41 protein-coding genes are annotated in these 48,711 nt (G+C 71.0%); 23 read left to right on the forward strand and 18 right to left on the reverse strand.

The window, feature by feature from the left end:
* Together AC5JOC_RS03515 and AC5JOC_RS03520 are read right to left on the reverse strand one after the other, a co-directional pair.
* Positions 1 to 737, reverse strand: a 737-nt coding sequence (locus AC5JOC_RS03515) for a ThuA domain-containing protein (protein ID WP_494245374.1), incomplete at its 3' end; no start/stop codon positions are given.
* A complete protein-coding gene (locus AC5JOC_RS03520) occupies positions 734 to 1,870 on the reverse strand; it encodes a Gfo/Idh/MocA family protein (protein WP_124768474.1) in 1,137 nt (378 codons plus the stop codon). The genes AC5JOC_RS03515 and AC5JOC_RS03520, both read right to left, overlap by 4 nt.
* Positions 1,871 to 1,987: 117 nt before the next feature.
* On the opposite strand from AC5JOC_RS03520, the gene AC5JOC_RS03525 reads away from it, so the two are divergent.
* On the forward strand, positions 1,988 to 3,184 hold the full coding sequence (locus tag AC5JOC_RS03525) for an ROK family transcriptional regulator (RefSeq protein WP_164486911.1): 1,197 nt from the start codon (positions 1,988 to 1,990) through the stop codon (positions 3,182 to 3,184).
* Between the two features lie 257 nt (positions 3,185 to 3,441).
* On the opposite strand, the gene AC5JOC_RS03530 is transcribed toward AC5JOC_RS03525, so the two are convergent.
* A complete protein-coding gene (locus AC5JOC_RS03530) occupies positions 3,442 to 4,446 on the reverse strand; it encodes an SDR family NAD(P)-dependent oxidoreductase (RefSeq protein WP_411557668.1) in 1,005 nt (334 codons plus the stop codon).
* Positions 4,447 to 4,618: 172 nt separating this feature from the next.
* Here AC5JOC_RS03530 and AC5JOC_RS03535 point away from each other — a divergent pair, with 172 nt between their 5' ends.
* The 3 genes from AC5JOC_RS03535 (at position 4,619) to AC5JOC_RS03545 (ending at position 6,996) form a co-directional block, all read left to right on the forward strand.
* A complete protein-coding gene (locus AC5JOC_RS03535; RefSeq protein ID WP_079704796.1) occupies positions 4,619 to 5,176 on the forward strand; it encodes a TetR family transcriptional regulator in 558 nt (185 codons plus the stop codon).
* Positions 5,177 to 5,301: 125 nt separating this feature from the next.
* Positions 5,302 to 5,928, forward strand: a complete 627-nt coding sequence (locus tag AC5JOC_RS03540) for an MSMEG_1061 family FMN-dependent PPOX-type flavoprotein (protein WP_139382378.1) — start codon at positions 5,302 to 5,304, stop codon at positions 5,926 to 5,928.
* Positions 5,929 to 6,051: 123 nt separating this feature from the next.
* Positions 6,052 to 6,996 carry a PDR/VanB family oxidoreductase gene (locus AC5JOC_RS03545; protein WP_191940316.1) on the forward strand — a complete coding sequence of 315 codons (945 nt, stop codon included), beginning with the start codon at positions 6,052 to 6,054 and terminating at the stop codon, positions 6,994 to 6,996.
* A gap of 37 nt (positions 6,997 to 7,033) precedes the next feature.
* On the opposite strand, the gene AC5JOC_RS03550 is transcribed toward AC5JOC_RS03545, so the two are convergent.
* Positions 7,034 to 7,867 carry an FAS1-like dehydratase domain-containing protein gene (locus tag AC5JOC_RS03550; protein WP_494245378.1) on the reverse strand — a complete coding sequence of 278 codons (834 nt, stop codon included), beginning with the start codon at positions 7,865 to 7,867 and terminating at the stop codon, positions 7,034 to 7,036.
* An 81-nt stretch (positions 7,868 to 7,948) separates the two neighbouring features.
* The gene (locus tag AC5JOC_RS03555; RefSeq protein ID WP_494245380.1) at positions 7,949 to 9,223 is read right to left on the reverse strand and encodes a CaiB/BaiF CoA transferase family protein; all 1,275 of its coding nucleotides are present in this window, start codon (positions 9,221 to 9,223) and stop codon (positions 7,949 to 7,951) included.
* A gap of 169 nt (positions 9,224 to 9,392) precedes the next feature.
* Here AC5JOC_RS03555 and AC5JOC_RS03560 point away from each other — a divergent pair, with 169 nt between their 5' ends.
* From AC5JOC_RS03560 to AC5JOC_RS03575, 4 genes are read left to right on the forward strand one after another with little or no spacing between them, the layout of a single operon-like run.
* On the forward strand, positions 9,393 to 10,403 hold the full coding sequence (locus AC5JOC_RS03560; protein ID WP_494245381.1) for a FecCD family ABC transporter permease: 1,011 nt from the start codon (positions 9,393 to 9,395) through the stop codon (positions 10,401 to 10,403).
* Entirely contained in the window at positions 10,400 to 11,455 is a 1,056-nt protein-coding gene (locus AC5JOC_RS03565) for a FecCD family ABC transporter permease (RefSeq protein ID WP_064297044.1), read from the forward strand. The genes AC5JOC_RS03560 and AC5JOC_RS03565 overlap by 4 nt, the downstream gene beginning before the upstream one ends.
* Positions 11,452 to 12,303 carry an ABC transporter ATP-binding protein gene (locus tag AC5JOC_RS03570; RefSeq protein WP_085512078.1) on the forward strand — a complete coding sequence of 284 codons (852 nt, stop codon included), beginning with the start codon at positions 11,452 to 11,454 and terminating at the stop codon, positions 12,301 to 12,303. Before AC5JOC_RS03565 ends, AC5JOC_RS03570 begins: the two co-directional genes overlap by 4 nt.
* A gap of 60 nt (positions 12,304 to 12,363) precedes the next feature.
* Positions 12,364 to 13,362 (forward strand): ABC transporter substrate-binding protein, encoded by a 999-nt coding sequence (locus AC5JOC_RS03575; protein WP_411557661.1) that lies wholly within the window; start codon positions 12,364 to 12,366, stop codon positions 13,360 to 13,362.
* 205 nt (positions 13,363 to 13,567) lie between these two features.
* Here the strand turns inward: AC5JOC_RS03575 and AC5JOC_RS03580 are convergent, their stop codons facing one another.
* From AC5JOC_RS03580 to AC5JOC_RS03610, 7 genes are all read right to left on the reverse strand, one after another.
* The gene (locus AC5JOC_RS03580) at positions 13,568 to 14,356 is read right to left on the reverse strand and encodes an ABC transporter ATP-binding protein (RefSeq protein WP_085512081.1); all 789 of its coding nucleotides are present in this window, start codon (positions 14,354 to 14,356) and stop codon (positions 13,568 to 13,570) included.
* Complete coding sequence (locus AC5JOC_RS03585; RefSeq protein WP_494245384.1) at positions 14,353 to 16,182, reverse strand: dipeptide/oligopeptide/nickel ABC transporter permease/ATP-binding protein; 1,830 nt, start codon at positions 16,180 to 16,182, stop codon at positions 14,353 to 14,355. Before AC5JOC_RS03585 ends, AC5JOC_RS03580 begins: the two co-directional genes overlap by 4 nt.
* A gap of 4 nt (positions 16,183 to 16,186) precedes the next feature.
* A complete protein-coding gene (locus tag AC5JOC_RS03590; RefSeq protein WP_137242513.1) occupies positions 16,187 to 17,239 on the reverse strand; it encodes an ABC transporter permease in 1,053 nt (350 codons plus the stop codon).
* Between the two features lie 2 nt (positions 17,240 to 17,241).
* The gene (locus AC5JOC_RS03595; RefSeq protein WP_494245408.1) at positions 17,242 to 18,147 is read right to left on the reverse strand and encodes an ABC transporter substrate-binding protein; all 906 of its coding nucleotides are present in this window, start codon (positions 18,145 to 18,147) and stop codon (positions 17,242 to 17,244) included.
* On the reverse strand, positions 18,077 to 18,835 hold the full coding sequence (locus AC5JOC_RS03600) for an ABC transporter substrate-binding protein (protein WP_494245386.1): 759 nt from the start codon (positions 18,833 to 18,835) through the stop codon (positions 18,077 to 18,079). Before AC5JOC_RS03600 ends, AC5JOC_RS03595 begins: the two co-directional genes overlap by 71 nt.
* A 106-nt stretch (positions 18,836 to 18,941) precedes the next feature.
* Positions 18,942 to 20,546 carry a hydantoinase/oxoprolinase N-terminal domain-containing protein gene (locus tag AC5JOC_RS03605; RefSeq protein ID WP_159877291.1) on the reverse strand — a complete coding sequence of 535 codons (1,605 nt, stop codon included), beginning with the start codon at positions 20,544 to 20,546 and terminating at the stop codon, positions 18,942 to 18,944.
* Entirely contained in the window at positions 20,543 to 21,679 is a 1,137-nt protein-coding gene (locus tag AC5JOC_RS03610) for an S-methyl thiohydantoin desulfurase family protein (protein ID WP_085512084.1), read from the reverse strand. The genes AC5JOC_RS03605 and AC5JOC_RS03610 overlap by 4 nt, the downstream gene beginning before the upstream one ends.
* A gap of 73 nt (positions 21,680 to 21,752) precedes the next feature.
* Between AC5JOC_RS03610 and AC5JOC_RS03615 the strand changes: the two genes are divergently transcribed.
* A complete protein-coding gene (locus tag AC5JOC_RS03615; RefSeq protein ID WP_494245388.1) occupies positions 21,753 to 23,252 on the forward strand; it encodes a PucR family transcriptional regulator in 1,500 nt (499 codons plus the stop codon).
* A 152-nt stretch (positions 23,253 to 23,404) separates the two neighbouring features.
* On the opposite strand, the gene AC5JOC_RS03620 is transcribed toward AC5JOC_RS03615, so the two are convergent.
* The gene (locus AC5JOC_RS03620) at positions 23,405 to 24,262 is read right to left on the reverse strand and encodes an alpha/beta fold hydrolase (protein ID WP_494245390.1); all 858 of its coding nucleotides are present in this window, start codon (positions 24,260 to 24,262) and stop codon (positions 23,405 to 23,407) included.
* 203 nt (positions 24,263 to 24,465) lie between these two features.
* On the opposite strand from AC5JOC_RS03620, the gene AC5JOC_RS03625 reads away from it, so the two are divergent.
* Complete coding sequence (locus tag AC5JOC_RS03625; RefSeq protein WP_159877283.1) at positions 24,466 to 25,113, forward strand: pyridoxal 5'-phosphate synthase; 648 nt, start codon at positions 24,466 to 24,468, stop codon at positions 25,111 to 25,113.
* Between the two features lie 197 nt (positions 25,114 to 25,310).
* Here AC5JOC_RS03625 and AC5JOC_RS03630 read toward each other — a convergent pair whose 3' ends face one another.
* A complete protein-coding gene (locus AC5JOC_RS03630) occupies positions 25,311 to 28,202 on the reverse strand; it encodes an MMPL family transporter (protein ID WP_494245392.1) in 2,892 nt (963 codons plus the stop codon).
* A gap of 63 nt (positions 28,203 to 28,265) precedes the next feature.
* Complete coding sequence (locus tag AC5JOC_RS03635; protein WP_064296018.1) at positions 28,266 to 28,913, reverse strand: TetR/AcrR family transcriptional regulator; 648 nt, start codon at positions 28,911 to 28,913, stop codon at positions 28,266 to 28,268.
* 227 nt (positions 28,914 to 29,140) lie between these two features.
* Here AC5JOC_RS03635 and AC5JOC_RS03640 point away from each other — a divergent pair, with 227 nt between their 5' ends.
* Positions 29,141 to 30,367, forward strand: coding sequence for an MFS transporter (locus tag AC5JOC_RS03640; protein WP_426738267.1), 1,227 nt, complete (start codon positions 29,141 to 29,143; stop codon positions 30,365 to 30,367).
* 25 nt (positions 30,368 to 30,392) lie between these two features.
* Here the strand turns inward: AC5JOC_RS03640 and AC5JOC_RS03645 are convergent, their stop codons facing one another.
* A complete protein-coding gene (locus AC5JOC_RS03645; protein WP_206428297.1) occupies positions 30,393 to 31,259 on the reverse strand; it encodes a helix-turn-helix transcriptional regulator in 867 nt (288 codons plus the stop codon).
* Positions 31,260 to 31,372: 113 nt separating this feature from the next.
* The gene (locus AC5JOC_RS03650) at positions 31,373 to 34,348 is read right to left on the reverse strand and encodes a 2-isopropylmalate synthase (RefSeq protein WP_494245395.1); all 2,976 of its coding nucleotides are present in this window, start codon (positions 34,346 to 34,348) and stop codon (positions 31,373 to 31,375) included.
* A gap of 51 nt (positions 34,349 to 34,399) precedes the next feature.
* Between AC5JOC_RS03650 and AC5JOC_RS03655 the strand changes: the two genes are divergently transcribed.
* The 11 genes from AC5JOC_RS03655 (at position 34,400) to AC5JOC_RS03705 (ending at position 45,558) form a co-directional block, all read left to right on the forward strand.
* Positions 34,400 to 35,092 carry a FadR/GntR family transcriptional regulator gene (locus tag AC5JOC_RS03655; RefSeq protein ID WP_494245397.1) on the forward strand — a complete coding sequence of 231 codons (693 nt, stop codon included), beginning with the start codon at positions 34,400 to 34,402 and terminating at the stop codon, positions 35,090 to 35,092.
* A gap of 284 nt (positions 35,093 to 35,376) precedes the next feature.
* Positions 35,377 to 35,466 (forward strand): K(+)-transporting ATPase subunit F, encoded by a 90-nt coding sequence (kdpF, locus tag AC5JOC_RS03660; protein WP_056009336.1) that lies wholly within the window; start codon positions 35,377 to 35,379, stop codon positions 35,464 to 35,466.
* Positions 35,466 to 37,139 carry a potassium-transporting ATPase subunit KdpA gene (kdpA, locus tag AC5JOC_RS03665; protein WP_194643523.1) on the forward strand — a complete coding sequence of 558 codons (1,674 nt, stop codon included), beginning with the start codon at positions 35,466 to 35,468 and terminating at the stop codon, positions 37,137 to 37,139. Before kdpF ends, kdpA begins: the two co-directional genes overlap by 1 nt.
* A gap of 87 nt (positions 37,140 to 37,226) precedes the next feature.
* Positions 37,227 to 37,322 carry a potassium-transporting ATPase subunit KdpA gene (locus AC5JOC_RS03670; RefSeq protein ID WP_494245398.1) on the forward strand — a complete coding sequence of 32 codons (96 nt, stop codon included), beginning with the start codon at positions 37,227 to 37,229 and terminating at the stop codon, positions 37,320 to 37,322.
* A gap of 3 nt (positions 37,323 to 37,325) precedes the next feature.
* The gene (gene kdpB / locus AC5JOC_RS03675; protein WP_494245399.1) at positions 37,326 to 39,491 is read left to right on the forward strand and encodes a potassium-transporting ATPase subunit KdpB; all 2,166 of its coding nucleotides are present in this window, start codon (positions 37,326 to 37,328) and stop codon (positions 39,489 to 39,491) included.
* 92 nt (positions 39,492 to 39,583) lie between these two features.
* On the forward strand, positions 39,584 to 40,192 hold the full coding sequence (gene kdpC / locus AC5JOC_RS03680) for a potassium-transporting ATPase subunit KdpC (protein WP_494245401.1): 609 nt from the start codon (positions 39,584 to 39,586) through the stop codon (positions 40,190 to 40,192).
* A gap of 76 nt (positions 40,193 to 40,268) precedes the next feature.
* Positions 40,269 to 42,764, forward strand: coding sequence for a sensor histidine kinase (locus tag AC5JOC_RS03685; protein ID WP_494245402.1), 2,496 nt, complete (start codon positions 40,269 to 40,271; stop codon positions 42,762 to 42,764).
* Positions 42,761 to 43,447, forward strand: coding sequence for a response regulator (locus tag AC5JOC_RS03690; RefSeq protein WP_079704770.1), 687 nt, complete (start codon positions 42,761 to 42,763; stop codon positions 43,445 to 43,447). Before AC5JOC_RS03685 ends, AC5JOC_RS03690 begins: the two co-directional genes overlap by 4 nt.
* 154 nt (positions 43,448 to 43,601) lie before the next feature.
* On the forward strand, positions 43,602 to 44,054 hold the full coding sequence (locus AC5JOC_RS03695) for an SRPBCC family protein (protein ID WP_124768446.1): 453 nt from the start codon (positions 43,602 to 43,604) through the stop codon (positions 44,052 to 44,054).
* A complete protein-coding gene (locus tag AC5JOC_RS03700; RefSeq protein WP_159877259.1) occupies positions 44,044 to 44,184 on the forward strand; it encodes a hypothetical protein in 141 nt (46 codons plus the stop codon). The genes AC5JOC_RS03695 and AC5JOC_RS03700 overlap by 11 nt, the downstream gene beginning before the upstream one ends.
* A 138-nt stretch (positions 44,185 to 44,322) precedes the next feature.
* Entirely contained in the window at positions 44,323 to 45,558 is a 1,236-nt protein-coding gene (locus AC5JOC_RS03705; RefSeq protein ID WP_494245405.1) for an MFS transporter, read from the forward strand.
* A gap of 109 nt (positions 45,559 to 45,667) precedes the next feature.
* Here AC5JOC_RS03705 and AC5JOC_RS03710 read toward each other — a convergent pair whose 3' ends face one another.
* Positions 45,668 to 47,122 carry a threonine/serine exporter family protein gene (locus tag AC5JOC_RS03710; RefSeq protein ID WP_079704767.1) on the reverse strand — a complete coding sequence of 485 codons (1,455 nt, stop codon included), beginning with the start codon at positions 47,120 to 47,122 and terminating at the stop codon, positions 45,668 to 45,670.
* A gap of 168 nt (positions 47,123 to 47,290) precedes the next feature.
* On the opposite strand from AC5JOC_RS03710, the gene AC5JOC_RS03715 reads away from it, so the two are divergent.
* On the forward strand, positions 47,291 to 48,711 hold a 1,421-nt coding region (locus AC5JOC_RS03715), incomplete at its 3' end, for an HNH endonuclease signature motif containing protein (RefSeq protein WP_494245407.1).

Genomic DNA, 48,711 nt, shown 5'->3' on the forward strand with positions numbered 1-48,711 from the left:
AACCAGTCCCTCGGGTGCTGGTCCGCGGTCGGCGGTGTGCGCTCGATCGTCGGGCGCGCCCACTGGGCCGCGTTCGCCAGCACTCGACGGATGTCGGGGTGGTGGTAGACCGGGTACTCCTGGTCGCCCGGCGAGAAGTAGAACACGCGCCCGCGACCGCGGTGGTAGGCGACACCTGACCGGAACACCTCGCCGCCGGCGAAGGTGGAGAGGAACACCTCCTCGTCGGGACGCGGGATGTCGAACTGCTCGCCGTACATCTCCTGGCGGTCGATGACGATCGGGTGCGGCACACCCTGCGCGATGGGGTGGTCCGGGAGCACCGTCCAGACGAGCTCTCGCTCGCCGTCGTTCCGCCACTTGAGGGCGCAGCTCGTGCCCATCAGTCGCTGGAAGACCCGCGAGTAGTGCCCGGAGTGCAGCACGACGATGCCCATACCGGCGTGGACGTGGCGCACGACCCGCTCGACGACCTCGTCGGAGACCTGGTCGTGGGCGATGTGCCCCCACCAGAAGAGGACGTCGGTGTTCGCGAGGACCTCCTCGGTGAGACCGTGCTCGGGATCCTGGAGGGTCGCGGTCGAGACGGACACGGCGTCGCCGAGCGACTCCTCGAGGCCCGCCGCGATCACGGCGTGGATGCCGTCGGGGTAGTGGCCGAGCACCACGGCGTCACCGCGGGACTCGTGGACGAACTCGTTCCAGACGCGGATGCGGATCGGTGTCGTGGTGCTCATGCGGGGACCTCCAGTTCGTGCCCGGCGGCGGCCGAGGCGTAGGCGGCGTCGATGACGCGGCTGCGGTGCAGGGCGTACTCGCCGTGGTGACCGGCGAACCGGAGCTCACCGCCGGCGGTCTCGCCCGCGCGGATGGTGTCGAGGAACTCCGCGATGACCGACTGGTGGTGGCCGGCCGGGACCTGGACTGCGGGTCGTTCGATCGTCGGCGCACCGGCGACGTCGCGGTAGATCGTGACGGTCCCCTCGGTGTTGTAGTTGTCGACGTGGAGGCGGACGCCGCCCTCCGAGCCGAGGAGCTCGACCGAGATGTCCTCGTGGGCCTTCGAGTAGGACGCCCAGGACGCCTCGAGGTGCAGGCTGCCGCCGTCCTCGAACCGCAGGAGGGCGGACGCGAAGTCCTCGACGTCGAAGGCGTGCGTGGACCGGCTCGAGACCGGACCACCGCCGGAGGAGCCACCGCGACCGGCGCGGCCGAGCTCGTTGTACGCGACGGCCGAGACGTGCGTCACGCGCGGCTCGCCGAGGAGCGACAGCGCGATGTCGAGCACGTGGGAGCCGAGGTCGATGAGCGGCCCGCCACCGGCAGCAGCCTTGTTCGTGAACCAGGAGTCGATACCGGGCACGCCCTGACGACGGAGCCAGGAGGCGCGCGAGTGGTAGACGCGACCGATCGGCTCCTCGGCGAGGTAGCGCGCGAGGTAGGCGACGTCGGCACGACGGCGGTGGTTGTACGCGACCTCGAGGACGCGGTCGGCGGCGGTCGCGGCCTCCACCATCTCGGCGGCGAGGTCGGCGGTCGTGGCGAGCGGCTTCTCGCAGAAGACGTGCTTGCCGCTGCGGAGCGCGGCCACGGCGATCGGGTGGTGCAGGGCGTTCGGGACGCCGATCGAGACGATGTCGAGGTCGTCGCGGGCGACGAGGTCCTCCCAGTCGGCGTAGGTCTCGGGGACCCCACGGCTCTCGGCCAGCTCGGCGAGGCGCGCCGGTTCCTGGCCGGACAGGGCGACGACGGTGGCACCGGGGAGCGCGGTGAAGGCGTCCAGGTGCGTGGTCCCGGCGAAGCCGAGGCCGATGACGCCGACCCGGAGGTCCGGAGCGTCTGATGATGTCGGGGCGGTACTGGTGCTCATGCTCGGACGGTTCCTTTCGGGGTGCGGAGCCGAGCACTGTCGTGACCGGCGGTGGTCGACCTTCGCCACTAAATATAGCGGCCATATCTAGTAATGCAACCCTGCTACAGTCGCCCCATGGCGGAACCGGGGATCGAGACGGGCAGGGCGAGCGTCGAACTCGTCGCCGCCTACGCCTTCGACCACGGTGCGTTCACGGCGAGTGACGTCATGGACGGGACCGGCCTGACCCGCGCCACCGTGCTGAACGCCTGCGACGCCCTCGCCGACCGCGGCTGGATCCGTGAGCTCGACGACGCCCGGGCCGCCGGTGACTACCGGCGGGGACGACCCGCCAGGCGCTACGAACTCGCCGCGGACACCGCGTTCGTGGTCGGACTCGACGTGGGGCAGCACCGGGTCGCAGCACTCGTCGCGACGCTCCGTGGTGAGGTCGTCGGCCGGGCCGAACGCCCCATCGTGGGCGGCGACGAGGACCCAGACCTCCGCCTCGCGACCGCACGGACCGTCGTCGAGGAGGCGACCGCGCAGGCCGGCGCGACCCCGGGACAGGTGCTCGTGACCGCCGTCGGCGTCCCGGCACCGGTGGACGCGCACGGCCGTTCCCCGCGCGGCGATCACGACTACTGGGCGCGGATGAACCCCGACTTCGCGAGCCGCCTCGGCCCCTGGGGCGACGTCGTGCTCGAGAACGACGCCAACCTCGCAGCCACGGCCGAGCGCGCCCTCGGGGAGGTGGCACGCGAGTCCATCGCCGTCCTCCTGGCCGAGGCGAGCTTCGGCGCGGGACTCATCGTCGACGGCGTGCTGCTGCACGGCGGGGCCGGCGGCGCAGGCGAACTCCGCGTGCTCGGCATGGTCGAGGGCGTCGGTTCGCCGGAGGGCCTCGACGGTGCGGCACGGTCGTGGCTGGAGGAGGATCAGCGATCCGGTGCGGTGCCGGCGGCCTCCCCGCTCGCCCGGATGCCGATCGGCACCCTCGACGTCGGCCGCATCATCGACGCCGCAGCCTCGGGCGACGCCTACGCCGGCAGACTCGTCGAACGTCTCGGGGAGCGCCTCGGGCGGGTGTGCGTCCTGCTCGGCAGCCTGCTCGACGTGGACGAGGTCGTCGTCGCCGGAGGCGTGGCCCGCGTCGCCTCCCCCGTCATCGTCGCTGCTCAGACCTGGCTCGACGAGGGGACCTACGCCCCGACGCCGATCGTGCGGGCCTCGCGACTCGGCGCGGACGTCGTCGCCCTCGGTGCGATCACCCGGGCCGTCGCGACGATCCGCTCCCAGCCGTGGCGCTTCGCCGCCGCGATCCCGCGCTGAGACCACACCCGGCGCAGGGCAGCCCGGACACGGCGCAGGGCCCCACCTTCCGCCAAGATCGGTGGGGCCCTGTGAGCGGTGTCACCGCAGTGCGAACGATCGTTCCGGCCGTACTCGTTCAGACCGTTCGCAGGGGACGGGCGACGCAGAGCGGCCCGTGTGCTTCAAGATTCGCAGCAGAAACGCGTTCATCCGGCCCCGAACGGTCGTTAAGAAACGCCGTTCTTACCGATTGCTGAAGTTCTGCACGTCGGCGGCTACTGCACCGACCATCCGCCGTCGGACGGCAGGACGACGCCGTTGACGTTCACGCCGTCGTCGCTCAGCAGGAAGGTGATGGACGCCGCGAGCTGCTCCGCGGTCGCGATCGTCGGGATCGCCGCCTGGAACGGTCCGAGCCGCGCCGAACCCGCCTCGGAGACGTTCGGCGGGAAGGGGATGCCCGTCGCGACGCCGCCAGGAGCGACCGCGTTGACCCGGACGCCGTGCGGTCCGTACATGAAGGCGGCGCTCTTGGTCATGCCGACGACCGCGTGCTTCGAGGTCGTGTAGGCGTTCCCCGAGGCGTTGCCGCGAAGCCCGGCCTCGGACGCGATGTTGACGACCGAACCGGATCCGGCCGCGACCATCGACGGCAGCACGGCGCGGGTCAGCTTGAAGGCGCCGGTGACGTTCACGCCCATCACCCGCTCCCAGGTCGCGTCGGAGGTCTCGTGGAGCGGGGAGAAGTCGTCGTTGATGCCGGCGACGTTGGCGAGCGCGTCGATCCGCTCCCCCGCCGCGGCGACGATCGCGTCGATGTCCTCCTGCTTCGTGATGTCGCCCGCGACCGTGACGAGGTCGGCGTCCGGGAGGCTCGAGGCGAGGTCGGCGAGCTTGTCCTCGAACAGGTCGACGGCGATGACCCGACCCCCTTCGCGGGCGACGCGCGACGCCGTGGCACGGCCGATACCGGATGCGGCGCCGGTGACGATCACGGTCTTGCCGGCGAACCGACCGACGGTGATGCGCTCCTGCCACCCCTGAGGCGCGTCGTCGACGGGTGCGACACCGTCGTTCGCGGCGAGGACGAGCTCGTCGATGAGCGACTGGGGCAGCTTGCCCTGGCTCAGGGCGACGAGCTGCTGGAGCGGGAGGCCCGAGATCGGGGCGAGCTGCGACTCCTCGGTGCCCAGCTGGGTGAGGAGGCCGCGGATGAGCGGTCCACCGGTGGGGTCGGCGAGCCACGCGGCGATCGGGGTGTTGGCGGTGAGGGCGCTCATGGGGTTCCTTCGGTCTCGGGAGGACGATGAGCGGCGGGATCGTATGGGCTTCGATCCATACCGGACATCATTGTCCGGTACACGTTACGCCGTCCATGGCACGGCCGCCAGCCCTCACGGTGGGCTCCCAGCCGGGTCCACCGGACCGGCCGCGCGGCGTTACGCTACCGGGATGTCGTCCACGCCCCCCAAGCCGAACCGCGGCCCGAGCGCAGGCCCTGAGAACCGCCGAGCGCTCGTCGCCGCGGCGCGTCAGGTGTTCGCCGCGGACGGCTTCAGCGCTCCCCTCAGCGCGGTCGCGAAGCGGGCGGGCGTCGGACAGGGCAGCCTGTACCGGCACTTCCCCGACCGGCTCTCCCTCGCGCTCGCGGTGCTCGACGAGAACGTCGGCGAGCTGGAGGAGCACGCCGGGCTGCCCGATGCGACCCTCGACACCCTGCTCGACGTCGTGATCGACCAGGCCCTCGTCACCTCGCCCTTCGTCGAGGCGATCCTCGGCGAGGGCGACGACCCCCGCGTGATCGCGCTCGGCACCCGCCTCGACCGCCTCGCGCACGCCCTGCATGCGAAGGAACTGGCTGCGCACCGCATCGCCGACCACGTCGAGCCCGACGACATCCTCATGGCGATCTCGATGGTGGGAGCGACCCTCACCCGCATCCCCGATTCCCATCGAGCCGACACCGCGGCGCGCGCGAAGGCGATGTTCCGCCGCTCGTTCGGCCGATGAACCGGGGCGGGACGATCGATGCGGCTGGGTCGGTGGCACAGGAAACACGCGAACCGTGTGCCGACAGCCCATTGAGGCGCGCGAGGGACGACCGTAGGGTCGGAGGGACAGAGAAGGGGTCCGCCATGCAGGCCAGCGCGTTCGCGTCGATCGACGTCGACACCATCCGTCGGTCGCTCGGCGAACCGGATCCCGCGGCGACGGCCAAGATCATGGACGAGCTCGACGAGAACTGCCTCGCCTTCCTCGCCCACTCACCGTTCTGCACCATCGCGACGTCCGACGCCGACGGCCGGTGCGACAACTCCCCGCGCGGGGACTACCCGGGGTTCGTCCGGGCGCTCGACACCCGCACACTCGTGATCCCGGAGCGCCTCGGCAACCGCCTGGCCGACTCCCTGCAGAACATCGTCCAGAACGGCCACATCGGCATGCTGTGCTTCGTCCCCGGCATGAGCGAGACCCTCCGGATCAACGGCACGGCCACCGTCACCGACGACCCGGCACTGATGGCGATGCTCGAGCAGGACCACGTGACCCCGCAGCTCGCGATCGTCATACGCACCGAGGAGGTCTACCTGCACTGCGGGCGGGCACTCCTCCGCGGCGGGCTGTGGGACGCCGAGATGCAGGAGCTCGCGGCCGAGGTGCCGAGTGCGGGCCGGATCTGGGCGAGCATGTCGGGCCTGAGCACCGAGGTCGGCGACGCCATCGACGAGGCGGTCGCCGTCGGGAACCAGAGCCTGTACTGATGGCTGGAAGCAACGAGCCTGTACTGATGACTGGAAGCACGAGGGATTCCTGATGCGCAACCGCGCGGGCATGACCGGTCCTGATCTCCAGATCGGCGATGCTATCGATATGAGGGATTCCTGATGCGCAACCGCGCGGGCATGACCCCGCTCATCGTCCAGGAGATCGTGCGCGAGACGCCGACGATCGTCAGCGTCGTGCTCGCCGATCCGGAGGGTCGCCGGCTCCCGCCGTGGGACCCCGGAGCGCACATCGACCTGCAGCTCATCACCCGCCACGAACGGCAGTACTCGCTCTGCGGTGATCCGGCGGACGAGTTCCGGTACCGGATCGCCGTCCTGCGGGAGGAGCACTCGCGGGGTGCGTCGCACTACATCCACAACTTCCTCAAGGTCGGTCGGAAGGTGTTCATCCGGCCACCACGGAACCTGTTCCCGCTCTCGGACGCGAAGCGGCACCTGCTCCTCGCTGCCGGCATCGGGATCACGCCGCTGCTCTCGATGGCGCGGCGGTTGGCCGCGGGCGACGCCGACTGGACCCTCGTCTACGCGGTGCGCACGCGGGAGGACATCGCGTTCGCGCCGGAGCTCGAAGCCCTGGGCGACCACGTGCGGATCCACGTCAGCGCGGAGAGCGGCCGACTCGACCTGGCCGGCCTCCTCGCGGGACTCGAGCCGGGCACCGACGTGTCGGCCTGCGGGCCGCGCGGCTTCACCGACACCCTCACGAACCTGGCCGAGACGCTGCCCGAGGACTGCCGGTTGCACCTCGAGCGGTTCGAACCCAAGCCCCGCTCCTACCTGCCGAACACGGCGTTCACCGTCGAGTGCGCGAGGTCGGAGCGGACCGTCGAGGTTCCCGCCGGGCAGACGATGCTGCAGGCGATGCAGGCCGCGCGGGTCGGTGTCGCCGGGTCGTGCATGCGCGGCGTCTGCGGCTCCTGTGCCGTGCAGGTGGTGGACGGGACGCCGGAGCATCGCGACTCCCTGACGACCGACGACGCGTCGATGATCATGTACCCGTGTGTGTCGCGGTCGCTGACGCCGACGCTCGTGATCGACGCGTAGCCGGGGCGACACTGCGACAGGCTCGGTGCCGGGCGACTCAGGGGCGCCAGGTGGCGTCGGCGGAGGCCAGGACCGTGCCGTCGGCGGCACGCACGACGACCGAGGTGCCCTCCGGGCCGTCCGTCCCCGCGATGCGGAACGCCGTGTCGACGAGCACCGGCGCCTTCGCCCGGAAGCGGACCGACGCGAGCCGACGACCACCGGCGTTCGCGGTGAGGGCGTCGAGCACCAGGATGCGGGTGAGCGGGCCGTGCACGAGGAGGTCGTCGAGCCCCTCGACCTCACGCGCCCACTGCCGGTCGTAGTGGATGCGGTGCGTGTTGCCCGTCACGGCCGAGAAGCGGAACAGCTGGCGGGAGTCGAGTGACCGGGTCACGGTCCAGTCGGCTCCGGCGTCGGGATCGACCGCGTCCTCGGCGGCCACCTCGGGCGCCGCCGTCCGCGGGGAGGGCACCGCGGGCTGCGCCTCGAGGAACACGTCGTGCCAGGTGCTGCGGACGGCGACCTCGCCGTCGACGAGGTACTCCCGCACGAGGTCGGCGAAGACGAGCCGTCCGGCCCGCCCCTGCTTCTCGACGAGCGAACCGAGGCTCGTGCGCTGCGTCACCACGTCGCCGTAGCGGAGGGGCGACAGGAACTCGGTGTCCTCCCCCGCGTACATGCGGCGCGGCAGGTCGATGACCGGCAGCACGCCGTCCTCCGCCGGTGAGCCGTCCTCCCGGAGCTGCGCGAACGGCGTCTCGAACGGGAAGTGGACGCCCTCCCAACCGGCGGGGAGCCCCTCTCCGAGGACCGGTTCCGGTGCCGCGGTCGCGAAGGTGCTGCGGTACCAGGAGGCGGGACGCAGATCGAGCTGCTCGGTCCGCTCCACGGCTCCCACTCAGATCACCCCATCGGAGCGCAACGCCGCGATGCGGTCGGCAGGCTGCTCTGTCCGGTCCACGGCTCCCACTCAGATCACCCCGCCGGAACGCAACGCCGCGATGCGGTCGGCGTCGTACCCGGCGAGCGCCGTGAGCACGTCGTCCGCGTGTTCGCCCATGTGGTTCGCAGGGCGGTCGGTGGTCGCGGGGGTCGCGCTCAGTTTGATCGGTTGGCCGAAGGAGCGGAGGGTGCCGAAGGAACCGTAGTCGGTCTCGACGACCATCTCGCGTTCGGCGGTCCCGGGGTCGTCGACGACCTCGCCGATGGTCTTCACGGCGGTGAGCGGGACGACGTCGCCGGCCAGTTCCTCGAGCTCGGCGCGGGTGCGGTCCGCGAACCAGGAGACGACGAGCGGCTTGACGCGTCGGGCGTAGACCTCCTCGTCGAAGCGCTTGCGCATGGTGTCGATCTCGGGGTCGGCGATCGCCTCGGGCGTGCCGAACAGCTCGCAGCTCGCCTTCCAGAGCTTGTCGGTGTACGCGCCGAAGAACACCTGTCCGTCGGCACAGGGGAACAGCTCGTAGGGCCGGACCCAGGCGTGTTCATTGCCGGACGGCGAGGCGACCGTCCCGTCGACGGTGTAGTCGACGACGGCGGTCTCGGTCATCGCGATGATGCTGTCGACCTGGGCGACGTCGACGAGCTGCCCGACGCCGGTGCGCTCGGCGTGCCGGAGCGCGGCGAGGGTGCCGATGACGCCGAACATCGTGGCGGAGAGGTCCCCGATCGTGACGCCGACGCGCACGGGCGGCTGGTCCGCGTAGCCGTTCATGGACCAGAGCCCGCCGGCGGCCTGGGCCGTGTTGTCGAACGCCGGACGGCGGCTCCGGGAACCCGTCTGCCCGTAGCCGGAGATCGCGGTGTACACGAGCTTCGGGTTGATGGCGGCGAGCGCCTCGTACGGCAGGCCGAGCTTCGCCATCGTCCCTGGTCGGAAGTTCTCGACGAGGATGTCGGCGCTCGCGACGAGGTCGCGCAGCACCTCCTTGCCGGCGTCGCTCGCGAGGTCGAGCGCCAGACCGAACTTGCCGCGGTTGTACTGGCCGTAGTAGCCGCTGAACTCCTCGTCGCCGTCACGCAGGTAGGGCGGGAAGCCCCGGGAGACGTCGGGGTCGTTCGGGTTCTCGATCTTGATGACGGTCGCGCCGAGGTCGGCGAGCATCGACGCCGCGTAGGGGCCGGCGAGGACGCGGGAGAGGTCGAGGACCACCACGCCCTCGAGCGAGCCCGGCGGGACGGCGAGTCGTTCCGTGGCGGCGAGGACCGCTTCGGTGTCGGCTCCGGTCGACGGCTGCTCGGCCATGCGTGTCCTCCTGATCGCTGTACTCCGTACCGGTCAACGGTATCGGGCGATGGAGGCCCCACCCATGGGTGAACCCCACACCTCCGGCGCCGATCCATGGACCGCCCGTCCGTCACCGACGACGTCGGGTGTGCATCGCGACCGGGATAGGTGAGGCTAGGCTAACTCCATGCGCAGCGCGACCCTCCTCCGATCGAGACGCGCGCTCGCCGTCGGCACGCTGGCCGCCGCGCTCCTCGTCGTCGCCCTCGCGAGTCTGATGCTCGGCAGCAACCTCATCAGTCCCGTGGCCGTCCTCACCGCCCTGTTCGACCCCGCCCAGGACACCGGCGCCGTCGTCTGGGGGTCGCGGGTGCCGCGCACGGTGCTCGGCGTCCTCGTCGGCGTCTGCCTCGGGATCGCCGGTGCCGTCATGCAGGGGCAGACCCGCAACCCGCTCGCCGACCCCGGCCTGTTCGGCGTCTCCGCCGGCGCGAGTCTCGCGGTCGTCGTCGGGGTCTACGTGCTCGGCACGAGCTCGGTGGTCACGACGCTCTGGCTCGCTCTGCTCGGCGCCACCGTCGCCAGCGTCGTCGTGTTCTCCGTCGCCGCACTCGGCCGCGGACTCTCGAGTCCCGTCCCGCTCGCGATCGCCGGCACCGCCGTCTCGGCCCTCCTCGTCGCCCTGACCTCGTACCTCGTGCTGTCCGACGAGACGACCCTCGCCGCCTACCGCATCTGGGTGGTCGGTTCGCTGTCCGGCCGATCGCTCACGGGCGTCGACGCGGCCCTCGTCTTCGCCGGGCTCGGCCTCGTGTTCGCGGTGGCCAACATCCGCTCGCTGAACGCCCTGGCGCTCGGGACCGAGCTGGCGAACGGGCTCGGCGAGAACCTCATCCGCGCGCGACTCGTGGGGCTCGCCGCGATCACCCTGCTCACGGCCGCCGCCGTCGCCTTGACCGGCCCGATCGCCTTCGTCGGACTCACCGCGCCGCACATCGCCCGCACGCTCGTGGGCGGGCATCACGGCTGGCTGCTCCCCGCCTCGGGACTCGTCGGCGGGAGCGTGCTGCTCGCGTGCGACGTGATCGGTCGCCTCATCGGTGGCACCGCCGAGGTGCCCGTGGGTGTCGTCCTCACCGTCGTGGGTGGGGTCGCCTTCATCGCCATCGTGCGCCGCGGACGGATGGCGGAGCTGTGAGCGCCGTGCGGGAGGGCAGCCGCTTCTTCGGCCGTCTGTGGCGAGGGCGGGTCGTCGGCGTCACGATCGCCTGCCTCGTCGTCGCCCTGGCGTTCGCCCTGCTCGGGATCGTCGCCGGCTCGTCGTCCCTGACGATCCCCGACGTCATCACCACCCTGCTCGGCGGCGGGACCGGCGGTCAGGAACTCATCGTGTTCGAGCTCCGCCTCCCCCGGGTCGTCGGCGGTCTCCTCGTCGGTGCGTCCCTCGGACTCGCCGGGGCCCTCACCCAGACGTTCGCCCGCAACCCGCTCGCCACCCCGGACATCCTCGGCGTGACCTCGGGTGCCGCGCTCGGGGCCGTGGCCGCGATCGTGCTCGTCGGCGGCAGCTACTCCGTCGGCGCCGGCGCGCTCAGTCTCGGCCTGCCCGCCATGGCGGCGATCGGCGCGCTCGTCACCTCGGCCGCCGTCTACGCGTTGTCCTGGCGCGGCGGGGTCGACAGCTTCCGACTCATCCTCATCGGCATCGGTGCCACCGCGACCCTCGGCGGCATCACGAGCTACCTCATCGCCCGGGCGCAGATCACCGAGGCGGCAGCGGCTGCGCAGTGGCTCGTCGGCAGCCTCTCGGGCATCTCCTGGTCGAGCGTGTGGCCGGTGCTCGTCGCGCTGGTGATCCTGACGCCGATCGCGGTCCTGCAGACGAGCAGCCTCGACATCAGCCAGCTCGGTGACGAGTTGTCGACCGGCCTCGGCGTCGCGGTCCAGCGGCATCGGATCGTCGTCATCGCGTGCGCGGTCCTGCTCGTCGCCGCAGCCGTGTCCGCCGCGGGGCCGATCGAGTTCGTCGCCTTCGTCGCACCGCAGATCGCCCGCCGCCTCGCCCGCACCGGTCGCCCGCCGCTGCTCGCCTCCGCGCTGCTCGGCGCCGTCATCGTGACGGGCGGCGACGCACTCGTCCGTGGCGTCCTGCCGGGCGAGATCCCGGTGGGCATCATCACCGCGATCGTCGGCGCGCCCTATCTCATCTGGTTGCTGACGCGCCGCAAGGAACGGGAGACCTCCGCATGACCGACCCCGCCACGACCCCCTCGCTCGTGAAGGAACGCCCGACGCCCGCCCTCGAGGCGCGGGGCGTCTCCCTGGCCTACGACCAGACGGTGGTCTTCGAGGGACTGGACCTCCGCATCGAGACGGGCGAGGTCACGACCCTCATCGGCGCCAACGGCTGCGGCAAGTCGACCCTGCTGAAGGCGTTCGGCCGCCTGCTCACCCCGACCGCCGGCACGGTCGAACTCGACGGTCGCGGCGTGCGCTCGATCCCGACCCGCGAGGTCGCGCGCCGCCTGGCGATCCTGCCGCAGAAGCCACTGACGCCGTCGGCGACGACCGTCCGCGACCTCGTCTCGCGGGGACGGCACCCGCACCAGAGCCTCCTCAAGCCGTGGACGCCCGCCGACACGATCGCCGTCGACGAGGCCCTCGCCGCCACCGGTCTCGAGACGCTCGCCGACCGCGACACGGCCTCCCTGTCGGGCGGGCAGCTGCAGCGCGCTTGGATCGCCCTGGTGCTCGCGCAGCGTGCCCCCACGATCCTGCTCGACGAGCCGACGACCTTCCTCGACCTCAGCCACCAGCTCGACGTCCTCCGACTCGTGCGGTCGATCAACCGCGAGCGCGGCGCGACGGTCGTCATGGTCCTGCACGACCTCACCCTCGCCGGCCGGTACTCCGACCGGCTCGTCGTCGTGGGCGGCGGCCGGGTCATCGCCGACGGGACACCCTGGGAGGTCCTCACCCCGGCCGTGCTCCGGGAGGCGTTCGACCTCGACGCCATCGTCATCCCCGACCCGAGCAGCGGCTCGCCGCTCATCGTGCCCGTCGACCCCGACGACGCGATCGCCCTCGACGCGGAGTGATCCGGGCGATCGGGCATTCCGATATCGTTTCGTGACTTAGGTTCGGCTACCCTAAGTACCATGACGATCTCTTCACGCCTCCGCCGCGCCGCACTCGTACTCGTGCCGGCGCTCGCCCTGGTCGGCCTCGCCGGCTGCTCCCCCACCGCCGCATCCGACGCCGACAGCAGCGGCGCCTGGAGCTACACCGACGACACCGGCACCACGGTCAAGCTCGACCAGCAGCCGAAGCGCGTCGCGAGCTTCGCCGACTACGCGCTCGGCCTGCACGGCAACGGCATCGACCCCGTCGCGGTCTTCGGTCGCGTCGACGTCGCCACCGACAAGCGCTTCGCGGACTACGACCTCGGCGACACGGCCATCGTCGGCAACAGCTACGGCGAGATCGACCTCGAGGCACTCGCCGAGGCGGCACCCGACCTCATCGTGACCGGGATCTACCCGACCGACCGCGACGGCACGCTCGACCTCAAGGGTCCCTACTACGGCGTCGCCGACGTCGAGCAGCAGGAGCAGCTGGAGAAGATCGCTCCGGTCGTCGCCATCAAGGTCGGCGGCAAGGGTGCCGACGTCATCGCCTCGCTCAACAAGCTGTCCAAGGCGCTCGGAGCCGACGACGACACCATCGCCGCGGCGAAGGAGAAGTACGACGCCGCAGCGGCAGACCTGACCGCCGCAGCGAAGGAGACCGACCTCGAGGTCACGCAGATGTACGCGGACGCGAGCGGGGTCTACGTCGTCAAGCCGCAGGACGAGCCGGAGACCGAGCTGTACAGCGAACTCGGCGTGAAGTACACGAACGCGAACCCGGACGGCTACTACTACTGGGACATCTACAGCTGGGAGAACGCTGGCCAGGCGATGACCGGTGACGTCCTGCTCGTGAACGTCGAGGGCTTCCAGCAGAGCGACCTCGAGGCTCAGGCGACCTTCGCCTCGCACCCGGCACTCGTCGCCGGTCAGATCCACTCCTGGAACACCGCCGCCCTCGACTACACGTCGCAGGCGAAGCAGATGGAGACGCTCGCCGGGATCCTCCGCGAGTCGAAGGCGCTGTAGCGAGACGGCGCCGTGGCCCTTCGACAGGCTCAGGATCCGCCTGTCGAAGGGCGACGTCACCCGTGGGCACTTCGACAAGCTCAGTGACCGGCGGAGGTGAGCTCAGTGACCGGCGGAGGTGAGCTCAGTGACCGGGCGGCAGGTGAGCTCAGCGACCGGGGGGTGAGCCCGACCGGGCGCGGCCCGGCCGAGCAGCCTGGGCCGCTTACTCCTCGTCCCAGGTCATGCGACGGCCCATCACGGGCACGGAGGCCAGGAGCTCACGGGTGTAGGCGTCCTCGGGAGCAGCGAGGACGGTGGCCGTGGGGCCCGCCTCGACGACCCGGCCGGCCTGCATGACGCTCACCGTGTCGCACATGTAGTTCACGACGGCGAGGTTGTGGGAGATGAACAGCACCGTGAGTTCGAGCTCACGCTGCAGCTCGCGCAGCAGGTTGAGGACGACGCCCTGCACCGACACGTCGAGCGCCGAGGTGATCTCGTCGGCGATGAGGACCTCCGGTTCGGCCGCGAGCGCCCGGGCGATCGTGATGCGCTGCCGCTGACCACCCGAGAACGCCGACGGCAGGTCGTTCGCGCGGTCCGGGTCGATGTGCACGCGCTCGAGCAGCTCGCCCACCCGGGACCGCTGCTCCGAGCGACTCCAGGAGCGCCCGGTCGCCCGGGACCCCTCGGCGATCGACAGCCCGATCGGCATGCGCGGGTCGAGCGCGGAGTACGGGTCCTGGAAGACGAGTTGCACGCGTCGACGCGCACGACGGGCAGCGGACGAGCGCCCGACGATGTCGGCGCCGTTCAGTCGGATGCCGCCGGCGCTCGGGATGACGAGACCGACGGCGGCCGCGGCGACCGTCGACTTGCCCGAGCCGGACTCCCCCACGAGCCCGTGGGACGTGCCCGGGCGGACCGTGAGGTCGAAGCCGTCGACCGCGGTGTGCGCGGACGCGCCGTGGCCGTAACGGACCGTGAGGCCGGAGAACTCGAGACCGGTCATGCGCGCTGTCCTTCGGTGGTGATGGGCCCTTCGACAAGCTCAGGGACCGGGAGGTCTTCCTCGTCGATCGCACCGATGACCGGGAGCGGCATGGTGCGGTCGGAGGTCATGTCGGGCACGCAGGCGATGAGCCCACGCGTGTACGGGTGCCGCGCCTCGTGGAGGCGGTCGGCGTCGAGCGATTCGACGATGCGGCCGTCCTTCATGACGAGGATGCGGTCGCAGAACCCGCTGACGAGGGCGATGTCGTGCGAGATGAGCAGGATCGCCGCGCCCGTCTGCTCCTGCGCCTCGTGGAGCACCCGGAGGACCTGGCGCTGCACCGTCACGTCGAGCGCCGTCGTGGGCTCGTCGGCGATGAGCAGCTTCGGGCGTCCCATGAGCCCCATGCCGATCATGGCCCGTTGCCGCATGCCGCCGGACAGCTCGTGCGGGAACTGCTTCAGGCGCTTCGCCGGGAGCGGGATCCGCACCGACTCGAGCGCGGCCTCGGCCCGCTTCGTCGACTCGGCCGCCGACAGCCCCTCGTGGACCTCGACGGTCTCGCGGAGCTGCTTGCCGATCGTGAGCGAGGGGTTGAGCGAGGTGAGCGGGTCCTGGAAGACCATGGCGAGCTCGAGGCCGAGGCGGCTGCGCTCGGCCTTCGTCAGCGGTGCGGTCATGTCGATCCCGCGGAAGCTCAGCTCCGAGGCCTGCACCGAGGAGTCCGGCCCGAGGAGGGCGGCGATCGCCATCGCGCTCACCGACTTGCCCGATCCGGACTCGCCGACGACACCGACGACCTCGCCGGGCATGATCGTGAGGCTGATGCCGTGGACGCGCTCGACGAGTCGGCCGTCGCGGTCGGGGAAGGCGACGCGGAGGTCGCGGACCTCGACGACGGGTGCGTCCTCGGTGGGGACGGCCGCCGTGGCGGCCTCGGTCGCCGCACGTGAGCCACGACGCCGCGCCGGTGCCGGCAGGCCGAGCAACCGCTTCGACGACTCGTTCCAGAGCTCGCCGAGCTGCGTGAAGATGACGCCGCACACGACGAGCGCGATGCCGGGACCGATCGCCGCCATCGGGTTGCCGTAGATGCGGGCGATCCCGAGGCCGAGGAGGCGACCCCAGTCGTACTCGGGCGCCTGCACCCCGAGACCGAGGAAGGACAGGCCGGCGAAGGCGAGCAGCGTGCCGGAGGCGGAGACCGCCGCGTTCACGAGCATGGGCGGCAGCATGTTCGGCATGACGTGCCGGACGAGCACCTCCGCCTGCCCGACACCGGCGATCCGCGCGGCCTTCACGTAGTCGCGACCGATGAGCGACGACGCGAGCGTGTAGGTGAGGCGGGCGAAGGTCGGCACGCCGGCGAACCCGACGGCGAGCATCGCGCCGGTGGCGCTCGCGCCCCAGATCACCGAGAAGAACAGCGCCATCAGGAGCCAGGGGAACGACAACAGGATGTCGATGAGCGCGGTGACGAGTCGACGCAGCGGGCGAGGCAGGACCGTCGCGACGGCCCCGAGCAGGACGCCGCCGACGACGGAGATCGCGGTGGCGCCGAGGGTCAGCAGGACGGACACCCGCGTGGCGACCATGACCCGGGCGAAGACGTCGCGTCCGAGCTCGTCGGTGCCGAAGGGGTGGGCGAGGCTCGCACCGGCGAGGCGGTCGGCCACGGACGTCGTGTCGGCGGCGGACCCCCAGACGGTCGGGCCGACGACCGCGACCACGATGATGAGGAGCGCTCCGATCGCGCCGGTCAGGCCGCGCGGGGTGCGGAGGCGGTCGAGCACCGGGGACCGGCGTGAGGGGGTGGGACCGGAGGTGGTCGGACGGGTGCTCATGAGCTCAGCCCTCCGTGATCGAGGAGCGCGGATCGATCGTCGCGAGCGCGATGTCGATGAGGAGGTTGAGGCCGAGGACGAGGATCGCGTACACGAGCACGATGCCCTGGATCATCGGGTAGTCCTTCGAGGTGATCGACGAGACGATGCTCGTCCCGAGACCGGGGATGGCGAAGACCGTCTCGATGAGCACGGTGCCGGCGACCATGCCCGTGAGGATGATGCCGCCGATCGTGAGCGTGGACGTCACCATGTTCGGCAGCGCGTGCCGGAGGTAGACGAGGTGCGTCGGCAGGCGCTTGCTCCGTGCCGTGGTCATGTACGGCATCTCGAGGACGGCCAGCATCTCCACGTGCACGATGCGGGCCAGGTACGCCATCGGACCGACCGCGAGGGCCACCACCGGCAGGATCGCCTGGTCGAAGCCTCCCCAGCCGGCGGCCGGGAGCACCTTGAGCCCGATGCTGAACACGGCGATGAGACCGACGGCGAGCAGGAGGCTCGGGATGGCGATCAGCACGCCGAGTAGACCCGAGACGCCGAGGTCCGCGAGGCGGCGGCGGCCGGTACGCGAGGACACCGCGGTCGCGACGCCGATGGGGAAGGCGCCGATCGCCGCGAGGAGGAAGGACGCGACCGCGAGGGTGAGCGTCACCGGGAAGCGCTGCGCGATCGTGTCGGCGACCGGCCGCTGCGACCCGATCGCCGTGCCGAAGTCGCCGCGGAACAGCCCGCTGACGTAGTTGACGAACTGCTCCGGCACCGGCACGTTCAGGCCGAGGTCGGCGCGCGTCCGCTCGACGAGTTCCGGGGTCGCGCTGTTCCCGAGCGCAGCCCGCACCGGGTCGCCCGGCACGAGCTGCACGATCAGGAACGTCGCGACGATGACGATGGCGAGGGAGACGAGCACCCTGCCCAGTCGTCGGAGGATGAACGAGGTCCGCGGGGAGAGTCCGCCGAGGACGCCGCGACCCCCTCGACGCGCGACCGCCGGGCCGCCGGGGCCCGTGGCCGGGTCGGTGGCCTGCTCGGTGGTCACGGTCGAGGGGATCGTCATGATCAGCCGACCATCCGGATGCTCGTCGGGCGGATGAAGTTCGGACGCTCGACCTCGGCGCCGTTCAGGTACAGGAAGTCCTGCGCGTCGGCGATCGGGAACACGTCCGTCCGCTCGATGAGCTTCGCTTCGGCCTGCTGCCAGAGGTCGCAGGTCTCCTCCGGGCTGGCCGTCTTGGCCTGCTCGGCGAGCGCGTCGTACTCCGGGTTGTCGACGAACATGAAGTTGTTGCCGCCCTTGTCCGGGGTCTCGCCACCGAAGAAGGTGTTCACGATGACCGGTCCGCCCGGAGCGATCTGCACGAAGCCGGTGTCCCAGTCGAAGGTCGAGAACAGCTGCTCGGACCAGGCGTTCGCGTCGTTGCCCGAGAGCTCCGTCGTGACGCCCAGCTCGTCCCAGGTCTGCTGCACGAGCTCGGCCGCGGCCGCGTGGCTCGGGGTGGCCGCGTCGTAGATGAACTTGATCGTCAGCGGCTCGCCGTCCTTCGAGCGCTTGCCGTCGGAACCGAGCGTCCAGCCCGCCTCGTCGAGGAGCTCGCCGGACTTCTCGACGTCCGTCTCGGGGAGCGTCCACTGCGGGCCGTCGGCGACGCAGAGGTACGGGCTCTTCACGACGAGCGACTTGGACTCCTCGGCGGTGCCGTCGGTGACGACCTCGCCGACCTGCTCGCGGTCGATCGCGGTGACGAGGGCCTCACGGACGAGCGGGTCGGAGGTGGGGCGCTCCGGGCGCTCGTTGAAGAGCATCTCGCCGATCGGGTTGCGCACGCCCTCGCTGCCGAGACCGGCGGCCTCGACGCGGTCCTGGTCGGCGCCGCCGATGCTCGCGGCGTTCACGTCACCGGAGAGCAGCAGGTTCGCGGCGGTCCCGGGGTCGGTGACGACGCGGACCTCGAAGGTGTCCGGCAGGCCCTTGGTGTCGCTCGTGACGTCCTCCGGGACCCCAGGTGTAGTCGTCGCGCTTGGTGAAGGTGTAGCTGGAGCCTGGGGTCGCCTTGTCGAGGGCGAAGAGGCCGGTGCCGTTCATCGTCTCGACGAGGGAGTCCGGGTCGTCGAGGCCGGCCTGGCAGACCATCTCGACGGTGCCCGTGTTGGCGAGGATGAACGGGTCGGGCGTCGTGCTCGTGACGGTGAGCTGATTGCCGTCGGCGGTCGCGGTCATCCGCTCGGAGACCTGCGCGCCGTAGTAGAAGGTCGCGTTGGCCGGGTCGGCGTTGTAGGTGATGTTCGCCGCGGCGGTCTCCGCGGTGAACGGGGTGCCGTCGGCGCAGGTGATGCCGTCCTTGAGCGTGTAGGTGATGGAGGTGGAGCTCGCGTCCTCCTCCCAGCTCTCGGCCAGCCAGGGCAGGAGCTCGCCGTCGGCGTTGACGTACACGAGCGACTCGTAGTGGAAGCTGATGATCTCGCGGGCCTCGAGGCTGATGCCCGTCATGGGGACGAGGCTGCCCGGGTCGCCGCTCATCGCGGTGACGAAGGTGCCGCCGGAGACGTACTCGCCGGAGGAATCGGAGGATTGCGAGGAGGTGCACGCGGTGAGGGCCACCGCGGTGAGGGCCGCGGTGGCGAGTGCCGCCGCGGCTTTCCGCTTGCTGTTCATGCTGGATCCTTCGTACTCGGGTGGCCGTGGTGCGCGGGTGGCCGGATCAGATGGGGTGAGGTGCCGTGCTGGTGCTGGTGGAGAGCTGTGCTGGTGCTGTGGTGCGTCAGATGCGCTGTCGGGTCGCCGTGCCGATGCGGGCGAGGGGACCCGCCGCCTTCACGGAGACCTTCAGGGTGGGGCGGGTCGCGTACGAGACGGGGGTCTCGAGCACGTCGACGATCTCGACCGAGCGCGGGTCTGCGCCGGCCTGGATCGCCTTCTCGATCGCGGAGCGTCCTGCCTCCTCGATGGCGGCTGCGCGGTCGGCGAAGTCGCAGAGCTGATCGGAGCGCCCACCGGCGAGCGCGATGGCCGCGCCCACGGCGTTGGCGACGTTGCCGCGCGCCGGGCGCAGGACCTCGCTCGCGCCGAGGACGGCGTCCGGGACGAGGAATCCTCCGCCGCCGACGACGACGAGCGGGAGGCCGGTGCGGCCGAGCGACATGCGCTCGACGGCGGACTCGATGCGTTCGTGGGCGACGCCGAGCGCGTGCTCGAGTGCTTGGCGGGTCACGCGGTCGAGGGGCGGCAGCTCGCGGTCGGCGATGCCGAACTGGAGCGAGGCCGCGTCGGTGAGGGTCGGGGTGGTGCCGCCGAACAGCAGCGCCTCCTCGGTGAGGCGGTAACCGACCGAGTCGTGCCGCGGGACACCGGTCGCGGTGTCGACGATCGTGCCGCCGCCGAGGCCGACGCTCAGGATGTCGGGCATGCGGAAGTTCGTCCGCACGCCACCGACCTCGCGGGGCAGGGTCGACTCGCGGGGGAACCGGTCGACGAGCACGCCGAGGTCGCTCGTCGTGCCGCCGACGTCGATGATGATCGCGTTGTCGGCACCGGAGAGGAAGGCGGCGCCGCGGATGGAGTTCGCCGGCCCGGAACCGATCGTGAGCACGGGGTAACGCGCCGCGTACTCGACGGCCATGAGCGTGCCGTCGTTCTGGGCGAAGTACGTGGTCGCGTCGAGTCGCTCCTCGGCGACGACGGTCGTGAGCGCGTTCGTGACGTCGCGGGCGACGGCGTAGAGGGACGCGTTCAGGACCGTCGCGTTCTCGCGCTCCAACAACCCGAGCGCGCCGATCTCGTGACTGAGCGACACCGGGATGTCGACCCCGACGTGGTCCTGGACGAGCGCCTCGACCTCGAGCTCCTGCTCGGGGAACGACGGGCTGAAGATCCCGCAGACGGCGACCGCGTCGAAGGTGCCGGCCAGGGCGTCGAGCTCCCGGCGGATGAGGTCGCGGTCGAGCGGGGCGATCGGGTAGCCGTCGACGAGGTGGCCACCGCCCGCGAGGATGCTCCCCGCGAGGACGACGTCGCGCAGTTCCCGCGGCCAGCCGGCGAGCGGCGGGAGCGAGGTGGCGGCAGGCGAGCCCAGCCGGATGACGACGACGCGTCCGAGGTCGCGGCGGTTGACGATCGCGTTGGTCGCGTGGGTGGTGCCGAGCATGACGCGGGTGACGAGGCCCCGGTCGTCGCCCAGCTGGTCGAGGACCTCGGCGAGCGCGGCCCGGATGCCGCCGGTGACGTCGCGGGTGGTGGGCTGCTTCGTCCACGAGACGACCTCGCCCGTTCCCGAGAGCGCGACGGCGTCGGTGTTGGTCCCGCCGACGTCGATACCGATCGCGAGTTCGCCCGAGGTGTCGGTGACGGTGCTGGTGCCGGCGCTCATCGGGTCGCTCCAATGGTCTCGTCGGCGCTCACGCCGAAGGGCTCGTAGTCGAGGTCGTAGCCGAACGCGCGCGGGCCGGCGAGTTCGAGGCCGCGCTCGGTGCGCCACAGTGGATCGCACGCCCAGGCGAGGACGCTCACCCGCTGCCCGAAGCGCAGCATCTCGGTGGAGATCGCGTCGCCCGTCTCGGAGTCGACGATCGTGACGAGGTCGGGGACGCTGACGATGACCGCTCCGTCCTCCATGACGACGAGGTTCTCGTTCTGGATCTCCACGCGGGTGAGGCGACCGCGGTGCTCGCCGATCCCCTCGACCGTGACGGAACCGCGGGTGAACCCGCCCTCGGTGCGGCGCTCGATGTCGACGACCTTGCCGCCCGTGATGAGGGACGCGCCGAGTTCGTCCGTGAGCGCACCGACGGGGTCGGTGGCGGTGAGGAGCCGGCGCCCGACCTGCACGGCGCGGCTGACGCTGCCCTCGATGACCGCTCCGCGGACGGTGTCGCGGTCCATGACGTAGTTGGCGCCGATCGAGATCGCACCGCTCGCCACGGTGAGGGCGCGGGCGTGGCGCTCGAGCCAGGCGAGGCTGACGGGCCGCAGGATCGAGACGTTGCCGATCACATCGCTCAGGACCGCGTACCCGGGCGGGAGGTTCGCGACGTTCATCGCGGTCATCGGCGCTTCCGGGAAGGCGCGTCCCATGCCGTCGGCGTCGAGGATGCTGAGGCCGAGGCTCGCGGCCCAGCCGACGGGGCCGACGCCGTTGCTGCCGCCGATCTCCGTCGCCATGATCGTGGTGATGCGCTTGCCGGTGAGGCGCTCGATCTCCTCGACGATGATCTCGGCCTGGCCGCTCGCGCCGAGCATCTCGAAGCCCACCGACGGGGCGCCGATGCCGGACATGGCGACGACCACGTCGTCCGCGTCGAGGTCGGCGACCTGTTTGACGGGGACCGGACCGAACTGCTCCAGGGCGATCTCGACGCCGAGCTGCGGGGTCTGCACCGCGCCGCCGCCACCGGTGCCGAAGATGGCGCATCCTGCGGCGAGCGCCGGCACGTCGGCCAGGGTGATGCTGGTGATCGGCGTGGCCGACGCTGCGGAGCGTGCAGCGGGGTGGTTCGTTGACATGTACCGAGCGTAGGCAGGGTCGGGAAGCACGACAATGTTCCCGCGGCCCACACAATCGGGGCAGAATGTGCTCATGGCCCAAGTCACCGTCGCGGACGTCATCCTCCAAGCCGAGCATCTCGGCGCCCGCTGCGTCGCCGGCGCCCCTGCAGGCGTCCCGGTCACCGGCGTCGAGATCCTCGCGCTCGACGAGCTGAACGACGCGACCGAGCACTCCATCGCCATCGTGACGACCCCCGACGGCGCCGTCCCGAGGCCGTACCAGGTCGACATCGCCATCCGCCGGGCCATCGCCGCGGGCTGTGCCGGCCTCGTGTTCGTCGGTGCGTTCCCCGTCGCCGAGACCTCGCGGGCCCTCGCGGACCGCGGTGGCCTGCCGGTCATCATGAGCGAGGGCATCGCCTCCGACCTCGCCGTGCTCATGGACCGCACGATCCGCGGTGGAGCGGAAGAGGCGATGTCGCGCGCCGAGTTCGCGATCCAACGGGTGATCAGCGCGTCCGCGGCCGAAGCGGAGCAGGCGTCGGGTGTCGGCGTGCGGGAGGCGATCCTCGAGGTCGCCAGCACGACCCTGGGGGTGCCGGTCACCCTCGTCGAGGACGCGAGCGCGAGCTGGCTCGAACCGGACGCGGTGTGCATCGGTGAGATCCCGATCGGCCGGGTCCATGCCGAGCGCGACGACCCGGCCGCGGCGATCGCCCTCCCGGTCATCGCCTCCGTCCTCTCGCGCGCCCTGCAACGGGAACTGCACGGACGCTTCGGTTCGGTGCGCTCGCGGGCGGAGCTCATCATCGAGCTGATCTTCGCCGAGTCGTCCCGTATCGACGGCTTCGCGATGGACGCGGTCCGCGCCGGCCTGCCGCTGCAGCTGTCGCACGCGGTGGCGTGGCTGACCCCGAAGCACGCGAGTGATCCCGACCGCCGCGCACCCACCGTCCTCGCGCCCTCCGTCGAGCTCTTCGCGCTGCAACTCGTCGACCAGCGCGAGGAGCAGTGGCACCTCGCGATGCGGCGCGACGAGATCGTCGTCATCTCCTCGGAGGAGCTCGGCGCACCCGACCACCAGCGACGCCTGCGCGACGTGATGGAGCGGATCGTCGCGCACGCCTCGACGATCGCGGGGCCGGAATGGACATTCACCGTCGGGCTCGGGACACCGCAGAGCGGAGCGGCAGGGCTCCGGCAGTCGGCGACCGAGGCGCGGGTCGCGGCTGAAGCCGCCATTGCGGGTGGTCGTTTCGGCACCATGGAGGCGACGGACGTCACCGGGCTGCGGCGGGTGCTCCTCGACTTCTACGCCTCACCACTCAGTCGGACGCTCCTCGACGACATCCTCTCGCCACTCGACGCCCTCGGTCCGGAGCGGGCCACGATCTCGGTGCGGACGCTCCTCTCCTACCTCAGCCATCGGAACTCACTGGCGCGTGCCGGGGCCGAGCTGAACCTGCATCCGAACGCGGTGAACTACCGGATCCGGCGCATCGAGCAGTCGCTCGAACTCGACCTCGCCGACCCGGACGTCCGCTTCGCCGCGGAGCTCGCCTGCCGGGTGCGGCTCATCGGCATGCCGTAGGCCCGCTCCGCCCCGGTCCCTGAGCCTGTCGAAGGGCCACGCGGTGCCTTCCCGTCGGCTACACGCCCTCCGTGCCGCATTTCGACAAGCTCAATGACCGGACGAAGGTGCCCCGGTCCCTGAGCCTGTCGAAGGGCAGCCCCTCGACGACCTCACCGACCGGACGCGAGCGTCTCCGCGTGCCTCGCCGTCCGCACGACGCCCGCGACGAGCGTCGGCCACAGCTGAGCCGGGATGAGGTGCCCCATGTCGGGCAGCACGTGCAGCTCGGCCGCCGGCATCGCCTCGGCGATGTCCACCGCCGAGCGCCAGTGCAGCACGTCGTCCTCGCGTCCGTGCAGCACGAGGGTCGGCACCGTCACCTCGCGCAGCCGGTCGAGCCGTTCCGGTGCGCGGAGCAACGCGGCCCACTGGCGACTGAACCCTTCCGGCGCGTACCCGCGGTCGTAGGCCTCGCCGGTCGCCCACACCTCCCACTCGGTGTCCGGCTGGTAGCGGGCGCCGGGGACGGGCGCGGCGAGGACGGCCATCGCGGCGACCGACTCCTCCCGGCTGTACCGCTCGGGCTCGACCTGCAGTTCGGCGCGGTCTCCGTGCAGGATGTAGCGCGGGTCCTGGCCGGGGATCGTCGACAGTAGGCCGAGACTCAGCACCCGCTCGGGGTGTTCGAGCGCGACCATCTGCGCCATCATCCCGCCCATGGAGTGACCGACGAGGTGCGCTGCCTCGACCCCGAGGTGGTCGAGCACCCGCACGACGTCGTCGCCCATGTCACCGAGCGAGTAGCCGCCGTCGAGGTCGTGCTCGCCACCGAAGCGCTGCGAGTACCCGACGTCGCGGTTGTCGAACCGCACGACGCGGAAGCCCTCGTCCACGAGCATGGCCCGGAACGGGTCACGCCAGGTGAGCAGCTGCGCACCGCCGCCCGCGATGAGCACGATCACCGGGTCGGCGGGGTCGCCCTCCACCTCGTAGTAGATCGAGACGTCGTCGGTGTCGGTGTACGGCATGCGGTGCTCACTCTCCTCGAACGTGTTCCCTGGCGGGCGTTCCGAGGCTAGCCCGCGGCCTGGCCGTGCACCATGTGCCCTGGACCCAGCGTTCCCGCCCGAGCTGTGCCGAGCGCCCAAGCCACTGAGGTGAGGCAGGTCGTCGCTCGGCAGCTCGCCGGGCGACGAGATGCCTCACCTCAGCGCACGGGTAGGCTCGCGACATGAGCGCCGAACCCCTCTCCGGAGACGACACCCTGCAGCTGCCCGAGTTCGAGACCCCGCCCGCCGAGCCCATGCTGCTCGCTCAGCAGTGGCTCGCCGCAGCGATCGAGCGGGACGTCAGCGAACCCCGATCGATGACCCTCGCGACCGCCACCTCGGTCGGTGTCGTCAGCGCGCGCACCGTCGACGTGAAGACCCTCGACGATCGCGGCCTGATCTTCGGCTCCTCGACCGAGAGCCGCAAGGGCGGGCAGCTCGCCGAGAACCCGAGCGCCGCCCTCCAGGTGTACTGGCGCGAGACGATGCAGCAGCTCCGCTTCGAGGGCCGCGTCGAGCAGCTGAGCGACGAGGAGTCCGACGCACTGTTCGCCGACCGCTCGCCCAAGTCACGAGCGGCGACGGCGGTCGCCCACCAGTCGACGCCATTCCGCGACGGCCCGGAGGAGACCCTCGACGCCCTCATCGCGCAGGCGAACGCGTTGCTCGAGCGCGAGGGGGACGACGTCCCGCGGCCGGCCACGTGGGTCGGGTTCCGGCTCGTCCCCGACATGGTCGAGTTCTGGCACGCCAGTCGCGACCGGATGCACCGGCGCCTCCGCTACCTCGCGGCCGACGGCGGCTGGATCGTGGACCGCCTGCAGCCGTAGCGGAGGGGCGACCACCGGCCGCCTCCCCACCCCGGTCATTGAGCCTGTCGAAATGCAACCCGGACCACCCCGCCCTTCGACAAACTCAGGGACCGAGTAGTCCCGGTCATTGAGCCTGTCGAAATGCAACCCGGACCACCCCGCCCTTCGACACTTCGACAGGCTCAGTGCAGCCCACCCGGGGACCGAGCGCCGCGCTACCTCGGCGCGCGGACGACCACGACGCCACCGACGGGCGGCTCGACGACCGCGGTGCCGTTGTCGGCGTCGACCGCGATGACGTAGGCACCGACGGCCACGCGCTGCACACCGGCGGTCGCCGGGTGCACGATGACGTCGAGCCCGGGCTCCACCCGGGAGACCTGCTGGTCGGCCGGGTCGGGGTCGGTCGTGAGCACGTGCGCCGGGTGCGTCCGCTCGGCGGCGGCCGCCTCCCGGCGGGTCAGCTCACTCGACGGTGCGGCCACGTGTGCGGCCGTCCCCGCGGTCACGCCGGCACCGAGGGCAGCCGTCTCCGCGCCGTCGACCGCGTTCCGCGGCTCGCCGCTCGACGGGGCGGTCGCGACCGAACCCGTGTCACCGGCCTCGACGTGATGCGCCGGGTGGCTGCGCTCGAGCGCGGCACCCTCGACGTCGACGTTCGGCAGGATGCGGTCGAGCCACTTCGGGATCCACCAGGCGCTCTTCCCGAGCAGGTGCATGACCGCCGGGATGAGGAGCATGCGGACGACGAACGCGTCGACGAGCACGCCGAACGCCAGACCGAAGCCGATGGACCGGATCATCGCCGAGTGGGAGAAGATGAACCCGCCGAAGACGGAGATCATGATGATCGCCGCTGCCACGACGACCGTCCGGCCGGCGTGCAGCCCGCGCTGGACCGCCAGGCGCGCCGGGGCACCGTGGGCGAACGCCTCGCGCATGCCGGACACGAGGAACAGCTGGTAGTCCATCGCGAGCCCGAAGAGGATGCCGATGAGGATCGTCGGCAGGAAGCTCAGGATGGGCCCCGGGTCGTGCACGCCGAACACCGGTCCGAGCCAGCCCCACTGGAAGATCGCCGTGATGCCACCGAAGGTCGCCGCGAGGGACAGCATGAAGCCGAGCGTCGCGGTGAGCGGCACGAGGATCGAGCGGAACACGAGGATCATGATGATCAGCGACAGACCGACCACGAGCGCCAGGTAGAGCGGAAGGGCGTCGGAGAGCTGCTTCGAGACGTCGATGTTGCCGCTCGCGCTGCCGGCCACGCCGAGCTCGACATCGCCCGACAGCGGCGAGAGGTCGCGCAGGTCGCGGACGAGCTGTTCCGTGGAGACGGCGTTCGGCCCCTCCTTCGGGATCACCTGGAAGGCGAGGACGGAGTTGTCGTCCGATGCGCCCACCGGCGCGACGGCCTTGACGTCGTCCTGGTCGGCGATCTCCTGGCCGATCCGCACCTGCTCCTCGAGGACTTCCTCGTCGGTGGCGGCGTCGGGCAGCGTCGCGACGACGAGCAGCGGACCGTTGACGCCGGCACCGAACTTGTCCTCGATGAGCGTGTAGGACTGGTACTGCGTCGAGTCGACGGCCTCCGAGCTGCCGTCCGGCAGGCCGAGACGCATGTCGAGCGCGGGGATCGCGACGACGCCGAGCACGACGAGTCCGGCGACGAGCGTGCCGACGGCGCGCAGGGTACCCATGGGCTTGGTCGGGACGGCGTCCGGGCGCGGCGTGCCGATGGTGCCGCGTGCCTTCCGGCTGAGGATGCGGAGACCGAGCAGCGACAGCAGGGCGGGCGTGAGGGTGACCGCGAGCAGGATCGCGACGGCGACGCAGATCGCGCCGACGGTGCCCATCAGGCCGAGGAACGGGATCCCGGTGACGTTGAGCGCCAGCAGCGCGACGAGGACGGTCGATCCGGCGAAGACGACCGCGTTGCCCGAGGTGCCGTTCGCGAGGCCGATGGACTCGTGCAGCTCGACGCCCGCGAGCAGCTGCTTGCGGTGCCGGTTCAGGATGAACAGCGAGTAGTCGATGCCGACCGCGAGCCCGAGCATGACGCCGAGCACCGGCGTGATCGAGAGCATGTCGACGACGCCCGAGAGCGAGAGCGACGCGGTGACGCCGACACCGACGCCGACGATCGCCGAGACGAGCGGGAGCGATGCGGCGATGACCGTGCCGAGCATGACGAGCAGCGTGATCGCCGCGATGATGAGGCCGATCGCCTCACCCACGCCGAACAGCTGCGGCAGGCTCTGCGCGAGCTCGTTCGAGAACTCGACCTCGACGCCCGACGGGACGTCCTTCTTCACCTGGTCGATGACCGACTGCTTCGTCTCCGGCGTGACCTCCTGCTGGCGCTTGTCGAAGACGACGTTCGCGACCGCAGTGGTGTCGTCGGTCGAGACGGTGCGGATACCCGAGGAGAGGTCGAGGAGCTGCGAGGAGAGCTCGAGCTTCGTGCTCTGCTCGTCGAGCTTCGCGAGGTTCTCGGTGATGGTGGCCTGCTGGGCGTCGAGCGCCGTCTGCTGCTGCGTGATCGCGGTCTGCTGCGCGTCGAACTGGGCCTGTGCGGCGGCCGGGAGTGTGCCGCCCGCGGCCTGCTGCGCCTGGGCGAGCGCGGCACTCAGCTGGGTCTGCGCGTCGGTCAGCTGCTGCTGTCCGGCGTCGAGCTGCGTCTGGCCGTCGGTCAGCTGGGTGCGGCCGTCGTCGATCTGCGTCTTGCCGTCGGAGATCTGCTTCGCCTGGTCGGCGATCGTCTCCTGCGTCTCGAAGGGGTTGACCGTGGAGTCGACGCCCTTGAGGTCGGCCGTCTCGTCGAGCAGCTCACCGATCGCGGTCTTCTGGCTGTCGGTGAAGGCGTCACCGTCCTTCGTGTGGAACACCATCGCCCCGGTGCCGCCGGAGGCGCTCGGGAACGACTCCTCGAGCTGGTCGGTGACCTTCGCGGTCGGTGTGCCCGGGATGGTGACGGCGCTCGAGAGGGTGCCGCCGAAGGCGAGGAACGCACCCACCGAGATGCCGAGGATCACGATCCAGGAGATGAGGACGGCCCACGCGCGACGCGCGGAGAAGCGTCCGAGGCGATACAGCAGTTCAGCCAAGGGAGTCTCGATTCTTCGGGAGGTGGTGCTGGTGACGTGTGCGGGGACGGAGCGGGAAGCGGATCAGTGCGTGGACGCGTAGCCGGTGCGGACGCTCGCGATGAGCCGTTCCAGCAGGTCGGTCCAGAGGGCACGGGCTTCATCGTCCGTGGTGGCGCCGGTACTCGCGATCCAGTGATGGGCGAGCACTTCGACACCGTGCATGAGGGAGGACACCAGGAAGCCGGCCTCGAGTTCGTCGACGTCGGTGTTGCGCTCGGCCAGTTCGTGGGCGAGCTCCTGGGTGGTGCGGGAGAAGGTGGCCTGGAACAGCTGCTGCGGGCGCGAGTCGTCGGGTGCGAAGCCGCCGAGCGCGTTCCAGAGGAAGGCGATGACGCGGGGGATGTCGGTCGTGCGGAGCGCTGCGGCGACGTCCTCGAACATCGAGACGCGCGACCCCGGGCCTGCCGGTCGGGCGTTGACGGCGGACCGGAAGCTCTCGATCACGACGGCCAGCTCCTCGGTGCAGGAGGTGGTGACGAGGTCGTCGATCGAGGAGAAGTGGTTGAACACCGTGCGGCGCGAGACGTCGGCGCGCTCGGCGATGACGTCGACGTTGAAGCCGGCGATGCCCTGCTCCGCGATCATGACGCGGGCGGCGTCGAGGATCGCCCGATGGTGGCGCGCGCGGAGGGCGGCGCGTCGATCCTCGGCGGGGGCGGTGGTGGACACGTGGGTACACTACGTGCACCGATGCACTCAGTGCAACTTGTTGACGCGGTGTTCACCGATCTGCCAGGAAGGTGCGCTGACTCGCCCGAATCTGCACGAATATCCGCGACTTTCGTGCAGGAACGGGCGACTCAGCGACGCCGGGACGGGTGCCGGGGTGGACGGACGGTCGGGTCGGGTGGACTGGGCGTCGGGTGGAGGGGTCACGGCTCCGGCAAGCTGAGAGCATGACGACAGACGAGAAGCTCGACGCACCACGAACGGGCTCGGTCCCCACGACGAACGCAGCCGCGTCCGACGCCCCGCGCACGCGGACCGCCTGGGCGGCCGTCGCCGTCATGATGGCGACGAGCTTCGTGCTCGTGCTCGCCGAGTTCCTGCCGCCGAGCCTGCTGCCGTCGATGGCCGCGTCGCTCGGGATCACCGAGGGCCAGGCCGGCCAGGCCGTCACCGCGACGGCGTTCATCGGCTTCCTCACCGCACCGACGATCGGGATCCTCGTCCCGCGACTCGACCGTCGCCTCCTGCTCGTCCTGCTCGCGGCCGCCGCCGCGGTGTCGAGCGCGCTCGTCGCGATCTCCGCCGACTTCGTGATGCTGCTCATCGCCCGACTCCTGCTCGGCGCGGCCCTCGGCGCGTTCTGGGCGATGTCGATCGCGATCGCCGCCCGACTGTCCGCGCCGCACCACCTCGGTCGGGCGATCATGCTCGTGAACACCGGCACCACCGTCGCGACGGTCGCCGGCGTCCCGGTCGGCACCTACCTCGGTTCGGTCATGGACTGGCGCCTCATCTTCGCCGGTGTCGCGGTCATCACCGCGGTGGTGGCCGTCGCACTGCGGCTCGTCCTCCCACCCGTCGCGCCGGCTCCGTCCAGCGGTGGTCTGCGGTCGCTCGTCGACACGCTCCGGGTCCCCGGCATCCGCGTCGGCCTCACGGGACACATCCTGACCGTCCTCGGGCACTTCATCGCCTTCACCTACATCCGGCTCGCGATCGAGCGGGTGCCGGACCTCGACGCGGCGGGTGTGGCCGTCCTCCTCGCGGCGTTCGGCCTCGGCGGCGTGGTCGGCAACTTCGTGATCGGGCTCCTCGTCGACCGCCACCTCGCGGCCCTGCGCTACGTCGTCCCGGCCTTCATCGGCATCTCGATCGCGCTCGTGACCCTGTTCCCGGGGCAGCCCTGGATCGTGACCATCGCGATCACCACCTGGGGCATGGGCTTCGGCGCCTGGCTGACGACCCTGAGCACCTGGATGGGTCGCCTCGTCCCGGACCGCATGGAGTCCGGTGGCGGACTCGTCGTCGCAGGGTTCCAGCTCGCGATCACCGTCGGTGCCGGAGCGGGTGGACTGCTCGTCGACGCGGTCGGCATCGTCCCGGCGCTCACGGTCGCGGCGATCTCCGCGATCGTCGGTGGCATCGTCTTCGGGTCGGCGCGCACCGCGCGGTGATGCCGAAGGCTGCCCGGCCGACCGCCTACGCGGCGAGCGCCGCCTCGGCGCGCCAGCGGGCCGGCGTCAGGCCCGTGTACCGCTGGAAGGCGCGCGCGAAGCCGTCTTCCGACACGTAGCCGAGCGCGCCGGCGAGCTCGGCCACGGACGCGTCGCCCGTGAGGATGAGCCCCTTGGCCGTCTCCATGCGAACGGTCGTGAGGTAGGCGCGCGGGGTGTGCCCGACGACCTCGCGGAACCGCTCGGCGAACGCCGACCGCGACATCATGGCGATGCGGGCGAGCGTCTCGAAGGTCCACGGGCGCCCCGGTTCGGCGTGCAGGGCGTCGAGGACCGCGCCGATGTGCGGGTCGCCGATGCGCTGCAGCCAGCGATCCGGCGCGCAGCCGGCCTCGTTCCACGTGCGGAGCGCGGCCGACACGATCGTGGTCGCGATGCGGCTGCAGATGACGGTGTCGCCCGGCCGCGGACGACCAGTCGCCTGCGGGCAGCCCATGCCCTCGATGAGCGCCACCATCGAGGGCTCCTGCCCGGCGAAGTCGGCGACGTACAGGTGCTCGGGCAGCGTCTCCGCCACCTGTTGGCGCTGACCCGGCGGGGTGAAGGCGACGTCGAGGAGCTCGGCGTCCTCGAGCGCGACCACCGTCGTGGCGTGGGCGCGGGGGAAGAAGACGAGGTCGCCGGCGTCGAGGTCGCGGGTGCCGTCGGCGGCGGTGAGGCGGACGCGTCCGCTGGAGAGGTAGACGAAACCGGACGCCGTGTGCGGTCGCCGCAGCGGTGTGCCCGCGGCGAGGCGGTCGCGGTCGGTGCCGTGGATCGTCCACTCGAGGCTCGCGAGTGCGCGATCGAAGGTGTCGATCGTCGACGCTGGAGGGGTCGCGGTGAGGGTCACACCGATGCGAACGCGAACGCGTCGCCGGATGTTCCGCGACCCTGCCCGCTGAGTCGCCCGGATCTGTCCGATCTCGGCGCGGATCCGAGCAGATTCGGGCGACTCGGTCGCGGCTAGCGCCCGTCCACCACGGACATGAACCCCGCGAAGGCGAAGGCGGCGGGGATGAAGTAGAGCAGCGTGCGGGTGACGAGCCAACTGACCGCACCGACAGCCACCCAGATCGCATGGAAGCGCGCGCGCACCGTGAGGCGACGGCCCTCCTCGCCGACGACCGTCTCCTTCCGGGTCCAGACCTGCTCAGCCTCCATGGCGTCCCGCGCCGCCTCGAGGACGCTCTCGGCGTCCTGTCCCGCCACCCGTTCGTCGCGGTACCGTTCGGCCCTCGTGATGAGACGCGGCACCAGGTCGGTGAGGATCGCATCGATGGCGACCCAGGGGGCGGCGTAGGCGAAGTCGGCGGCCGGCCTGCTGAAGAAGACGACCCGATCGTCGACCATCTCCACGTTGTAGTACGCCGCGGTGCTGACGAGCGACGACATCACGTCGGGGGTCAGCACGTATCGCGCGTCCGCTCCGTACCCGGACGGCGCGTAGACGCGGAACCACCGGTCGAAGTCGCCCTCGAGGGAGATCTGCAGACCCCGGTCGACGCCCGGCGGCAGGTCGCTGCGGACGGTGTCGTTCGTCGTCGCATCGAGCAGCAGGTGCGGGAGGGGTGCCGGCAGCCGCACCACGAGGTAATGCCAGTCCCTCGACCGCTTCACGTCGTCGACCAGGTTGCCGAACTCGATGTTCCCGCGGACGAATCGCGGATACGACTGCACCTGTGGTCCCGGCACGGTGATGAAGGCGTTGTTGTACTTCCCCGTCGTGGTGATGAGCGAGGAGAACATCGCCCGACCCTTCGGTTGCTCCTCGAAGCCGTTGGCCACCGCCGTCAGGTGGGTCCGCCATCCGGCGAGACGCGCCTTCGGCGACGGCGGGCGTCGCGACCAGCGGTACAGGAACCAGGCACCGACGAGCAGCCCGACGAGGACGAGCGCGGCGACGACCAGGCCGATGACGTCATCAGGCTCGACGCGACGGTCGTGGTATTCGTCGACGCTGACCCCGACCGAGACGAGCGCGATCGCCAGGTACCAGAGGACGAGGCTGAAGTAGAGGTGGAAGAGCACTCTCCGCCCGGTGGGCACCCGTTTGGGCCGGCCGGAGCGACGCTCATCCGCCATCGCCGCGGCGACCTCGTGTTCGGGCGCCGTCAGCCACCGCAGTTCCACTGATCCAGATCCCCTCGACGCCCTCAGCCTCCCAGCGTAGGGCAGGGCGACTACCGGCTCGCAGCGTTGACGACGGCGCGGACCGACGCCTCCAGCACGGAGCGATGGCGACCCGGCTGCCCACACCGTCTCCGCCCCGCGGCGGATCTCCAGGAGGGTCAGGGCCTCGGCGCCACTCCCGGCACTGAGCGAGGTCTGATGCAGGGAGACGATCTCGACGTGGACGCCGTGGTCGGCGAGGAGACGGGTCGCCGCCTCGACCGGACCGACGTCGGCGAAGGTGGCCTCATGGCGGTCCCCGTCGATCCGGAGACCGATCGTCGTCCGCGAGGTCTCGCCGGTCGTCGCCACATCGACCTCGAGCAGCTCGACCCGAGACGGCGTCGCAGACAGGTAGCTGCGCTCGAACGCCGCGAGCAACGCCTCGGCGTCCAGTTCGCGACCCGTCTCGTCCGCCTGCTGCTGGACGCGACGCGAGAAGTCCACCTGGAGACGACGGGGCATCTCGATGCCGTAGTCGCGTTCGAGCAGGTAGGCGATGCCGCCCTTGCCGGACTGCGAGTTCACGCGGATGACCGCCTCGTAGCTCCGGCCGAGGTCCGCGGGGTCGACCGGCAGGTAGGGCACCCGCCACGGGAGGTCCTCCGGGCGGCTGCCGGTGGCCTCAGCCCGCGCTCGGTGTTCGGCGAAGCCCTTCTTGATCGCATCCTGGTGCGTCCCCGAGAACGCGGTGTGGACGAGCTCGCCGACGTACGGGTGGCGCGGGTGGATCTCGATGCGGTTGCTGTGCTCCACGACCCGACGGATGTGGTCGATGTCGGAGAAGTCGATCATCGGATCGACGCCCTGCGCGTGCAGGTTGAGCGCCAGGGTCGCGAGGTCGACGTTGCCGGTCCGCTCGCCGTTGCCGAAGATGCACCCTTCGACGCGTTGGGCGCCAGCGAGGACCGCGAGCTCAGCGCACGCGATCCCTGTGCCGCGGTCGTTGTGCGGGTGGACCGACAGGATGACGGCGTCACGACGGTCGAGGTTCCGGTGCATGTACTCGATCTGGTCCGCGTAGACGTTCGGGCTCGCCGCTTCGACGGTCGCGGGCAGGTTGAGGATCACCGGGCGGTCCGGAGAGGCATCCCACAGGGTCGTCATGGCGTCGCAGAGTTCGAGGGCGTAGTCCGGCTCCGTCAGGTTGAAGACCTCCGGGGAGAACTCGAACCGCACCCCGTCGAGGTCGCCGGCGAACTCGAGGACGTCGGAGCCGCCGGCGAGGATGAGCGCGCGGAGTGAGTCGCGGTCGTGTCCGAGGACGACCTCCCGCCAGAGCGGCGCCGTCGCGGTGTACAGGTGGATGACGACCGGGTTCCGGATCCCACGGATCGACTCGACCGTGCGCTCGATCAGGTCGCGGCGGGCCGGTGTGAAGACGACGATCGTGACGTCCTCGGGGGCGATGTCGGTCTCGGCGATCAAGCGGACGAAGTCGTAGTCGGTCTGCGAGGCGGAGGGGTACCCGACCTCGATCTCCTTGTACCCCATGGTGACCATCAGCTCGAAGAACGCCCGTTTCCGCTCGGGGTCCATGGGCTCGGCGAGCGCCTGGTTGCCGTCGCGAAGGTCCACCGGCACCCAGAGCGGCGCCTCGGTCAGGCGCCGTGACGGCCAGGTGCGGTCGAGGAGCGGGACGTCCACCCGCGAGTACAGGTCCTGGTACCGGTGGGACGGCATCTGCGAGTGGCGCTGGCGATTCCAGCTCGGCGCGGAGGACGGAACGGGGCCGGCGGGTGTGGAGAGTCGGGAGTCTGCGGGGATCACGCGGCAACGCTAACACAACTTGTCAGACAAGCTGAGGACTATGATCGACCCATGGACACCGTGCACCGTGAATCACTCTCCGACCAGGTCGCACGCTTGCTCCTGCAGCGCATCCAGGCCGGCGAGTGGGAGATCGGCCAGAAGTTGCCCGGCGAGACGACCCTGGCACCGCAGCTCGGCGTCGGCCGCTCGACGATGCGCGAGGCGATCCGCCAGCTGGCCGGCCAGGGCGTGCTGTCGACCCGGCAGGGATCGGGGAACTTCCTCCGGTCGCGCACGCCGGTCCAGGATTGGGACGCGCTCGTCCTGCGGACCGCGATCGGCTCGGTCATCGAGGCGCGCATCGCCATCGAGTGTGAAGCGGCGGCCCTCGCCGCGCAACGCCACACGGCGTCCGATCTGGCCGCCATCCGGGCAGCGCTGGCCCATCGGAACACCGATCGCGCGACCATCGAGGGGCGGGTCGACGCCGACACGGCGCTCCACCGGAGCATCGTCGCCGCGAGCGGGAACGAGATCCTCACCGAACTGTTCGACACCTTCGCCGAGCGCAGCCGCGAGGCGATGATCCAGATGCTCCGCCTCAGCGGCGAGCCGGGGACGGACCACGACCAGCTCGTCCACGAGCACATCGTGCAGGCGGTCGCCGATCGCGATGCCACCGCGGCGTTCGACCGCAGCCGCACCCACCTCGTCGCCCTCCGCGACGGGATCGCCCTCCACCGGAGTGACGGACCGTCGTGACCGAGCCGGCGGGATGAGCCTGCTGACGCAGGGTCAGCCCGGCCGCGCACAACGCACTCCGTAGGGAGGTCGTGAGGATCCACGCGGAAGGCGTATGGAAACCGTGAGGACCGCCGTCGGAGGTCGCTGACGGGTGTTGGCTCTGAGCTGTCCCGAACGGGACGCAGCACCACGCACCCGCACCACGCACCCACTGGAGTCCTCTTGCTCGACCTCGTCTACGTGCTCGGCGTCATCGCCGTGTTCGCTCTGGTCGGCCTCGTCGCCCGGGGAGTGGAGAGACTGTGATCGTCTTCGAACTCCTCGCCGCCGTCCTGGCCGTCGCCGCCGTCGTGTACCTCGTGTACGCGCTCGTGAAACCCGAGAGGTTCTGATGCAGACCCTCTTCGCGATCCTCCAGGTCTCGACCCTCGTCCTGGTCCTCGTGCTGCTCTACCGTCCGCTCGGTGAGTACCTCGCCCGGGTGTACACCTCGAGCAAGGACTTCGCCGTCGAGCGCGGCTTCTATCGCGTGATCGGTGTCGACGCCCGCTCCGAGCAGACCTGGCAGGCCTACCTCCGCGGGGTGCTCGCCTTCTCGCTCGTCGGCGTTCTCCTCGTCTACGCCCTCCAGCGTGCGCAGGCCGTCCTGCCCTTCGCACTCGGCCTCCCCGCCGTCCCCGAGGGCCTGTCGTTCAACACGGCCGTGTCCTTCGTCACGAACACCAACTGGCAGTCGTACTCGCCCGAGGTCACGATGGGCTACACCGTGCAGCTCACGGGCCTCGCGGTGCAGAACTTCGTCTCCGCCGCCGTCGGCATCGCCGTCGCGATCGCCCTCGTCCGCGGCTTCGCGAGTCGCCGCAGCGGCACCATCGGCAACTTCTGGGTCGACCTCACCCGCGGCACCCTCCGCGTGCTGCTGCCGCTCTCGGTCGTCATGGCGGTCGTGCTCATCGCGGGCGGGACCATCCAGAACCTCAACGGCTTCACCGACGTCACGACCATCACGGGCGCGACGCAGACCATCCCCGGCGGACCGGTCGCCTCGCAGGAGGCCATCAAGCTCCTCGGCACGAACGGCGGCGGGTTCTTCAACGCGAACTCCGCGCACCCCTTCGAGAACCCGACCGCCTGGACGAGCCTCGTCCAGAACATCCTCATGCTCGCGATCCCGTTCTCCCTGCCGCGCACCTTCGGCCGCATGGTCGGCGACCACAAGCAGGGCTACACGATCCTCGCGGTCATGGGCGTCATCTTCCTCGCCTCGTTCTCGATCCTCACGGCGCTCGAAGCCCGCGGCCTCGGAGCGGCACCGATGGCGGCCGGCGGCGCGATGGAGGGCAAGGAGCAGCGTTTCGGCGTCTTCGCCTCGACGCTGTTCGGCTCGACCTCGACGCTCACCTCGACGGGTGCCGTCAACTCGATGCACGACTCCTACACGGCACTCGGCGGCATGATGCCGATGATCAACATGATGCTCGGCGAGATCGCCCCCGGCGGCGTCGGCTCAGGCCTGTACGGCATGCTCGTGCTCGCCGTCATCGCCGTGTTCATCGGTGGACTGCTCGTCGGCCGGACCCCGGAGTACCTCGGCAAGAAGATCGGCCCGCGGGAGATCAAGCTCGCGAGCCTGTACATCCTCGTGACGCCGACCCTCGTGCTCGCCGGCACCGCTCTGAGCTTCGCCATCCCCGGCGTCCGCTCGGATGTGGAGACGACGTCGATCTGGAACCCGGGCCTCCACGGCCTCTCCGAGGTCCTCTACGCCTTCACCTCTGCGTCGAACAACAACGGTTCCGCGTTCGCCGGTCTCACGGCGAACACCCCGTGGTTCAACACGGCGCTCGGTGTCGCGATGCTCCTCGGTCGCTTCGTCCCGATCGTGCTCGTCCTCGCGCTCGCCGGTTCGCTGGCCGCGCAGGACCGGGTGCCGTCGACCGCCGGAACGCTCCCGACCAACCGGCCGCAGTTCGTCGGCCTCCTCACCGGTGTCGCCGTGATCATCACCGCACTCACCTACTTCCCCGTACTCGCGCTGGGTCCCCTGGCGGAAGGGCTGTCATGAGCCACGTCCGCGACGCACACCGCGTGATCATCACCGCACCCACCTCCTCCCCGTACTCGCGCCAGGTCCCCTGGCGGAAGGGCTGTCATGAGCCACGTCCACGACGCACACCGCGTGATCATCACCGCACTCACCTACTTCCCCGTACTCGCGCTGGGTCCCCTGGCGGAAGGGCTGTCATAAACCATGTCCACCACGCACACGCTTCCCGCCCCGGCGGAACCCGAGCAGGAGCAGGACCACCACCACGAGCCCGCGAAGGCCGCGTTCGGTCCGGCGCAGCTGCTCGCCGCGACCCCGGGCGCCTTCCGCAAACTCGACCCGCGGCTGATGGTCAAGAACCCGGTCATGTTCATCGTCGAGGTCGGCGCGGCACTGACCACCGTCCTCGCGATCGCCGAACCGTTCCTCGGTGGTGCGCAGGAGTCCGGCGGCTCGGCCGTGCCGGCGTCGTTCACCTGGGGCATCGCGATCTGGCTGTGGCTCACGGTCGTCTTCGCGAACCTCGCGGAGTCCGTCGCCGAGGGACGCGGCAAGGCGCAGGCCGACAGCCTCCGCAAGACGCGCACCTCGACCATGGCGAACCAGGTCACGGCCTACGACGCCTCGGCGGACCCGTCCGCGGAGCACGCCGCCATCGGCCAGGTCTCCTCGGCGGACCTCACCCTCGGCGACGTCGTCGTGGTGACCGCCGGCGAGCTCGTCCCGGGCGACGGCGACATCGTCTGGGGCATCGCCTCGGTCGACGAGTCGGCGATCACGGGCGAGTCGGCCCCGGTCGTCCGCGAGTCCGGCGGCGACCGCAGTGCCGTCACCGGCGGCACCCGCGTGCTGTCCGACCGCATCGTCGTCCGCATCACCTCGAAGCCCGGCGAGACCTTCGTCGACCGCATGATCGGCCTCGTCGAGGGTGCGGCGCGGCAGAAGACGCCGAACGAGATCGCGCTCAACATCCTGCTCGCGAGCCTGTCGATCGTGTTCGTGGTCGTCGCGCTCACGCTCAACCCGATCGCCTCCTATGCGGCGGCTCCCGTCAGCGTCCCGGTCCTCATCGCCCTGCTCGTCTGCCTCATCCCGACGACCATCGGCGCCCTGCTCTCGGCGATCGGTATCGCCGGCATGGACCGACTCGTGCAGCGGAACGTGCTCGCGATGTCCGGCCGCGCGGTCGAGGCCGCCGGCGACGTCACGACCCTGCTGCTCGACAAGACCGGCACCATCACCTACGGCAACCGGCAGGCGGTCGAGTTCATCGCCCTCCGCGGTGTCACGCCGGAGGAACTCGCGCAGGCCGCAGCCCGGTCCTCGCTCAGCGACCCGACGCCCGAGGGCAAGTCGATCGTCGACCTCGCGGCCGAGCGGGGCATCCACCTGGACGGGTCCGTGGCAGGCGAGATCGTCCCGTTCACGGCGCAGACCCGCATGAGCGGCCTCGACCAGCCGGACGGTGCACAGATCCGCAAGGGCGCAGGCTCGGCCGTGCTGGCCTGGGTGGAGTCGTTCGGCCCCCTCGCCGAGGCGACCCGCGCCGAGCTCCAGGAGCACGTCGAGGCGGTGTCCGCCGGCGGCGGCACCCCGCTCGTCGTCGCGCAGACCGACACCAGCGGCACCGCGCGGGTGCTCGGCGTCGTCCGCCTCAAGGACGTCGTGAAGGCCGGCATCGCGGAGCGGTTCGCCGAGCTGCGCGCCATGGGCATCCGCACGGTCATGATCACGGGTGACAACCCGCTCACCGCGAAGGCGATCGCCGCCGAGGCCGGAGTCGACGACTTCCTGGCCGAGGCGACGCCCGAGCAGAAGCTCGAGCTCATCCGCAAGGAGCAGGAGGGCGGCAACCTCGTCGCGATGACCGGTGACGGCACGAACGACGCTCCGGCGCTCGCACAGGCCGACGTCGGTGTCGCGATGAACACGGGCACCTCCGCTGCGAAGGAGGCCGGCAACATGGTCGACCTCGACTCCGACCCGACGAAGCTCATCGACATCGTCCGGATCGGCAAGCAGCTGCTCATCACGCGTGGCGCGCTCACGACGTTCTCGATCGCGAACGACGTCGCCAAGTACTTCGCGATCATCCCGGCCATGTTCGCCGGGGTGTTCCCGGGGCTCGCACTGCTCAACATCATGCAGCTGCACTCCCCCGCGTCGGCGATCCTCTCGGCGATCATCTTCAACGCCATCATCATCGTGATCCTGATCCCGCTGGCCCTCCGCGGTGTGAAGTACCGACCGCTCAGCGCCTCGAAGGTCCTCAGCCGCAACCTGTTGGTCTACGGGCTCGGTGGCGTGATCGCGCCGTTCATCGGCATCAAGCTGATCGACCTCGTCGTCACCCTCATCCCCGGCTTCTGAGCCGACGACCCAGATCAAGCTGATCGACCTCGTCGTCACCCTCATCCCCGGCTTCTGAGCCCCACCCAGCACACGAAAGCAGACAGAACATCATGAGTGCATCCCGCAGCGGCATCGCCCAGTACTGGGTCGCCATCAGGGCCATGCTCGCCCTCACCGTCGTCCTCGGCGTCGGCTACCCCCTCATCGTCACCGGCATCGGGCAGGCGACGATGTCCTGGCAGGCGAACGGATCCGCCGTCACCGAGGGTGGCAAGACGGTCGGCTCGGCGCTCATCGGGCAGTCGTTCACCGACGCCGACGGCAAGCCGCTGCCGCAGTGGTTCCAGTCGCGTCCGTCGGCGGCCGGCGACGGCTACGACGGTGGCGCGTCGAGCGGCAGCAACCTCGGGCCGGAGAACACCGACCTCGTCGCCTCGATCGAGGAGCGCCGCGCGGCCATCGCCGCCTTCGAGGACGTCGATCCGTCGAGCATCCCCGCCGACGCGCTGACGGCCTCCGCGTCCGGCCTCGACCCGCACATCAGCCCGGCCTACGCACTGCTGCAGGTGCCCCGTGTCGCCGCCGAGCGCGGCCTCGACGAGGGCGAGGTCCGTGCCCTCGTCGAGCGCCTGACGCAGGGCCCCGACCTCGGCTACCTTGGGGAGTCCACGGTCAACGTCCTGCAGCTCAACCTCGCCGTGGCAGGACTGGACGGATAACCATGCAGCGCGGACGACACAGCGCGGCCCCCGGGGTCGGCAGGCGGAGCGCCATGCTCCAGGAGAACTGAACACCATGCAGCGCGGACGACTCCGGGTGCTCCTCGGCGCGGCCCCCGGGGTCGGCAAGACCTACGCCATGCTCGAGGAGGGGCACCGCCTCGCCGGGGAGGGCGTCGACGTGGTCGTCGCGGTCGTCGAGACCCACGGTCGGGCCGCGACCGCCGCCCTGACGGAGGGGCTCGAGACGCTGCCGCGTCGGGGCGTCGAGCACCGGGGCGTGACGCTCGACGAGATGGACCTCGAGGCCGTCCTCGCACGCCGCCCCGGACTCGCGCTCGTCGACGAACTGGCCCACACGAACGCCCCCGGCTCCACGAACGAGAAGCGCTGGCAGGACGTCGAGGCCCTGCTCGCCGCCGGCGTCTCCGTGCTCTCGACGGTGAACATCCAGCACATCGAGTCGCTGAACGACGTCGTCCGGCAGATCACCGGGGCGCCGCAGCGGGAGACGATCCCCGACGCCGTGCTGCGGGCGGCCGACCAGATCGAACTCATCGACCTCGCTCCACAGGCCCTCCGCGACCGGCTCGCCGGCGGCCGGGTCTACCCGGCCGAGCGGATCGACGCCGCACTGTCCAACTACTTCCGCCTCGGCAACCTCACGGCACTGCGCGAGTTGGCGCTGCTGTGGCTGGCGGACGAGGTCGACTCCGCCCTGCGCGACTACCGCGCCGAGCACGGCATCGACAGCACCTGGGAGGCGCGTGAGCGGGTCGTCGTGGCCCTCACCGGCGGCCCGGAGGGCGAGACCCTGCTCCGACGCGGCGCCCGGATCGCCGCCCGTTCCTCCGGTGGCGAGCTCATCGCGGTGCACGTGACGACGCAGGACGGCCTCCGCACCGCGAACCCCGGCGCGCTCGCGCAGCAGCGGGCGCTCGTCGACACCCTCGGCGGCACCTTCCACCAGGTGGTCGGCGACGACGTGCCGCGTGCGCTCGTGGACTTCGCGAAGGCGGCGAACGCGACGCAGCTCGTCATCGGTGTCAGCCGGCGCAGTCGCCTGTCCGCCGCGGTCACGGGGCCCGGCATCGGCAACACGGTCATCCGCGAGTCGGGCAACATCGACGTCCACATCGTCAACCACGAGGCGGCGGGCGGACGGTTCCGGCTGCCGAAGCTCGGCGGCGCCCTGAGCGCACGGCGCCACATCGCGGGCTTCGCGCTCGCGCTCATCGGCGGGCCGCTCGTCACCTGGCTCCTCCACCTCGCCCGCACCGAGGAGTCGATCACGAGCGAGGTGCTGTCGTACCAGCTGCTCGTCGTGCTCGTCGCGCTCGTGGGCGGGTTCTGGCCGGCGGTCTTCGCTGCCGTCCTGTCGGGCGTCACGCTCGACTTCGTCTTCGTCCAACCGCTCTACACCGTGACCATCGACGATCCGGCGCACCTCGTGGCGCTCGTGCTCTACGTCGTCATCGCGGTGATCGTGAGCGGGGTGGTCGACCTCTCGGCGCGACGGGCTCGCACGGCGAGGCGCGCGGCCGCGGAGTCCGAGCTGCTCGCGACGGTCGCGGGCAGCGTGCTCCGCGGCGAGGGTGCCCTGCAGGCGCTCGTCAGCCGGACCCGCGAGTCCTTCTCGCTCGCCGGGGTGCGCCTCGTCGCGGGTGAGCAGGTCCTCGCGGTCGACGGCGAACCGACCCGCGGCGGCGACTTCACGAGCATCCCGATCGGCACCCGCGCGGTACTCGAACTGCACGGCGGGGTGCTCGCCGCGTCCGACCGCCGCCTGCTCGCCGTCATCGCAGCGCAGCTCGACGCCTCGCTCGAGCACACCGATCTGCGCGCCACCGCCCGGGAGGTCGGCCCGCTGGCCGCCACCGACCGGGTGCGGAGCGCGCTGCTCTCGGCGGTCAGTCACGACCTCCGGCGCCCCCTCGCCGCCGCGACCGCCGCCGTCACCGGCCTGCGCGCGACCGACGTCGAACTCACCACGGCTGACCGCCAGGACCTCCTCGAGACCGCGGACGACAGCCTGCGCACGCTCGCGGCCCTCGTCACGAACCTGCTCGACGTCAGTCGCCTCCAGGCCGGTGTCCTCGCCGTGACCGTCGCGCCGATCGACGTCGAGGACGCGATCCTGCCGGCCTTCGACGAGCTCGGCATCGGGCCGCACGACGCCGAGCTCGACCTCGCGCCCGATCTTCCACCCGTCCTCGCGGACGCCGGCCTCCTGCAGCGCGTCATCGTGAACCTCCTGACGAACGCGCAGCGCTTCAGCCCAGACGACACCCCCGTCCGGATCGCGACGAGCGGGTTCCGCGACGCCGTCGAGATCCGCATCGTCGACCACGGCCCGGGCATCGCACCCGACCGGCGGGAGGACGTGTTCGTCCCCTTCCAGCGGCTCGGCGACACCGACAACCTCACGGGTCTCGGCCTGGGACTCGCGCTGTCGAAGGGCTTCGTCGAGGGGATGGGTGGCACACTCGAACCGGAGGACACGCCGGGTGGGGGCCTCACCATGGTGGTGTCACTGCCGGCGGCACGTGATCAGGAGGGGACCGCTCGATGAAGATCCTGATCGCCGACGACGACCCGCAGATCCTCCGGGCCCTGCGCATCACCCTCACCGCCCGGGGCTACGAGATCATCACGGCCGAGGACGGCACCGCTGCGCTCAACGCCGCGACGACGCACCGCCCCGACCTGTACCTGCTCGACCTCGGCATGCCGGGGCTCGACGGGCGGCAGGTGATCGAGGGCCTCCGCGGCTGGACCGACGCGCCCATCCTCGTGGTGTCCGGTCGTGCCGGATCGACGGACAAGGTCGAGGCGCTCGACGCCGGAGCCGACGACTACGTGACGAAGCCGTTCGCGATCGACGAACTGCTCGCCAGGATCCGCGCCCTCACCCGGCGGGTCCCCGGCGCCGAGGCCGAACCCACCGTGCGGTTCGGCGACATCGTGGTCGATCTCGCCGCGAAGCAGGTCACCAAGCAGACCCCTGGTGCGTCCCCGGCCACCGTCCGCCTGACGCCGACGGAGTGGCAGGTGCTCGAGCTGCTCATCCGGAACGCCGGCAAGCTCGTGACCCGACAGATGCTGCTCACGGAGATCTGGGGTCCGACGCACGTGACCGACACCGGCTACCTGCGCCTCTACATCGCGCAGCTGCGGAAGAAGCTCGAGCCGGAGCCCGCCACCCCTCGCCACCTGCTCACCGAGGCCGGCATGGGGTACCGCTTCCAGCTCTGAGCGAGCGCTCGCGTCGAGTCGGGCAGGGTAACAGGTTGCAGCGCCCGAGGCCATGCCCCCGGAATCGCAGCTTGCACGCGTACCGTCGCAGTCGCGTCCGGGCTTTCCGGACGAGACCCATGCAGGTACCGCAGAACCAGAGAGGATGGCGCCCATGACCCAGGTCATCGAAACCATCGACGTCGACGTTCCCGTCTCCGTCGCCTACAACCAGTGGACCCGCTTCGAGGACTTCCCCAAGTTCCTCGACGAGGTCGACTCGATCACGCAGGTCACCGACACCCTCACGGAGTGGACGGTCACCGTCGCCGGACAGACCCGCACCTTCGAGGCGGAGATCACCGAGCAGCACCCCGACGAGCGCGTCGCCTGGAACAGCACCGGCGGCGAGGCGGACCACGCCGGCGTCGTCACCTTCCACCGCCTGGAGGACGCCAAGACGCGTGTCACCGTGCAGCTGGACTGGGAGCCCAAGGGCCTCCTCGAGCACCTCGGCGCAGCCGTCGGTGTGGCCGGCCATGCGGTCAAGAAGGACCTCGGCAACTTCAAGCAGCTCGTCGAATCCGAGGGCCAGACCGGACAGGGATGGCGTGGCGATGTCGAGTGACGGCCCCCGCCCCGGTCCCCCGCACACGCACGACGACGACGTGAAGCACGACGTGCCGAAGCCCGAGGAGGTCGACCCCGAGACGGGGACCGACGCCGAGGGCGACCCCGTCGAGAACCCGTCGGGCTGATCCTCCGGCGTCGGCCCGTCCGAGGCGAGCACCGCCCCGAGACGGGGACCGACGCCGACGGCGACCCCGTCGAGAACCCGTCGGGCTGATCACCTGATTCCTGTCGGTCGGTACTCCCACCGCCTCTAGGCTCGGAGCATGAGTGCTCGCGCCGGTCAGGCGAACCCCCGCCCCGCGCTGTCCGCCCCTCTTCGGCGGCGGCGCGGGGCGATCTTCGTCTTCATGCTCACCGTCGGCGTGGGCCTGTCGTCCTTCATCGTCCGGACGCCGGCCGTCCGCGACCTCGTGCACGCGAGCACCGCCGAGATGGGACTCATCCTCTTCGGCATCTCCGTCGGATCGATGACGGGCATCCTGTCGTCCGCAGCGCTCGTCCGTCGGTTCGGTGCGCGTCGCCCGATCATCATCGGCGGAGCGGCGTTCGTCATCGGACTCGCCCTCCTCGCCCTCATGGCGGGTGCCGGGCAGGGCGTCGGTGTCTTCCTCGGTCTGATCGGCATCGGTCTGGGCTTCGGCCTCGCCGAGATCGCGATCAACATCGAGGGCGCGATGATCGAGCAGCTGTCCGGGCGGTCCATCCTGCCCGTGCTCCACGGCTGCTACAGCCTGGGTTCCGTCATCGGCTCGGTCGCCGGCATCGCGCTCACGGCGATCGCCTTCCCGGTGACGATCCATCTGCTGATCGTCGCGACCGTCGCGCTGGCGGCGCTGCTGTGGGCGATCCCGAAGATCCCCGCCGAGACGGGACGACAGTCGGACACGGGTGCCGGCTCCCCCGGGATCCGTGCGCAGCTCGCGGTCTGGCGGCAGCAGCGCGTGATCTTCCTCGGGCTCATCGTGCTCGCCCTCGCGCTCGCCGAGGGCGCCGCCGGCGACTGGTTGCCGCTCATCATGGTCGACGGGCACGGCACCACGGCCGCCGTCGGATCGATCGTCTTCGCCGGGTTCGCACTCGCCATGACGATCGGTCGCTTCGCCGGTGAACCGCTCCTCGCCCGCTTCGGCAAGGCCAACGTGCTGCGGGTGAGCGCCCTCGTGTCGGCGGTCGGGATCGGGCTCGTCGTCTTCTCCGACAGTGTCCTCGTCGCAGGGCTCGCGGTGCTGCTGTGGGGGCTCGGTGCGGCGCTCGGCTTCCCGGTGACCCTCTCGGCGGCGGGTGAGAGCGACGATCCGACGACGACCGTCGGCGCCGTGGCCTCGGCCGGCTACGTCGCGTTCCTCGTCGGGCCGCCGCTGCTCGGATTCCTCGGGGAGCACTTCGGTCTGCGCGGCGCGATGATCGTCGTGCTCGCGGTGGTCGTCCTGGCGTCGTTCCTGACGTCCGCGGCGAAGCCGCAGGAGCGGCAGCGGACGGCCTCGCCTACCGGTCCCTGAGTCGCAACCGCTGGTCCCTGAGCCGCAGTCGCCGGTCCCTGAGCAACACCATCCCGGTCCCTGAGCCTGTCGAAGGGCGCACTTCGACAAGCTCAGTGACCGGGGCTGCTCAGCGCGGGTGGCGCTTGGAGCGCCGGATGTACCCGGGCAGCAGCACGCGGCCGGAGACGCCCGTGCGGCGGGCGAGGATCTCGCCGAGCGTGACGCCGGCGGCGAGCGCGAGGCCGGTGAGGCCCGCCTGCAGCAGCTGTTCGACCCCCTCGGAACCCTGCTCGCCGTTCACGAGCGCGAGCATGCCGCGGTAGATCGCGAGCCCGGGCAGCAGCGGCACGATCCCACAGATGGTGAGGATGATCGCCGGGATGCGCAGCCGCGGGCCGAGCGCCTCCGCGGCGAAGCCGATGATGAGCGCGGCGAGCGCACTGGCTGCGGCGGGCGCGACGCCACTGCCGGAGACGAACACGAAGACGGAGAACGCGATCGCGCCGGTGACCCCGGCGAAGAACGCTGCACGGAGGGCCGCCTGCGAGGCCATCGCCCAGGCGGCGGAGGCCACGGCCGCGCCGACGATCTGCACGGCGACGGGCCACGGGCTCACCGGGAGGTCGAAGAGGACGAGGGAGATGCCGAGGCGCCGGGCGAGGTCGAGGACGCCACCGATGCCGACCACGATCCCGATGGTGAGGAGCATCACCTCGACGAGCCGTCCGCTCGCGGTGACGGGGAACCCGTTGATCGCGTCGTCGGCCGCCCCGACGAGCGAAGCGCCGGCGAGGAGGACGACGATGCCCGACGCGACGATGAGGGCGGGTGGCAGGGCCGAGAGGTCGTCCGGGACGTAGGGGCTGAGGATCGAGATGAGGACGGCGACGGTCGTGGCGATGGCCGCCCCGGTGAGTTGGAGGAAGAAGACCGGCAGCTTCCAGACGTTCAGTGCGCGGAAGGCGCTGTCGATGAGCGCGGTGGTGGCGGCGGCGAGCAGCATCGAGACGACGCCGCCCCCGAGGAGGACGGCGACGGCCGCCGCCATCGTCGACAGCAGCACGGTGACGAAGCCGCGGCGGTAGGTCCGGCGTGCGGTGAGGATGCGGTCGAGGTCGCGGTGGGCGGCGCCGAGGCGGGCGTGCAGTTCGTCGCGGAGGTCGGCCTCGTCGTCGCGGGCGACGTCGGTGACCGTCATGATCGGTTCGGATCGGTTGGTGATGCCCTCGGCGACCACGACGACCTTGGCGAGGCGGTCGAAGTCGGCGGAGGGCGAGCGGACCACGCGGAGCACGGTGACGCCCGGCGACAGCTCGGAGCCGTCGTGCGCGATGAGGATGGAGGTGAAGGTGAGGTCGACCTGGCATTCGAGGTCGAACGCGCGGCACACCCGGCGGATGGCGTCGGTGACCTCGGCCGCTGCGGCTCCGAGTGCCAGCATCGACTCGCCGATCCGGCCGGCCAGCTCGAGCACCTCGCGCACGGGCCGTTCCGCATTGAGGCGGACGACCGCCTGCTCGTCGACGCCCTCCGGCGCCGCTCCTCGGATTCCCCCGGCCAGCTGACTCAGCAGCGAACGCATACCCACCCGCTCATCGTACGAGCCACCGGTGACGGCTGGCTCGCCCTGGTGTTCGGCGGTCGTCTGTGCGAGGCGGTGGGCGGGTCAGAGCGAGGTGATGGGCGGGTCCGATCGGCCCGAATCCTGGTGATCATCTCGAATGTCAGTGGTCCATGTTGGACTGGAGTCATGACCGAGACCGCCACGTTCGAGGGCCCCGAGGTGCACGAGCGCTCGGGGTATCCGGAGCACCCGGAACACCCGAGCGATGTGTTCGCTGCTCGGATGGCGTCGTTCACCGACCGCTTCGTCGATCTCGCCCGCCGCCGCGCGGCGCTCGACGCCGAGGAGGCGCAGCTGCTGGCCGAGGCCTTCTCCTACGCCGATGCGACCGCGTCAGCGCTCGTCTCCGCGAGCACCACCTCGACCGACGCCCGCGACCTCGCGCGGCGGTCGATGTGCGCGTCGCTCGCGATCGCCACGAGGATGTCCGAGCCGACGCTCCAGGCGCGGGTCGGCGACGCCGAGGCGCTCGTCCACCACGCACCCGCCGTGCTCGAGGCGCTCGCGCAGGGTTCCATCAGCGGCGGTCACGCCCGCGCGATCACCGACCAGCTGCGCGACGTCCCGGCGGAGGGCCGCACGGTGTTCCTCGAGCAGGTGCTGCCCGTGGCCCTCCGATCGACGACCGCACGCCTGCGTCAGCGCGCGAGGGTCGTTCGGGAGCGGCTGCACCCCGAATCGATCACCGCTCGACGCACGCGCTCGATCACCGACCGCCGTGTCGAGCTCGAAGCTGCGGCCGACGGCATGGCCTGGCTGCACTTGTTCACCACCGCCCCGCTGGCGCACGCGATCAGGAACCGCCTCGACGCCGTCGCGGTCCCGGCGCGGATCGCGGGCGACACCCGCACGCTCGCGCAGCTGCGCGCCGACGCCCTCGCGTCGCTCGCCGTGGCCGGCACGGTGAGCGACGACGTCGGTCCCATCCCGGTCGACCCGGAGACGACCGGGACGTTCACCTGGCTGCCCGGTTCCGCGCCGCTCGACGACGCAGCCAGGATCGCGGAGGAGGCGGTCGCCGCCGGGGCCGACCCCTTGCTCGCCGAGCCCGTCGGCATCGAGGCCCGCATCCGGGCCACCGTCCAGATGACCGTCCCGGCCCTGTCCACCCTCGGCGTCACCGACGAACCCGGCGTGCTCGACGGCTACGGCCCGATCGACCCCGACACCGCCGCCCGACTCGCCGTCACGGCCCCTTCCATGACCCGTATCCTCACCCAACCGGAAACGGGAGCCGTCGTGTCCGTCGGGCGCGAGCAGTACCGGGTACCGGCAGACCTGGCGCGCGCCGTCCGCCTGCGAGACACCACGTGTCGGGCTCCGGGCTGCGGACGAGCCGCCCGGAGCTGCGACCTCGACCACTCGGTCGCCTGGCAGGACGGCGGCACGACAGCTGTCGACAACCTGGCCTGTCTCTGCCGACATCATCACCGGCTGAAACACCTGCCGGGTTGGAACCTCGAGCACCACCCCGGCGGCATCCTCACCTGGACCACACCCGACGGCCGACGACACGAGACCAGACCCGAGCTCGCCGAGACCGGGTG

This window comes from Plantibacter sp. (genome assembly GCF_059073635.1).

Bases quoted from the DNA above. Each gene is read 5' to 3' on its own strand.
- AC5JOC_RS03555 (WP_494245380.1), bottom strand. From the start codon at position 9,223: ATGGCCGAGCAGCCGTCGACCGGAGCCGACACCGAAGCGGTCCTCGCC.
- AC5JOC_RS03705 (WP_494245405.1), top strand. From the start codon at position 44,323: ATGAGTGCTCGCGCCGGTCAGGCGAACCCCCGCCCCGCGCTGTCCGCC.
- AC5JOC_RS03545 (WP_191940316.1), top strand. From the start codon at position 6,052: ATGCGCAACCGCGCGGGCATGACCCCGCTCATCGTCCAGGAGATCGTG.
- AC5JOC_RS03570 (WP_085512078.1), top strand. From the start codon at position 11,452: ATGACCGACCCCGCCACGACCCCCTCGCTCGTGAAGGAACGCCCGACG.
- AC5JOC_RS03520 (WP_124768474.1), bottom strand. From the start codon at position 1,870: ATGAGCACCAGTACCGCCCCGACATCATCAGACGCTCCGGACCTCCGG.
- AC5JOC_RS03690 (WP_079704770.1), top strand. From the start codon at position 42,761: ATGAAGATCCTGATCGCCGACGACGACCCGCAGATCCTCCGGGCCCTG.
- AC5JOC_RS03585 (WP_494245384.1), bottom strand. From the start codon at position 16,182: ATGAGCACCCGTCCGACCACCTCCGGTCCCACCCCCTCACGCCGGTCC.
- AC5JOC_RS03615 (WP_494245388.1), top strand. From the start codon at position 21,753: ATGGCCCAAGTCACCGTCGCGGACGTCATCCTCCAAGCCGAGCATCTC.
- AC5JOC_RS03700 (WP_159877259.1), top strand. From the start codon at position 44,044: ATGTCGAGTGACGGCCCCCGCCCCGGTCCCCCGCACACGCACGACGAC.
- AC5JOC_RS03575 (WP_411557661.1), top strand. From the start codon at position 12,364: ATGACGATCTCTTCACGCCTCCGCCGCGCCGCACTCGTACTCGTGCCG.
- AC5JOC_RS03600 (WP_494245386.1), bottom strand. From the start codon at position 18,835: ATGAACAGCAAGCGGAAAGCCGCGGCGGCACTCGCCACCGCGGCCCTC.
- AC5JOC_RS03620 (WP_494245390.1), bottom strand. From the start codon at position 24,262: ATGCCGTACACCGACACCGACGACGTCTCGATCTACTACGAGGTGGAG.
- kdpB (WP_494245399.1), top strand. From the start codon at position 37,326: ATGTCCACCACGCACACGCTTCCCGCCCCGGCGGAACCCGAGCAGGAG.
- kdpA (WP_194643523.1), top strand. From the start codon at position 35,466: ATGCAGACCCTCTTCGCGATCCTCCAGGTCTCGACCCTCGTCCTGGTC.
- AC5JOC_RS03695 (WP_124768446.1), top strand. From the start codon at position 43,602: ATGACCCAGGTCATCGAAACCATCGACGTCGACGTTCCCGTCTCCGTC.
- AC5JOC_RS03610 (WP_085512084.1), bottom strand. From the start codon at position 21,679: ATGTCAACGAACCACCCCGCTGCACGCTCCGCAGCGTCGGCCACGCCG.
- AC5JOC_RS03685 (WP_494245402.1), top strand. From the start codon at position 40,269: ATGCAGCGCGGACGACTCCGGGTGCTCCTCGGCGCGGCCCCCGGGGTC.
- AC5JOC_RS03540 (WP_139382378.1), top strand. From the start codon at position 5,302: ATGCAGGCCAGCGCGTTCGCGTCGATCGACGTCGACACCATCCGTCGG.
- AC5JOC_RS03580 (WP_085512081.1), bottom strand. From the start codon at position 14,356: ATGACCGGTCTCGAGTTCTCCGGCCTCACGGTCCGTTACGGCCACGGC.
- AC5JOC_RS03710 (WP_079704767.1), bottom strand. From the start codon at position 47,122: ATGCGTTCGCTGCTGAGTCAGCTGGCCGGGGGAATCCGAGGAGCGGCG.
- AC5JOC_RS03590 (WP_137242513.1), bottom strand. From the start codon at position 17,239: ATGACGATCCCCTCGACCGTGACCACCGAGCAGGCCACCGACCCGGCC.
- AC5JOC_RS03605 (WP_159877291.1), bottom strand. From the start codon at position 20,546: ATGAGCGCCGGCACCAGCACCGTCACCGACACCTCGGGCGAACTCGCG.
- AC5JOC_RS03625 (WP_159877283.1), top strand. From the start codon at position 24,466: ATGAGCGCCGAACCCCTCTCCGGAGACGACACCCTGCAGCTGCCCGAG.
- AC5JOC_RS03640 (WP_426738267.1), top strand. From the start codon at position 29,141: ATGACGACAGACGAGAAGCTCGACGCACCACGAACGGGCTCGGTCCCC.
- AC5JOC_RS03670 (WP_494245398.1), top strand. From the start codon at position 37,227: ATGAGCCACGTCCACGACGCACACCGCGTGATCATCACCGCACTCACC.
- AC5JOC_RS03525 (WP_164486911.1), top strand. From the start codon at position 1,988: ATGGCGGAACCGGGGATCGAGACGGGCAGGGCGAGCGTCGAACTCGTC.
- kdpC (WP_494245401.1), top strand. From the start codon at position 39,584: ATGAGTGCATCCCGCAGCGGCATCGCCCAGTACTGGGTCGCCATCAGG.
- AC5JOC_RS03530 (WP_411557668.1), bottom strand. From the start codon at position 4,446: ATGAGCGCCCTCACCGCCAACACCCCGATCGCCGCGTGGCTCGCCGAC.
- AC5JOC_RS03655 (WP_494245397.1), top strand. From the start codon at position 34,400: ATGGACACCGTGCACCGTGAATCACTCTCCGACCAGGTCGCACGCTTG.
- AC5JOC_RS03560 (WP_494245381.1), top strand. From the start codon at position 9,393: ATGCGCAGCGCGACCCTCCTCCGATCGAGACGCGCGCTCGCCGTCGGC.
- AC5JOC_RS03535 (WP_079704796.1), top strand. From the start codon at position 4,619: ATGTCGTCCACGCCCCCCAAGCCGAACCGCGGCCCGAGCGCAGGCCCT.